Origin of the sequence: Clostridium sp. YIM B02506, assembly GCF_022324845.1 — a bacterium.
Lineage (GTDB): Bacteria > Bacillota > Clostridia > Clostridiales > Clostridiaceae > Clostridium_T > Clostridium_T intestinale.
In genome coordinates, this window is record NZ_JAKGTG010000021.1 from 1 (window position 1) to 57671 (window position 57671).

Below are 57671 nucleotides of genomic sequence, written 5' to 3' on the forward strand. Positions count from 1 at the left end.
CAGGATCGTTAAGCTTTATTACGCCGATGGTACTGCATGGGAGACTGTGTGGGAGAGTAGGAAGTCGCCAAATTTTGTTCCGCGATAGCTCAATGGTGGAGCACTCGGCTGTTAACCGATAGGTTGGAGGTTCGAGCCCTCTTCGCGGAGCCAATTTGATTATTACACTAGGATTTTTCCTAGTGTTTTTTATTATATAAATCTTTAATTCTTTTGTAATATAAATTTATATATTTGTTACTATATGTAAAGAGAAAAGTAGTAATATATATATATGTAGAGTATTTAGGATTTGTATAGTCAATTAGTAGGATTAGAATTTCATATATATGGTATAATTTAAAGAGAAGCAATTAAGACTTCTCTAATTTATTTTATAATTATAAAGAGGTGTTTACATGTATAAAATACTTGTGGTTGAAGATGAAGATAGTATTAGAGGTTTTTTAACTATAAATTTTAAACGTAATAATTTTGAGGTTATAGAAGCAAACAATGGTGAAGATGGAGTAAAGAAGGCATTAATAGAAAAGCCTGATGTAGCAATTTTAGATTTAATGCTTCCTGGGATAGATGGATTTAAGGTTTGTGAAGTATTGAGAAAAGAATTTCCTAGTATGGGGATAATAATGTTGACGGCAAAGGGACAGGATATGGACAAGATAATGGGACTTGAATATGGCGCAGATGATTATGTTGTAAAGCCATTTAACCCAATCGAATTAACATTAAGAGTAAAGTCTTTATTAAGAAGAATAGGTAAGGATGAAGAAAAAAATGAAAGCATTACAAGTGGAGAATTTGTAATAGATTTATATTCACAGAAAGTATATAAGAATCAAGTGGAAATAGATTTAACACCTAAAGAATATATGATGCTAAAGATATTTATGGAGAATCCAGGCAAGGCATTTTCGAGAGATGAACTATTAAATATAGTATGGGATTATAACTTTTTCGGAGATTCAAAGATAGTGGATGTAAACATAAGAAGATTAAGATCAAAGGTGGAAGATAATCCTTCAGAGCCAAAATATATAGAAACTGTATGGGGAACGGGATATAGATGGAAAGCATAGGTAAAATGGTGAATAAAAGTATTAAAACGAAAATGGTTAAATATTTTATTTTAATAATTTTGTTTACTGTAGGTATATTAAATATTCTTATGATAAGTTATATTAGAACTTACTACTATTCAAGTATAGAGCAAACTTTAAAGAGTCAGTTAAATATATCAGCGGATTTTTATAATAAGAACTTTTCATATCTATCACTAGAAGAAAACATCTATGATAATATAGATATGTTTTGGAATGAAAGCAATATTCAAGTACAGATTTTAAATAATAATGGAAAATTACTTATGGACTCACTTGGAGTAAAAGAGGGTGACATAATAGATACTCCTGATGTAAATAAAGCATTAAAAGGAGAATATGAGAGATGGATTGGAACTGGTTATAATAAAGAAAAGATAATGGCCATATCTTATCCATTACAATCATCAGGAGAGATAAATGGTGTACTTAGATATATAATATCTTTAAGTGATGTTAATAAGTCTATAAACGTTATAGCTATATTTTTCTTGATAGTATCAATCATAGTATTGTTTATTGGAGTTATAATAAGCCTTGTATTTGCGCGAGGTATAATTAATCCAATTAAAGAATTAACAACAGTAGCTGAAACTATGGCATCAGGAAATTTAGAAATAAGAAGCATAAATGAATCAAATGATGAAATTGGTAAATTGTCTTCAACCTTAAATTATATGGCAGAGGAATTATCAAAAAGAGAGAAATTAAAAAATGATTTTATATCTTCTGTATCTCATGAATTGAGAACTCCATTAACTGCTATTAAAGGATGGGTAATAACATTAAATAGTGATTATAGAGATGAACAAATACTAAAGACTGGTTTTAATATAATAGAAAATGAGACAGAGAGACTGTCTAATATGGTGGAAGAGCTGCTTGATTTTTCAAGACTTGTATCTGGAAAAATAGCAATGAAAAAAGAGTTAATAGATTTAAAGAATATAGTCGATTATATTGGAATATATCTGACACCAAGAGCAAATAGAGAGAATGTTGATTTTAAGATAAGTGTACAAGAAAACTTACCTAAAATTTGGGCGGACTCTGATAGAATGAAACAAGTATTTATAAATATATTGGACAATGCTTTTAATTTCACTGATTATGGAGGAAGTGTTTCTTTAGATATAATTCAATATGAAGAAAACTATATAAAAATAGCTATTAAAGATGATGGATGTGGGATAGATCCAGAAATTTTACCAAGAATCAAAGAAAAATTTGTAAAGGGCAAAAATTCAAGATCTCAAAATGGTATTGGTTTATCTATATGTGATGAAATAGTTACACTCCATGGGGGAAGTCTTGAGATATTTAGCCAAGAAAATATAGGAACTGAAGTAATTATAAAGCTGCCTACTGCATTTAGAGATTAATCTAAGGAGGAAATATGAGAAGAAGTTTTAAACTTTTATTAATATTGGTGATTCTAATTATGATAGCATCAGTTTTTACTTTCTCAAAATTTATGCCTTCAGGGCAAGATTTTAGAAAGCTTACTCCTCCTCAATCAAGTGCTGTAAGCTTTAAGGGTACATGGAAGATAAATGAGAAGTATAACTATAAAGAGGGACGAACATTAGAATCAAAAACTGAATATATATATTTGGATGAAAATAGAATGATTATTAATAATAATTTATATGATACAGTAAAGTATAAATTAAGAGTAGTAAATCTAAAAGAGTATCTTTTAGCTGAATATAATATTAGTTATAAAAGATTTTCTAATGAAAATCATGAAGTTGATTTAATAAGCCCACTTAATAATAATACTTTAATTGGAGAGATACTGAGGTTAGAAGAAAATAAATTATTGATAATTCATAATGATATTATATATACTATTACGAAGATATCTAGTGATGTATCAAATTTTCCAACTAACATAGCAAGTGATACACAGAAAGATGGAAATGCAAAAAGAGATTATAATGATATAGTTGAATGTGTATATATAGGACTTAAAAGTAATAGGGAATTAACAGAAGATGGAGTAGGGGAAGAAACGTATAGAACTTTATGGATAGGAGTAGACAATGGAATAGCAAAACCTGTCTATGAAAGAAAAAACATATTATATCCAAGATTAAAAGGCTTTTGGGAGCTTGTTCCTAAAAAGATAAATAGAAATGGAGTCGTAACAGAATATTTTGATACCTATAATATAAATAATAAAGGTATAAGTTCAGAGGATACTTTAGAAGTTGAAAATGAAAGTAAATACGTTAACTTAAACTTCATTAGCAATAACTATATATCTATAGAAGAGTTTACTGATAATTATAATGACAAAAATAGTAGATATAAGATAATACCGGTAGATACGATACATACTCCAAATGGAGTAGCGATAGATGTTTTGTCAGGAACTGAAGGATATGAAGCCCTAAAGAACTCAAGTGAAGTAGCTCTAGATAATTTAGAAAATTATTCTCCAAACTTAAAAGTTGATGTTAAGCTAGACCCAACCAATATAGGTGTAGTAAGAAAAAATGGTAGATGGGTTTTAGAAGGAAGAACTAGATTAGAAAACAATGTATTAGCAGATTTAAAATTTGATGTAAATATGATAAATACAAAAAAATTAATTATTTATGATAATCTTTATGTTAGATGGAATATACTTAAGGCGCAAAATCCATTAATCAAGGATATATATACATCGCCTAATGGTAAGGTTGCTATAGTTGTATTGGACGATTATATATTAGTATATGAAATAGAAAATTCAGAGCTAAAAGGAGATCCTATTAAAAGGATAAAAAAAGATAAAAATGAATCGGTTATTATGGCCGAATGGACCAGTGGATATATAGCAGATAGTTGGGAAAAAGTATTTAAACAAGACGCCAAAGAAGTTGAAAATTGATTAATAGAAATTAAAGGAGCCTCATTAAGGCTCCTTTAATTTATTATTTATTATAGTAATTTTCAAAGTAATCACTTTTAATCATTTTATCCGATAATTCTAAACTATTAATATAGAATTCTTTTTCTTCTTCAGATAAAGTACCTCTTACACTTCTATTAGTCATTACCGCAAATGACTTATTTGTTTTTAATAAATTCCTACCTAAAGCTGTATTAATATATTTACTCTCATCAATACCCATTAGATAAGCTAAAGTAGGCATTATATCTATTTGTCCTCCAGCTATATCAGATTTAAAGCTGTTTTGTAAATTTTTCTGATAAATTATTAGTGGAACAGAAGAATCCTCTTTATCTAGCCACCAAGACTCAGGATTTTTAAGTTCTTCGACCTTATCATTATAGTATTTATGAACCCCAGTATGATCGCCCTCTATAGCAACTACAGTGTTATCAAGCAAACCCTTCTTATCTAGTTCTTCTAAGAACATTCCTATTTGCTTATCTGTGTAATGAGCAGTTTGAAAGGAGTTTCCGAGTATTGAATCTTTAAGTTCACCAGTTAAGTTCAATTCTTTATATTTATCTGGCAAGTCAAAAGGACCATGATTTGTTAATGTTACAGTAAAAGTATAGAATGGTTGTTTCATTTTTTCAATCATTGGAACCACTTGTTTGAAGTAAGTTTCATCGCTTAGGCCTAATCCAATTACTTCATCTGGATTAAAAGAGTAGTAGTCTATAAAGTTATCAAATCCTATTCCTTTAAGCCCTTGAGCATAATTCCAGAAGCTGCCTCTGTCGGGATGAATAGAAGTAGACTCATAACCAAGTTCGCCTAATAATTTAGGTAAAGAATTATAGTTTCTTACTGGATACCTAAAAAAAGTACTTCCTTTTCTTAATGGAAGCATAGATGTATTAACCATTAAGTCAGAATCAGAACTTGTACCTTCATTTACTTGCTCATAAACTTTAGGAAAGTAAATCGAATTATTTAAAAGTTTATTTAAATTAGGTGTTATTTCTTGTCCATTGACAGTTTGTCCAATAACGAAATTTTCTAATGATTCAACTTGAATGATTAGAAGATTTTTATCTTTGAATAAGCCTTTACATTCATTATCAGGAAGATTTTCATTTTTCTTATCATAGAAATTAGTAATATCTTGTTGTTCTTCAGCTGTAAGTTCATAAGGTTTTAAGTCTTTATATACATTATATAAATCAAATAAATGATAACCTATAGATGAAAAATATCTAGCGGTATCAGTTGAATCATAATTTGAAAAAAGATATGAATTTTTAACATCAGTATTTCCTAATACATTTATATTAAAAGGAACATAGGCTATGTAAATTATTGATAATAAAAAAGATACAGCAAACCCTTTTATATTTGATTTTATATTTTTAAAGCTTTTTCTAAATATAACCACATAGATAAATAGTAGCAGTATGTCCAAAATAAAAATTATATCCATTGGACTCGTCATAGATAAAATAGATCCTGACATATTATCTAAATTAGCAGTTTGAGTTGCTACTAGAATTGATGGTACTGTCATAAAGCCTCTAAAATACCATAAGTCTAAGATAAATAAAAGAGTTAGTAATAAATCTATTACTAGTAGGTAAATCCACTTACCTTTACCTCTAAATAATAATCCAAAACTTAAAAAAATACCTGCAAATGCGGCATAGTATTTAAAGAAATATATAGCCGAACTATATCCTGCAAAAAAATCAAAGCTGTACACGTTTTTGTTTTCTATAAAGCCTTGAAAAAATACACCTTTAAATATTATAGAAAATAAAATAAGAAAATAAAAAATACATCTTATAATGAGATTTTTGTTTAAATTTTTTTCTATAATCTTTACTGGATTAGTTTGTAATTCTTTAATATTCATAAATAACCTCCTAAAATATATCACCATTAAGATTATAAATGAATAGTAGTTATAAATCAATTGACAAGAATGTGGCTTAAAGACAACATTTTGTAAATTTTCCATGTGATATTATATATTAAGTAAAATTATTCTTAAACGATATATATAATATGGGAAAAAATAAATTATTTATAATTACGTTAATGATATTGCAAATCATTCTAATAAAGGTATTTCCACAATATTGGTTAATTTTTATTTCAATTTGTATACCAGTGTTTATAAAAATGTTAAATGATTTTGAGAGTGAGGTTGTTAGTAAAAATTCTATAAAAGTTAACAAATCAAATAACTTAGATACACATTTTTTATTTAACGCTATAAGTACAATTATGTATTTTTGTAGAACAGATGGAAATAAAGCAAGAGAATTACTACTTGCATTAGGTGATTATCTTAGATATTACCTTTCTCAATCTGAGGATGACACAAAATTATCCAATGAGTTTAAGGTTCTTAAGGGATATTTAAAAATACAAGAATCAAGATTTGGAGAAAAAATAGATTATGAGATTAAGAGTTTAGAAGATGACTTTTTGATAAAAAGAGGTTTTTTGATAGAAATAACATATATTGCTTTAAAAGAGGGTCTGCTTAAGTCTAAAGTAGGAGGTAAAATCACAGTAGAATCAAAAATTGATAAAAGGGATTTAATTATTATTTTACTACATGATGGAGATATAACAAAATATATAGACGAATATAAAAATATATATGGGGAAAAGTTTGGGTACAAGCTAGACGGAATTTCAAAAGATGGGGATAAAACAGAGCTAAGCTTGAAGATACCTATAAATAATGTTTTATAAGGAGATGAAGTATGCTTAATGTTGCTTTAGTTGATGATGAGATTATTGCATTAAGAGAATTAGAGTATTTACTTTCGACTGAAAGTGGACTTAAGATAGTTGGTAAGTACACAAGTCCTGAAAAGGCTATAGAAGAAATTAAAGAATTAGATTTAGATGCAGTTTTTCTAGATGTGTCAATGCCAGAGATGAATGGGTTTATGGTAGCTGAAGAAATAAAAAAAATTAATAAAAACATTGAGATTGTCTTTATAACAGCTCATGATACATTTGCCTTAAAGGCATTTGAAATAAATGCAAAAGACTATGTTTTAAAACCATTTTCTCTAGACAGAATAAAAACTACATTAGATAGATTAAGTGAAAAATTAGACAAAAAAAATAATGCTATAAGTATTAAAAATGTTAAAAAAATTCCTATAAAAAATTCAGATAAATTGAGTTTAGTAGATGTTGATAAAATTATATATTGTGTTGCAAATGAAGGCCATGTAAATATCGTAACAGATAAAGATAGTTTTATATCTGATGAAACTTTAAATAATGTTGAAGATAGATTGAAAGAGTTTAATTTTATTAAATGTCATAGAAAGTATTTAGTTAATTTAGACTTAATAGAAAATATAATATCTTGGGTTAATGGTACATATATATTGAAACTAAGAGGTACTAGGGAAGAGATACCTGTAAGTCGAAATTATGGTAAGACAATAAAAAATATATTTAAGATTTAAGGAGCAGATCAATGATCTGCTTCTTTTGTTATGTTATATTTTAAAATCTTTAGGATTATGTTCCTTAGCTTTAGGTTCACCAAAAGTTGCTCTAGCACTTTCTGCTTTAGGATCATGTTTTATCTTAACTTTTTTAGCCATTTTATCACCTCCTATACCTATAGCTTTTATTTTTAAAAAGCAATTTATTCAAAAGTTATTTTAAAATAAATATTCTATGATAAAATTAAATTAAACAAATATAATTAATATTTAAATGAAAGGACTTTATGTGTATGGCAGCCAGCTATGATTTGATTGTCATTGGAGGAGGTCCCTCTGGAATGGCAGCAGCAATAAGAGCAAAAGAAAAAGGCGTTAAAAATATATTAATAATTGAAAGAGAAGAGGACTTAGGAGGAGCCTTAGTTCCATGTATTCACAATGGTTTTGGGAAAGACGTACTTGGAAAAGAAGTAACTGGACCCGAACTTATACATTTCTTTATAAGTAAATTAGATGAGTTTAATATTGAATATAAACTTTCAACTATTGTTATAGATTTTAATAGTGAAGGAATTATAACATACATGAATCCAAAAGAAGGTATCTGTTTTATTAAAGCTAAAAGTGTAATTTTTGCAACAGGATCAAGAGAAAAATATACTGGAAAAATTCATATTGCAACTAAAAATTATACAGGAATATATACTTTAGGAACTGTGCATAGATTAATTAACCTTCAAGGATATTTGCCAGGTAAAGAGGTTGTTATTATGGATTCTTCTGATATATCTATGATAGTGGCACGAAGCTTAGTAGTTGAAGGAGCTGATGTTAAGGCAATAATAGAAAGTTCTTCAGAAATTAAAGCTACTCAAAGTAAAAATAAAGAGATTCCAAAAGATTTCAATATACCTATCTTATATAATTCAGTAATAAAAGAAGTGATGGGAAAAGAGAGAGTTAGTAAGGTAAAAATATTAAATAAGGAAACTAATGAATATTCAGAAATAGATTGTGATGGATTAGTTCTTTCAGTGGCTTGGAGATCGGAAATTGATTTATTAAAAAAGGCTAGAATAAAGATTGAAGAGGACTCTCTTACTCCATTAATTAATGAGGATCTTATGACATCACAAAAGGGAGTATTTGTTTGTGGAACACTTATTAATACAAAGTCTTTAGTAAAAAGGTCAATAGAAACAGGGTATATAGCAGGAGAAGCTGCTGAGAAGTATATAAGGGAATATACAAGTATTTATAGCTAAAAGGTCTACTAACTAGACTTTTTAGCTATATTTTTAAAAGTTTGATTTACAGTTATATAAATTAAATTATGACCTGAATTATTAAAATGAATACCATCTAAGTATATACTTTCATTATTAAGAAATGCTATATTCGTAGTATTAAATAAATCCACGAAGAAAAGATTTTCCTTTTGGCAATAAAAATTCAGCTTATTTTTTAGAGTTAATAAGTTTTCATTTATTTCTGAATAGTCTGGGTAGGAACTCCATCTTGAGGTTGCTTCCTTTTCTGATATATAAGGTGGGGATAGTATTATGGGGACTATTTTATTCTCTATACAATCTTTAATCATTATAAGGATGTTTTCATAAACCGAGGTTATATTTTTACCCGATAATAAATCATTAGTACCACCAAGAACAAAACAGTATTTAGGTTTTATATTAACAACATCTTTAAAAAATCTAGACAGCATTCCTATGGTTGTATCACCATTTACCCCTTTGTTTAGGTAAGTAAAAGTAGAATTTCCCACTAATAAATTAACCCATGAGTTTTCTCTAGATACTCCATATCCAAAAGTAAGACTATCTCCTATAAAAACAATATCCATAAATCACCTCTAAAATAATTTGTTAAAGCACTTGGTACATATTAAAGTTTTACCACCGTCAGCTTTTTTATAATCATTAGCTATGAGTATTTTATTACATATAGAGCATTTTCCTTTAGTGTCAGGAGCCTCAATAATATTTTTTAATGCAGGTTTTTGTTTTTTTAGTTTGCTGTTTGGAGGAGGTGAATAAGTTATCTTTTCAGACTCTATCTCTTTAGGGGTTATTGTATAACTAATTTCATATTGACTTTCCCCAAACAACTCTAATTCAAATCTAGGGTTTTCTTTATCATAAAATTCTTCAATATATATTTTTCTTATTTGAGCATCATTTATAATCAAGCCACTTTTCTCTATACCATCAAATATACTTTTAGTTATGTTATTTGTGTCTGGATGCCTTTTTTCACTTTTATAATACACCTTAAGAACAGCTATAAGAGCTTCATCAATTACTATACCTGGATTCTGAAGTCTTGCACAATATGAGATTTCTTCTTCATACAATGCGTATCTATCATGATATTTTCCAGAATTATAAGGTAGAATAGCTCTTCCAGATTCATTAAATAACTTGAAATTTGACTTTGATATAGGGGAGCCGGCAACTATGACTTTTGCGTAAGATTTTTTCATTTAGTTACTCCTTGTTATAAAATTGTAAGATTCTTTAAATTGATAATGCAACTACTATAAAGTATAATACAAATTGAAGATTTAAGATAGAAGAGGGTAATATTTATGGATAGAAAAGTAATTTTAGCTATTGAGAGTTCATGCGATGAAACTTCAGCAGCAATTGTTATAAATGGAAGAGAAGTTTTGTCTAATGTTATATCATCTCAGATTGAAATACATGAAAAGTTTGGTGGAGTTGTTCCAGAGGTTGCTTCAAGAAAGCATATAGAAGTTATAAATGCTGTAGTAGAAGAAGCATTAGAAAAAGCAGATATGAAGCTTAGTGATTTAGATGCTATAGGGGTTACCTATGGGCCAGGATTAGTAGGGGCACTACTTGTAGGACTCCAATATGCGAAAGGGCTTGCATACTCCTTAGACCTGCCATTAATAGGGGTTAATCATATAGAAGGACATATATGTGCAAACTTTATTGAACATAAGGACCTGAAACCTCCATTTGTATCCTTAGTTGTTTCAGGAGGACACACTTTTATAGTATATGTTAAAGATTATGGTGAGTATGAAATAATAGGTGAAACTAGGGATGATGCAGCTGGAGAAGCTTATGATAAAGTGGCAAGAGCAATAGGACTTGGTTATCCAGGGGGCCCTAAGATAGATAAGCTTTCAAAGGAAGGGGACCCTAATAGCATATCATTCCCAAGAGCTAGATTTCATGATGATACCTTAGATTTTTCTTTCTCAGGATTAAAGTCAGCAGTATTAAATTATCTAAATAAGAAGTCTATGCTGAACGAAGAAGTGAACACTGCAGATGTAGCTGCATCCTTTCAAAAAGCTGTTGTAGAAGTGTTAACAGATAATGCTATGGTAACGTGTGAAAAAAGAGGAATAGACAGAATAGCCATAGCAGGTGGAGTTGCTTCTAATAGTGGACTACGAGAAAACTTGATTAATAAAGGTAATGAAAAGGGAATAAAAATATTATTTCCATCACTAGAATTATGTACAGATAATGCAGCAATGATAGGAAGCGCTGCGTACTATCAATGGGAGCTTGGAAATGTTAGCACAATGGATTTAAATGCAAAACCAAATTTAAAATTAGGGGAGAAATAGAGAAGTTATGAATTTAATTCCGCACTCAAATGGTATAAAAAGGTTAAGAATTAGAAAAAAAATTCCTATATCAGCTATAATGAAGTTTCTGATATACAGTCTTATAACTATTTTATTAATGGGGTTAGTGTTTCAGTTTGCAGTGACTAAGGTTTATAATGAAAAATATAAACCAAGAACTAAATATACTCGAATAAATGATAACAGAGTTTATTATAATAGTATTGGTTCTGGAGATATGACAGTAATATTTGATGGAGATTTAGGCGTAGATTCAAATGAATGGAATACTATTACTAGAGAAGTAGCGGATAGTTTAGGTGTTAGGGTATTTACATATAATAGAATGGGATATGGATTTAGTGATGGTGGAGAAGGATTAGATCCGCAAAGACAAGCTGAGGATTTAAGGTTATTATTAAATAAGGCAGGCATATCGGGACCGTATGTTTTAGTAGGGGCCGGGTATGGTTCATTAATTATGACTAACTTCGCTAATACCTATGGTGATCTTGTAAATTCTATGGTCTTGATAGATCCTATAGTGGAAAGTAATTTAGATAATGAAGAATACATATCTAATTACATTAAAATAAAAAAGAATAGTAAATTAGAAACTACTCAATCTTATTTTGGTTTAACTTATATTAAGTACAAGCTTGGGATGTTAGAGATTCCAGAAAACTTATTTTCTGAAGGACAAACAGAATTAAAAAATGAATTTATATCAAACAGAATAAGAAGTAAATATCCTGGTGCTATGCATAATGAAGCAAGTAACATATTGGAGAAGAAAAGTAATTCTCAAAAAGAAGGCTTGATTGAGAATTCTCCTTTGGCTATAATATCAAGAAATAAAAATGTTGAACTTGATAAAAGTCTTTTAACTTTATCAACCTCAAGATACATAAATCAGTTAGTTACAGAATCAAATGGGCAGATGATACCAGTTGAAGACAAAAATAAAGTTCTAGAGGCAATCAAGTATGCAGTTGAAAAAGGAAGAGTAAAAAGATAACGAAACTACCTTAGAATATAGAGATTATTCTAAGGTAGTTTTTTATATTAAATGACTGGACAACAGGTTGACCGGTCAACCTGTTGTCCAGTCATTTAAAACTAATGTTGTAGTTTATAAATACGGTTAAAATATGTGAAAAAATATTACTTTATATTTGTCATTAAGATGACACAGTATTATTTTATATTTTAAATATGGATATAATACTTAAAATAATTGATTATAAGGAGGTTTCTTTTCATGAGTGATTTTAGAAATGGAGATTCTGAGAATGGAGAAACATATTCACCTAATTTTGTAATGATTGGTGATGGGAAAAATAATAAAGGAAAAAATAAAAAGGAAAAAGGTAATGGAATAGGCAAATATTTATTAGTAGGTTTAGTTACGATGGCCTTAACTTTATCAATATCTATTCCTTCGACCTATTATATTATTAAAACAGCTCTTGAGAATGGAACATTAAAGGGAACAAGTGAAACGAAGAATATTTCATACACAACTCCTAGTTTCACAAGTAATACAACTTCATTAAGCGTAACAGATGTAGTTAATAAAGTTGCTCCAGCAGTAGTAAGTGTTTCAACTAAAAGTTCTGTAAGTAATGGATTCTTTAATCAACCACAAGAGGGTGTGGGATCAGGATTTATAATAAATGAAGATGGTGATATATTAACTAATTACCATGTTGTTCAAGGTGCTACTGAAGTAAATGTAACCTTTAATAATGGAAAAGAGTATAAAGCTAAGATAGTAAACTATGATGCTAATGCAGATTTAGCTATGATAAGGCTAGTAGAAAAAGTTGAGGTGCCAGGGGTAGCAACTTTAGGAGATTCAGATTTACTTCAAGCAGGTCAAGAAGTTATAGCTATTGGAAATCCATTAGGAAAAGAGTTTGTTGGAACTGTTACTAAAGGTATAGTAAGTGCTGCTAGCAGAAGTCTTCAAAATCAAGATGGTAGTACATCAGTATATATTCAAACAGATGCTGCAATAAACCCAGGAAATAGTGGAGGACCTCTAATAAATGCTAATGGAGAAGTTATAGGAATTAATTCAGCTAAGATTAGTGAAGCGGGTGTAGAAGGAATAGGATTTTCAATTCCTATAAACTCAGTAAAGGATAAAATAGGAGCATTAAGCAAACAATCTTTAACATTAGGTATAAGTATAAGAGATTTAGATAAGAATGCAGCAAAACAGTATAAATTAGTTGAAGGTATATATGTTGCAAGTGTAGTAGAATATTCACCAGCAGAAAAAGCAGGAATCAAAGCTGGAGATGTCATAGTTGGATTTAATGGAAAGAGCATTAAAACTTCAGCTGAACTTTCGTCAGAAAAGAATAAGCTAAATGAAGGCGATAAAGTTAAAATAGTTGTTAATAGAGATGGAAAAGAAGTTACACTAGAAATTACAATGTCAGCATAAGATAAAAGGTACTAAATAACTCAGTTGGATTATTTAGTACCTTTTTTAATCATTTAAAGTTTGTAATTTATGAAATTAAGAGATTTTAAATGTATGAACTAAAATTGTAAGAATGAGACCTTGCGAATGAAGTTGTACACATATATACTAGATTATAGAATGTACATAATTATAATGTATCTTATTAGAATTAATTATTATATGTGGAGGTTTGTATGGTTAATTATGTTATTGGAGTAGATGGTGGTGGAACTAAAACTGAAATCGTTGCCTTTGATTTAAATGGAGAGATTATGGATAGAGTATTAAGAGGTTTCGGTAATCTTCTAAATGGTAAAGAAGAAGGTTTAGATAATATTCTATCGGGTTTAAAAGAATTGATAGACAAGTTAGGATTAGAAGGACTAAAGGGCTTATATCTAGGACTAGCTGGATCAGAATCAGGGGATAATTCAAAGATAGTTTATGAAGCTATAAAGAAAAATTTTAATATATCATCAGTAATAATGAATGACAGTCAATTGGCTCTTAAAGCTTTATTAAGGGGCGAAGATGGAATTTTAACCATAGCTGGTACTGGCTCAATAGCATATGGAATAAAAAATGGACAAGAAGCTAGATGTGGAGGCTGGGGAAATCTTTTAGGTGACGAAGGTAGTGGATATAAAATTGCTATAGAGGCTTTAAAAAACATGATATACGAGTATGATTATGGTTTCCAACTTAGTGTTCTTTCTACTGAGATATTAAAATTTTTAAATAAAAAAGAGGTTAATGAGATAATAGAGTTTGTATACTCAAAGACAAAGGATGAAATTGCATCTATAACCCCTATTGTTGCTAAGTTAGGTGAAATGGGAGATGAGATTTCTATTAAAATTTTAAGAGATGAAGGAAAAGCTATTGCACAAACTACTGAGAGAATATTCAATAAGTTGAATTTTGAAAGCTGTAAGATAGGTATAGTGGGCGGTGTTTTAAAGAAATCTAAAATAGTAAGGCAAGAATTTGAAAGATATTTATTAGAAAATATAAAAGTAGATGCTTTTATAGACGAGGACACATCACCAGCTAAAGGAGCCTATTATATGTATTTAAAAAATTTCTTGGTTTAATATACTAAGTAATTAAAATAGAAAGATTCAAACTTTAAGAAAAGTTTCTCATAATTTTGAGGAGCTTTTTTACTAAAAAGTATTCATAACAAGTAATTTTAAAAGTATAAATATTATATAAATAATATTTAGGAGAATTTCTATGGAATTAGTTGCTTATATGAGACTAAATTACTTGGAAAAAATATTCAATGACTTTGTTGAATTAGAATTAGATGAATATATTTTAAGAAAACCAGACAAAAAGGATGGAAAAGATATTATAGAAATTTATAAAAATAGAAAAGAGCCTATATTTTATAGATCACCTAGTAGTATAAATGAGAAGTATGCTAGAGTATTTATAGAAGAGCTTTTAGAAGAGTACGATAAACGAGAACGAATAGATTGGGTAGTAATAGATAAGAATAGTAATAAGGTAATAGGGCTAATAGGGTTATTTTCTATAGATTCTCAAGATTCAAGGGGAGAGATAGGGTATATTCTTAATGATAAATATACGAATAAAGGAATAATGAAGCATATATTAAAATGGTTTGTATATTTTTGCTTTACTTATATCAATCTTCATAAATTAGAGGTAAATATAAATTATAAAAATGTTCCTTCTTTGAGGGTTGCTAAGAATGTAGGATTTATTGAAGAAGGTTTAAGAAAGAATTATTATTTTAATAGAATTGAAGGAATTTATGATGATGTAATATTGATGTCTATAATTAACGAAGATTGGGAAATAATATTAGAAAGAATATAATTTAGAGGTGTTTAGATTGATTATAGGTACTGCTGAGATAGTTATTAGAATATCTTGGGCGAATAGTTTAAAAGAAAAACGTATGGTTTCTAGAAGTATATTGGCTAAAATAAAAAATAAGTTTAATGTTTCTGTAGCTGAGATAGAAAGTATGGATGAACACAAAAAGTTAACTATAGGATTATGTTGTGTAAGTAATAGCACAAATAAATCAAATGAAATTATAAATGAAGTGATTAATTTTATTTATGATAATACCGAGGGTGAAGTTATTGATGTGTTAACAGAAATATTATAATAGGTGGATAAAGTTATCCACCTATTATTATTTTTCATACAAGTTAAACAGTTCTTTTAAATCTCCGGCAACTGGATTAGATAAGTTTCCAGTTAATTTTCCCTTTATATTTTTTCTAGAGTATAAGGTTTTAATCATATCTACAGCTATATTTAAGTTAGCTGAATCTATAAAGAAAGCAGATTTTTTTAAGATTTCTTTATTAGAAGGCGTATCATTTACTATAACTACAGATTTACAGTGCACAGCCTCCACTGATGATAGCGGGTAGGAGTTATATATAGAAAAATCAATTGTACATAGTGCATTAGAATAGAAGTAAGGTAAATTATGCTGAGGTATTTTACCTAAGAATATAATCTTGTCTTCTAAAGAAAGTGATGACGCTAGTTCTAAAATATGTCTGTAATAGGCGTATTTTTTTTTCTTATAATCTCCAATTAAAACAAGCTTCAGAGGCGTAGATGCTAGATTTTTTAAAATATAAATAAGTTTCTCAATAGATTTTCTTTTTGAAATATCACCAACATAAAGTAGAAATGGAGAATTTATATTATAATTATTTAAAATAAACTTAGATGATTCTAATGTATCTTTAGGAGAAAATATCTCGTTTATTTTTGGATAAGAGCATATTATTTTATCCTTCATTTTAGGAAAGGTTCTTAAAACATCCTCCTTAAAAGCTTTAGTTGGTACTAATAGATATTTACAAATTTCTAAAGCGTATGGAACTCTCTTATAAAAACTTCTTTTGAACTTATCATCTACAAGAGTGGGCTCTAGATACGGTAATAAAGTATTGAGAGAAACTATATAGTTATTTATAGGCTCTTCAGGTGCAAGAAAGCCATTATTTGGATCGTGATAAAGATCTATTTCATATCTATTTATAACATTATTTATATTAGGGGAAGGATATATACTCCTATCTATATTAAGGTAAAGGGGAGTTACATTCTTAAATGATAAATCGGAAGTTGGCTTATCTATATTATAAAGAAGTACATTAAAATCTATTTCATCTTCGGTGTTATTGATTAATGAAATAATCTCATTAGTGTAGGATCCTAAGGAATTTCCTACATGATGAGTAATTCCAAAACCATCAAATAGAATTTTCATAAAAACCTCCTAATAAAATTCTGAATCAGTATCGTATCTCGAGGTTTGAGAGTTGGGTTTAACGCCATATTTTAAGAAGTAGCTTATATAATAGTCAATAATATTTGTGTCAGCTACATAGAAGTATCCATGTATTAGATGAACTTGAACATTTTTTAATGATTCTCTAAGTGGAGTAATAAAGCTACCATTAAAAGGGGCCTTTTTTGTAAGATTAACCTCGTCATCATTATCATCTGCATAAGATATCTTAAATTCCTTTACTCCCTCAAAATAATTTATCTTGCTGTCTGCTGTTAATAGGCTTTTAAATGAAACAATTTTTAGAGATAAATCTATACTTATTAATTTCTTTAAAGGATAGGATTTGTCGGATAGAAATAAATAATCTTTATCTTCCATTAGATAACCGCGTCTTAAAGAAATGTTTTGTAATTCTTCTTCAGTTAGGAATCCATTAAGTAGAATTTCTTCTGTATCCATATAAACCTCCACAATTCATTTTTAATTATTATATGTAATAAATGCGTTATATGTTAATTTGAGGAAGAAAAATATATTTTAATATAAATAACACAAAACTGTCGAAAGGTGTAACAACATGTGAAGTAGAGAATATACTATTATTACAGAAGATAACTCGATGGACAAGAGGAGGAATAACAAATGTCTAAAAAATACTGTTCAAGTAAAATATACTCAGAAGAAGTAAATTTAAGCTCAAGCACTAATGCATCAATAAACCCTAGATGTAGAGTAACTTATACTAGGCTTCCTGTTTTATTATCAGTTAGAGATGTACAAATCGATTTACAATCTTGTATAGAATTATGTGACGATTTATATGAAATAAAGAGGGTAAAGAAAGAAGTATATATAACTCAATGTAAACTTATGGTTAATTGTGGTAAAGTAGATCCTGTAAACCCTGATAAAGGATATGGAAAGCTATTTTTAACTGGATATATAGAAAAAAATATAGAGTATGCAGTTGCTGGAAAACCAGGTTGTAACGGACAAATTATGGTTGGAGCAATAAAACATGCTACAGTAAAAGTTCCATTTAGTACAGCTACAGAAATCGACTATATCCAAAAACCAGTAATAGAATGTAGAGAAAATGGAAAAGAAATTAACTACTTCACTAAATGCAATAAATCAATAGATTGTTCTTGTGGCGGATTTGAAATGGGTAATTCTAAATGTGAATGGGATTTTGCTGATAAGATAATTTATATTGAAAAACCATTCTGTAGATTAGCAGAAGCTAGAATATTTGACGCAGACCAAGCTATAGATAGTGAAGATGTTGGTGGAAAAGACTACGGTTATGATAACTACAATGAATTTGCAGAATATGATGAATTTGAAGAATACGGAAAAGAAAAATGCAAGAAACATGGAAAAGATGATAAATGTGAAAATGTTTGTCAAACTCAAGAATTTAAGTTCAAAAAACATCATAAGATAGTAGAAAGAATGGTAGCTTATTTAAAGATAGAATTATACCAAGAACAATTAGTTTATCTAGATAAATAAAAAATGAAGGAGGTATAAAGTCATATGACTTTATACCTCCTATATTTAGTAGATTATTTCTTTAATTCTTGTACTCCAGTTACAGAACTCTTATCATCCATTTTGAATGTAGATTTTGCTGTATCAGTAGTAAAGTATAAGTTTCCATCGATTTTAGCATCAACTAATTGGAAGTTATCAACAGATACATAAACATCACCTTTGAAAGTTCCGCTTTGTATTCTAGCATTTGGGCTAGTAACTGTTAATTTTGGAGCTGTTAATGTAAATCTAGCTGTTACATTGTGATCAGCATCTTGAGTATAAAGACCTATTTTACGTTGGATAACATCATTACCCTTATCGTCTTTTTTACCATTTTTAAATTCGCCTTCTAATTTGATTTCTTTATCAACTTTAAGATCTCCTAAAGTTGCAATGATCCAAGTACCTTCTTTGCTAGCTGCTTTTACAAAAGCATCAGCATCGTTAACTATAGATGCAGTAGTTACAGCATCAGTTTTGTCTTCTGTTTTAGTAGGTGTGTCAGTGTTAGTTTTTGCAGTGTCTTCTTTCTTTCCGCAACCAGCAAATATAGTTACAGCTAAAGTAGCAGCAGCGATAACACTTAGTAAAGTTTTCTTTTTCATTGAGAGAATCCCCCTTAAAAATATAATTTATATTATAATATTGTGAAAAAGTTGACAAGAAAGATATTATTTCCATCAACATTTTTAATTATACACGCTTTTTCGAATAAATATAATTAAAGTTACTTATGTTATATTAAAAAAACTTATATGATTTTTATATAGTGAAAATGTTTAAGAAACCTTGAAAAGCAGGTTGTTAAAAAGAAAACGGGATTGATAAACTATTAACCTAAATAAGAAAATGACACTCTTTATCTATAGACATAGCGAAAAAAAAAGGATAAAATGAATATGGATTTGTATTTAAGTATGTTTTCTGAACAAAAATGTAAGAATAAATTAAAGAGGTGGTAAAATGTCTAATAAGAAAAAGATACTTGTTCTTGGAGCAGGTTATGGTGGAGTTCATTCTGCTAAAAAATTAGCAAAGAAATACAAAAAGAACGATGATGTTGAGATTACATTAATCGACAAAAATACCTTCCACACATTAATGACTGAATTACATGAAGTAGCTGGTGGAAGAGTTCATAAGGAGTCAGTTCAAGTCGATTTAACTAAGATTTTTGCTAGAACAAAAGTTAATCTCGTTACTGACTATATCGAAAAAGTAGATACTGATAAAAAAGTTGTAAAAACAACTCACGGTAGCTATGAATATGATTATTTAATAGTAGGTACAGGTTCAGAACCAGCATTTTTTGGAGTACCAGGAGTTAAAGAAAATGGATTTACTTTATGGTCTTTTGAAGATGCATTAGAAATAAGAGAACATATTCAAAAAATGTTTGAAAAAGCATCTAAAGAAAGAAATGCTAAAGCTAGAAAGAAGATGTTAACTTTTGCTGTAGCAGGTTCAGGTTTCACTGGAATAGAAATGGCTGGGGAACTTATTGAATGGAAAACAAAGTTAGCTAAAGAATACAATGTAGATGAAAGCGAAGTTAGATTGTTAGTTGTTGAAGCTATGGGAACAATTCTTAATATGTTAGATAGACAACAAGCTGACAAAGCTGAAAAATATATGGTTAGAAAAGGGGTAGAAGTACTTAAAAATTCCCCAATAGTAGAAGTTACTGAAGATAAAATAGTTCTAAAAGACGGTACAGAAATAGAAACTAATACTTTAATTTGGACTTGCGGTATACAAGCTAATGCAGAAGTTAAAGAATATGGATTAGAAACTGCAAGAGCAGGAAGATTACAAACAAATGAATACATGCAAGCAGTAGGTAAAAAAGATGTATTTGTTGTTGGTGATTTAACTTATTTTGAAGAAGAACCAGGAAAAGGAACTCCTCAGATTGTTGAAGCTGCAGAGCAAACAGCAAATACAGCTGTTAGCAATATAGTTGCAACAATAGAAAATAAAGAAATGACTAAATTTAAATCAAATTATCATGGATTTATGGTTTCTATTGGAGGGAAATATGGAGTTGCTAACCTAGCAGGTATAAAATTATCTGGATTCCTTGCTTTATTTATGAAACATATGGTTAATCTATATTATTTATGGGGTGTAAATGGAATAAATGCATGTTATCATTATTTAAATCATGAGTTCTTCTCAATAGAAGATAAGAGAAACATAATGAGAGGACATTTAGCTTCAAAAGGTAATAGACTATGGCTTGTTCCATTAAGATTATACGTAGGAGTTATTTGGTTACTAGAAGGTCTTAAGAAACTTGTAGGTGAAGGAACTTGGGATGACAAGGGACTAAAAGGTTTGTTTAATATTTTCTCAAATGGTTTAGCAAGTGATTCTTGGTTTAAAGCTGGAAATGTTAAAATGCCATTTGAATGGGTTCAAGCAGCAGCAGGTTCAGGAGCATCTGAAGCAACAAGTGATGCAGCAGCAGCACTTCCAGTTCCAATATTTGAACATATGCCAAAATTTTATGAAGCTATTATGAAAATAATGATTCCAAATGCAGATGTAGCAGTATGGTTCCAAAGAATGGTTGTTTTATTAGAGTTAGGTATCGGTTTATGCTTAATAGCAGGACTATTTACTTTCTTAGCTTCAGCAGCTTCAATATTCATGGGCTTTAACTTCATATTCTCAGCTATGGGTGAATGGAGTATATTATGGTATATATTCTCTTCAATTGCTTTAATGCAAGGAGCTGGTAGAACATTTGGTTTAGACTACTATGTTATGCCATGGATAACAAAAAAGGTAGGAAATTACTGGTTGGGTAAAAAAGTACCAGTATATAAACAAGGACAAAAATAAATTAAATTATATTAATATGGTAAACTTAATAAGGTAGAGTGAATTCACTCTACCTTATGATTATTTATACAGTTTAAGAAAAAGATTAGAGATTGGAGAAGAATGATATGATTAAAAAGTGGGATATAGTAATTATTATTCTACTTGTAGTGTTATCTTTTATTCCAGCGGTAATTTTTGGTGTGGTTTTGAATAAAGATTACAATAGTAAATATGCTCAAATTACTGTAAATGGAAAGGTTTATAAAAATATACCTTTATCAGCCCACAAAGGGGAAGAAATAATTGAAGTAAAAACTGAATCGGGAATTAATGTAGTTTCAGTTAAAGATGATACTATTGCTATCATTGAGGCAGATTGCCCAGATAAAATATGTATAAGACCAGGCTACATAAGTGAGGTAGGAGAACAATTAGTATGCTTACCTCATAGATTGATGGTAGAAATTAAAGGAGATACTTCAGATGATGGAGTGATTCTTTCATATTAGAGGTGAATTTATATGAGAAAAACAACCAAACTAGTATATATGTCATTATTGGTTGCTCAAGCATTAGTATTACATATATTTGAAAATATGATTCCGGTTCCTTTCGCAACTCCAGGGGCTAAACTTGGATTAGCAAATTTAATAACAGTAATTGCATTATATACATTAGATAAAAAAAGAGATGTATTTTATATTATTATATTAAGGTTAGCTTTAGCAACGATGTTTGGAGGAAACCTATCCTCTTTTATGTATTCATTTTCTGGAGCCTTGCTAAGTTTTTTAATAATGATAATAGTAAAAAAAATTGGAGCAGACAAAGTAAGCATTATAGGGGTAAGTTGCGCTGGTGCTGTGTTTCACAATGTTGGGCAACTTTTAATAGCGTCTTGGATAGTTAAGAATATAGGGGTTATGCTATATTTACCAGTATTATCTTTAGTAGGAATTCTTACTGGATTTTTTATTGGACTGACTGCGAACTATGCCTTAAAGCACATGTCTAAACTTCCGTATTTTGGTAAAATATCTTAAAAGTTGAGGCGATTATATGGATAAAATGTGGGATAGTAATATATATATTAAAAATGAGTTAGAAGAAGTAGTAAAACTCATGAAGAAAAATGCAAAATGTAAAGATAAGTTTATAGAAAAATCTATTATTGAACTTATAGAATCAGGTGGGAAAATGCTAAGACCTGCTTTTGTTATAATAAGCTCTAAATGGGGAGAAAGTAACGAAGGAAAGGTGAGAGCATTAGCATCTGTAGTAGAAATGTTACATATGGCTACCTTGGTTCATGACGATATTATAGATGATGCAAAGGTCAGAAGAGGTACTGAAACCATCCAGTCAAAATACGGTAAAGATTACGCGGTTTATATTGGAGATTATTTATTTTGTGCTTGTTTCAGATTATTAGCATCAGAAGGATCTTTACAAAGTATAAAGATAGATTCTAAGGCTATGTCTAGAATATGTCTTGGAGAAATAGAGCAACTTAATTCTAAATTTAGTGAAAATTTATCAGTTAAAAATTATTTATCTAGAATATCTGGAAAAACAGCAGAATTATTTTCACTTTCTATGTATATAGGAGCTGCAGAAAGTAATTGTTCTGAAAAACTATGTAGAGAATTTTGGAATATAGGTCACAATATTGGAATGGCTTTTCAAATAATAGATGATATTCTAGACTATACAGGAACTGATGAAAGCATTAAAAAATCTGCAATGAATGATATAAAACAAGGTATATTTACCTTGCCATTTATAATAGCATTTAGAAACGATAAGAAAAAAATAGAACCGTATATGAAAAAAGAAACATTTGATGACAAAGATGTGTATGAAATAATTAAATTGGTTAGAGAAAATAAAGGTGTAGAAAAAGCAAAAGAACTAGCACTAAAATATACTAATAAGGCATTTAAGAGAATAAATAAGTTGCCTGATAATGAGTATAAAGATATATTAATAGAAGTTATCAAAGGATTACTTATGAGAAATTATTAGATGAGAAAAGGGCTCTTATTTTAAGAACCCTTTTATTTTTTTCTTGAGAGTGTCAATAAATACTTTTTCATCCATGTAAAATGATCTGTTTACCAATAGGTACATGGAATAAGAAAGTGCAAAGTTGCTTATTTTCATCTCTTTAAGATTATGGTCTTTAGTATATAATTGTGCAACTGTTTTTGGAGCAAAAGATATGGCTTCATTAACAAGTAATGCATTTAAAGCGGTGAGTGGTGAGTCAGTAGTAAAAAGAACATTTAATGAATCACTATTTGAGCTAAAAGAAGATAGTTTATCTTCAACGTATTTTGATATATTTGTATTATTGTTAACTATTATTATAGGAAGAGTAAGAATTTCTTCTATAGAATACTCATCTTTAATATTGAACTTAGGGGATGCTAGGGCTACAAACTCATCATCAAAAAGCTTTTGGCATACTATATCTTCTCTTAGAAACTTTTCACTACTAATTATTATGTCGAATGAACTTGAGTTTAGAGACTCCTCATTAAATGGTGTTTCTATAGAAGATAAATTTATTTTATAATTTTTAAAGTTTTTTTTGAAATCTCCTATAAAACCTGGTAGAATGAAGTTTTTTACGTAGGAAAGAGAATAGATATTTACTGTCTTTTTATTGTTTTTATAAGCATTTAGTTCTTCTAACATTCTACTATAGCTTGTTAGGATTGTTTTAGTATATTTTAGTGCTATTTCACCTTCAGGAGTTAAATTGACTCCTTTATTACTTCTTTCTAGAAGTTTGGTATCAAGTTTATCTTCAAGCTTGATAAGTTGTTGGGACAATGCTGATTGTGATATATGAGATTTTTTTGCCACAAATGATATATTTTTAGTGGTTGCAATATCATAAAAATATTTTAAGTTATCAATGTGCATTATACATTTTACCCTCCTTATTTTCTATATAAATCCATTAATAATTATAAAATATAATTCTACATATTGCAAAAGAATAATCATTTTCAATTGAAAATGGATAGGTTTGATATATTAAGATATTTGTGATAAGTTTATAGTAAGTTCGCTTTAAGGAGTTTATTTATGAGAAATTTAAAGAAGAATATAATAGTATTAATTGTGATTACCCTACTTGTTTTATCTATGTATAAAGTGTTTAAAATTATTAATAATAAGGAGTTAGTTGGGAGTATTGAGATTATAACTAACGAAGAAAATTATGTTTACTTAAAAGACTCAGCAGAAATGTTTATGAGTGCAAATAAGAAGAGTAAAATTAATGTTACCAAGCATAATAAAGATGAAATAATAGGATATTTAAATAAAGCATCAAATGTTGAAAATGAAATAAATCTTATAATGTTAGATTCTAAAACATTGAGAAGTATAAATGAGGATTCTTTAGAACATATAAGCTATCAAGATAACATAATAGATAGTTACAGTAAGAACTTTAATTTATGGAGATTAAATGAGGTGAAAAAAGGTGAACATTACTTAGGTATACCAATACAGAGCAATCCTCAATTTTTAATTATTAGAGAAGATATATTGAACCAATATGGATATAAATCAGAAGATATAAGAAGTTGGAATGAATTAATAGATTTATATAAAGATATAGATAGTAAATCTAACAATGAAATAAGTTTATTTTCATATGATTTAACTACTATTGAGGAGATAGAAAAGATTATTATTTATCAAGGTGGTAATATAAATCAAGCGGAAGAAATAACTAATATAATTAAAGATGATAATTTAATGGGAAAAGAAACTCCGCTAGGTTATATCGCTGATAAAAATAATTATAAAAATATTATTAACAATAACTTAAAAAACTCCTTAAAAGCTATAATGATTCCAGCTATTGTAGTCGGAGGTAATAGAGCTGTTTCCTTTGATGGAGATAATATTGTTGCGTTGAAGAGTGAGTATGAAAGGCAAGATGTTGCTAATAGATTTTTAAGATTCTTAATAGACAATCAAAATCTTATTAGTGTGGATACTTTAAATAATGAAGGATTTTTCCCAAGCTCGAGAGCTTTTTATAATAATATAGTTGTAGATAAGGAGTTTGAAGAAATTAATAATCAAAAAGTGTTATCCATAATGACTAATATTGTTAATAGAGTTCCAGATACAACAGATTATGATAGAATAGATGATATATTAGATGTTAGAAAGTAGAAGTAGAAAGATATCTCAAAATAACTATTTAAAGTATTTTGAGATATCTTTTTATTCAAACAAGTATTTTTCATTGATTTTATTGTAAGCTTTTAGAGTTTCTTTGGCTGTATTCTCCCAAGAATAATATTTACTTCTTTCAAGACCTTTTACACTTAAATCTTCACTAAGGTTTGAATCTTCAGATATTTTGACTAAGGCATTTGATATATCCAATATATCAAGTGGATTTATCAATAAACCACTATCACCTACTACTTCAGGGATTGATGTTATATTTGAGGTTATAACAGGAGTTGCACAACTCATTGCCTCTAGTGGGGGAAGTCCAAACCCTTCATAAAGAGATGGATAAACAAAAGCTTCACACGCATTATATAATACAGGAAGATCAGAGTTTTCACAAAAACCACCAAATACAATATTTTTTTGTAAAGACTTATCTTGAACTAATTGTTTCAATTTTTCTCCTTCTTCTCTCAATGAACCAATAATTAATAGGCTTCTTTCTTTAGGAAAGCTTCTAAAAGCTTTTTCAAATGCCAAAATTAGTCCTTTGACATTTTTTCTTGAACTAAATCCTCCTAAATATAAGAAAAAAGGAGTATTTATACCATACTTCTCTTGAACATGTTTTTTGCAAATATCCTTATTTAAAGGTCTGTAATTTTCATTAGCAGCTAGAGGAGTAACAAAAACATCATCCTCATCAATTTCAGGAAAAAATTTTAAAATATCCTTTTTAGAGTAATTTGAAACTGTTAATATACCATGAGAGTTATCCATTATTTTGGGCATTGTTGTTAAGAATTTCTTTAAATAACCTTTACCTACAGTTTCGGGTAATATATAAGGTATAAGATCATGAATAGTAACGACTTTTTTGCAATCTATATTCTCTTCTAATCCAATTCCGTTTTGAGGAATATGATAAATATCTATAAGCTCTTTTTTTACAAATGAGGGTATATAGTAAGATTCAAAAAATCTTTGATGTTTTTTAGAAGCCATTAATATTTTTGTTTTATCATTATGAAAAGAATCGTAGTCTCCACCAGACCAAAATATATGGTAAAAATCTTCTCTATTTAAGTTGATCATATTTACTAATAAATTATAAGTATAGGTGCCTATACCAGTTCCTTTATACCAGTTTAACCCTCTAGCATCTACGCAAATCTTCATACTACTCCCCCAGTACAATGTTTATAATATATAAATATGATATATTTTTCCAATGGTGAATAATTCACACATGAATAATTATTCTCATATAATAAATGAGGATTAATCAGTGGAGGAACTTAATGGGACTAAGTAATCTAAAAGATTTCTTAAATGAAAAATACGATATAGAGGTAAAGGATATCGTTAAGAAAAAAAATATATATATTGTAAAAGGTGATGATAAAGAATATTGCTTAAAAACAATTAATTATAGTTATTCTCACTTTAAGTTTATTTTATCTGCTATATTACATCTTCAAAAAAAAGGTTTTAAGAACATTCCTCCTATACTTAAGACTAAATTGGGGATGGATTATATAGAATATGATAATAAGTACTGCTATTTATCTCCATGGATACCATCACGCGAAAGTAATTACGATAATATTCATGAATTATTAGAGGTAACTAAAAAACTTGCAGAACTTCATTTATGTAGCCAAGGTTTCACAATAGATCAAGATATGAAACCAAGAATATACTGGTTTAAATGGATAGAAAATTTTAATGTAAGAGGAAAAGAAATATTAGATTTTAGGAATCGTATCTACCAAAAAGCATACAAAAGCGATTTTGATAAGCTATATCTAGAAACTATGCAGAATCAGCTAACAATAATAGAAAAAACTTTAGATGGTTTAAAGTGTTCTAACTATATAAATAGGATGAATAAAGAAGTTATTAAAAGAGGCTTTTGCCATCATGACTATGCTCATCATAATGTTCTTAGGGCCTATGATGAAGAATTATATGTTATTGATTTCGATTACTCAATTCTAGATACTAACCTACACGACCTCTCGTCATTAATTATAAGGTCTATGAAAAATGGAAAGTGGAGTAAAAATAAAGTGAAAGAAATATTAGCTAGCTATTCGAGTATTAATTCTTTAGAAAAAGGTGATAGCAAAATTATATCTTCTTTTATAAAATTTCCTCAACAATACTGGCAGTTAGGAATACAGTATTATTGGGAGCAACAACCTTGGGAAGAGGACTTTTTTCTGAATAAACTAGAAAAATATCTAGAAGATTGTGAAGAAAGAGAGGAATTTGTTGAAGATATAAAGCAATTAGAGAATGGTGGAGAAAATATATGAAATTTTTGACCATAGAAGAGTACTTGAAAAACAGAGGAATTACCATTTTAAAGAATAAAGAAAAAGTAATAGCTAAACAACTTAATGAGGGAGAGGTATACTTTCAACTAAATCTTATTAATAAAATTCACAAAATCTTGAGAGAATATCCTAGCAATTTTATACCATCTATCCAAAGTACGATTGGAGAAGATTACGAACAAATTAAGGTTCTTCAAAAAAGAGTAAACAGGTATTTAGAAGTCGGATATTTCCCGGGAAAAATTGAAGAAAAAGTTGAAAATATTTTGAATTTATCTAATTTAGCTGTAACTCAAATAGAGAAATCAGACTATTTGTCTATATTTAGGAGAGCTATGGATAATAAAGAGATTACGTTAGGCTATTGCGATGATAAAAATTTAAATTATAATAAGGGGATTATTATATATGATCTAAAGGGGATAGCCTATAATTTTGTAGAAAGTGATTATGGAAAGTTTTTATTGAAAATTAAAAGAAGGATAAAGATTATTAACTATAATGAAGCTATAGAATTTATATTGACTCAAGAAGGTTTAGACAATAATTCTAAAAAATATTTAAATGGCTATATTTCTTTTCCGCTAGAGACGTTAAAAACTCTGCAAAAATATAAAGAAGGGAAGAAACAATGGAACGAAGAAACCTTCTATTATAAATTTATGAAGGCTTATGAATTTGATAATAGTATTACATTATTATAGAAGGGTGATTTTATGAACAAGCTTAGATATTCGGATGAAAAATACCTTTGTGAGTATGATTTAGACACTGACTTATTTGAATTATTTGATTTAAAGGTTGAGGATTTAATACCTTTACGAAGTGTATATATTTTGATTACTGATAAGGGCAAAAAAATATTAAAAAAAATAGAAAATACAGAAGATATGAAATTTATAACTTCAGCTTTAGATTATATTAAGGATGGTTATTCAGATATATTAACCTTTGTTAAAGCTGGGGATGGAAATTATTATGTAAGATGGAAAGATGGTATATATTGTGTTATGGAATTGATTGAGGGAAGGGAATGCTGTTGTTCAAATCCTTTAGATGTAGTAATAGCATCAAAAGCTCTAGCGCAATATCATAAATCTTCTCTAGGAATATTAAAGTATCTTGAAGGCAGTAACTTAGAAATTTTGAAAAGTAACTTAGGGAAGTTTCCTAATAAATTTAATGAAGCAAAAGAAAATTTACTCGATATAAAACAAAGAGTAGGTAAATACGGATATAAGAATACCTTCGATAAACTTCTGCTAGAGAGTATAGATGAACAAATAGAGAATATAAATGAATCAATAAAGAGAATAGAAAAGTCAAATTATGAAAATTTATGTAGAGATGAAAGTAAGATAGTGTTATGTCATAATGATTTGGCACATCATAACATTATACTGTCAGAAGATAGAGCTTATTTTATAGATTTTGAATATTCTTTAGTAGATATTAGAGTTCATGATATATGTAATTTTTTGATGAAATCTATAAAAAATTATGGATATGATTTTGATAAAAGTATAGAAATAATAAATGCCTATGATTCAGTATGGAAGATAGAAAAGGATGAATTAGAAGTATTATATGCAATAATGATTTTTCCAAATGATTATTATAATTTGGTATACAATTACTACAATAAGAAAAAGAATTGGAGTTATGAATCCTTTTTATCAAAGTTTCAAAATAAATTAGCAGATGAACCAGATAGAAAAGATTTTCTAAAAATATATGAAGAAAAAAAGATTACAAAATAAAACCAGAATTAACTGGTTTTATTTTGTTTCTAAAAGATGTTTCCAATAACGTTTAGGCATTTTGTTACTTTGAAGCCTCAAGTTTTGTCTAGATGATATTGTGGTTGAGTTATAATAAGTCTTCCATAATTGTGTTATATCTTCTTTATAATTTTTTAATGCATCATAATAATTTATTGACATAGAGATGATTTCATAGTCATTTTGTAGTGAACTATAAACTAAAGCTAATTCTCTTTTAATATCATGTATTATAAAATTTTCATTACAAAATCTTTTGGTAAAATGATAACTTAATAATTCTAAAATATTGTGATCAGGTTCAATAGATGAATATAACATTTGGTCGTTAATCAAAGAAAATCGAACAAAGCCTTCAAACATATGAGTTTCCTTCAAAACCTTATTTCTAAGAGCTAATATGTTTTTAACCCTACTATCATAAACGTGATGGTTAATTAAAGAACCTAATTTAAAAGCCAGTTGTATATATTTAAAAGCTAATGAGAAACAGTCTTTGGTATCGGATAAATAAGCATAGTAAATATTCTCTACAACCTCTTCTCCAGTATTTTTTAGTAGAGAGGTATATACCTTATTTGCTTTTACATCATCTGTAGCTATATATTTTTTTTCGTATAATAAATTTTCTTCAAATGAATGTTTAGAAAATATTAAAGAAGTATTTTTGTATGAATAGTAACATTCATATATGCAAGTTAAAAATCCATTAAAACTTCCGTCATGTATTAGTACAATCATAAAACTCCTATCTATAGATTACCACTTATACTGGTAATTCTATCTTCTGGTTTATTTAATGATAATTGAGAGAAAAAACTTAGTTGAGTATAGTCTTCTGAATTATTATAAACTTTAATTTTTTTATCAATTAGTTTATTTTCAATTAGTAGAGGGTCAAAATAGGTATCACCTAAGTACTTACCCTTACATAATATAAAATATTGTGCGCGTTTTAGTACAACTCCGAGGCTCTTTAAATCTTCATAGGATAACGAGTGAACTCTTCTAGAAATCACTATTCTTTTAGCTGATTTTAGTCCTATACCAGGAATTCTAAGTAAAGTTTCATAGGGGGCTTTATTAACTTCTATAGGAAATAAATCAATGTTATTTAGTGCCCAAAAACTTTTTGGATCAAGTTTTAGATTAAGACTAGGATTTTTTTCGTTAAGCATCTCAGAGGCTGTAAAACCATAATAACGGAGCAACCAATCACTTTGATATAGTCTGTGCTCTCTAATTAGTGGAGGCACTGATATTGAAGGGAGAAGTTTATTGTTTTTTACAATTGGTATGTAAGCTGAATAATAAACTCTCTTCAATTTGTAGTTTTTATATAAATTTTCGCTTAAAGTAAGAATATCCTTATCATGTTCGTTAGTTGCTCCCACTATTAGTTGGGTGCTTTGACCGCCAGGGACAAAGCTGGGAGAATGGGAAAAAACTCGTTTATTATAATTAAATTCATTTATTTCTTTAGCTATTGTTTTCATAGGAGAAAGTATGTCGATTTTTGATTTTTGAGGAGCTAAAAGCTTTAATGAAGAAGCTGATGGAAGTTCTATATTAACGCTCATTCTATCTGCATATTTGCCTAATTCTTTAATCAATACTTCATCACAGCCGGGAATAGCCTTAACATGTATATAACCATTAAACTTATGAACTTGACGTAATAATTTTAAGGTTTTTAATAGCAATTCCATAGTATAATTAGGACTTTTTAAAATTCCTGAACTTAAAAATAAACCCTCTATGTAATTTCTTTTATAAAAATTAATTGTTAAATCACATATTTCTTCAGGTGTAAAAGCGGCTCTTTCACAGTCATTAGACATTCTATTTTGACAATAAGCACAATCATAGACACAATAATTAGTTAACAGGATTTTTAATAAGGATATACAACGTCCATCAGGAGTAAAGCTATGGCAAATTCCACTGCTCGAGGTATCTCCTAAATAATTTTTCTTACTAGACCTACTAGATCCAGATGATGAACATGAAACATCATATTTAGCACTATCAGATAAAATACGAAGTTTGTTAATTAAATCCATAAAAATCACTCCTAAAAATTAAGCTAAGTATATTATATAGCAAACATATGTTCTAAGTAAAGGGGGGATTATAATATATAGTGTTTATTAAGTGTTAAAGAAGCTCCAATCCATATTTAATTTCATGGATTGGAGCTTTAAAGTTTAGTATTAAACTCTTATTTTATATAGCATTAAGATATATAATGCACTCTTTATAATTATCTTATTTTATTTATAAATTTATAAGCTGATAGTGTGTCTAAGGCAGTTTTATTCCAATTATATATTTTGTTTCTTTCAATGCCTTCAACTGTAAGTTTTATCTTTAAATCTATATTTGTTAATATGCTATACATAGCATTCATAATCGCATATACATCCTTAGGATTAATTAAAAGTGCAGAGTTTCCTAATATCTCAGGGATAGAAGTGCAGTTAGAGGCTATAACAGGGGTACCACACGCCATTGCTTCAAGTGGAGGCAATCCAAAGCCTTCATAAAATGAAGGATAAACTAGAGTCTCACAAGCATTATAAAAAACAGGCATATGTTCAAGTGGGATAAATCCAGGAAAGATAACTTGATCTTCTATTCCAAGTTCAATGGCTCTATTTTTGTATTTCTCGTAAGAAATACCTTGTTTACCTACAATAACAAGTTTTAAATCTTGGGTATATATGCCTTTTAGTAATGAGAATGCTTCAATGAGACCTGTTATATTTTTTCTAGGGCTAAAACCACCAACATATAATATGAAATTACTATCTATTGAATAATTTGATCTTAAGAATTTTTTACATTTAATTTTATCCATAGGTTTATATATATTTTCAGCTGCTAAATGGGTTACAAAAATTTTATCTTTAGGATAATTAAATTCTTTAGAAATATCATCTTTTGAGAAGTTAGACACAGTAATAATTCCTTGTACTCCATCAATGATTTTTTTCATATCATTATTAAATATCTTTAGATACCTATCACTTACTGTTTCAGGCATTCTAAGAGGGATTATATCATGAAGGGTAATTATTGAGGAACTGTCTAAATTATTTGGTAAACCTACTCCATTTTGAGGGACATGATAAATATCTAAATTTTCATCTTTAAGGATATTTGGTAGAGAGACCTCTTCCCAAAAGTTTTCTTGGGTATCATGAACTGTATTGATAAATTTAAAGTTGCTATTAAGATTATCTAAATTTGAATTATTAGGAAGAAAGAGTGAATAATCATTGATCTTGTCAACTAAATTTAGGTTATATATTAGTTGATAGGTGTATGTGCCAATTCCAGTACCTCTATACCATTTAGCAGCTCTACCATCTATACCAATATGCATTATTAAATCCTTTCGCAGTAGTTATAATTTATTATATTAACTTCTTTTGATAATTGTTAATAATTGTTAGCGATAGCACATATAAATATTTAGGGGGTGATTAACTATGATGAGGGAATCAGAAATTGAAAGACAGTTTGGTATAAGGATAGAAAGCATTAAACCCAATAAAGGGATATACCATCTAAAAACAGATAAAGGTGAAAAGTGCTTAAAAAAAATTAATTATGGAATTCAAAAACTTTTATTTGTATATGGTGCAAAGGAATATATTATTAATAAAGGTTATCAAAATGTAGATAGATATTTTTTGAATATTGACGGAGAACCTTATGCACTAGTTAATGAAGATATATATACTTTATCTGAGTGGATAGAGGGAAAGGAATGTGATTTTCATAAATTAGATGAGGTTATAATCGCAGCAAAAGAATTAGCAAGACTACATGAAATCAGTAAGGGGTATGATCCTCCAGAAAACAGTAAATTAAAAACTGATTTAGGAAGATGGCCTAACCTTATGGAAAAAAGGATAAGGGCATTAGATAAAATGAGAGACATGGCTAGGAAAAAAAGTAACAAAGGAACTTTCGATTTAAATTATATTAAAACTGTAGAATTTTATAAAGAATTAGGTAAAAGAGCGCTTTCAGTATTGAAGAACTCTAATTATTTAGAGATATGTAATATTACAGAACAGGAAAAGAGTTTTTGCCATCATGACTATACTTATCACAATATAATTTTAGACAAAGATAATAATGTGAATATAATTGATTTTGATTATTGTAAAAGAGAAGTAAGATCATATGATATATCCAATTTTATGATAAAGGTACTAAAGAGGGTTGGGTGGAATGTGGATTATGCTAAGGAAATACTTAAGGCGTATGATTCTATTTCCAAGATTAAAGAAGAGGAATATAGTATTATATATGCATATCTATTATTTCCGCAAAGATATTGGAGATTAGCTAATCGTTATTATTATAATGAGGTTAATTGGGGACAAGTTACTTTTGGTAATAAACTAGAGTCATTGGGTAAAGAGAAAGATGATTATTTAAAATTTATTGATGAATTTAAAGAAGCGTATAATTTAAAAGAATAATTTATCAAAGAGTAAGAGCTGAACCTCTTACTCTATTCTTTTGTATTATAAAGCACACAATATGGGTTTCGGCATATTATAGTATATATCAGTATTTATGAGGAGATAAATATGGGAATAGGCGATATTGTAGTTAGGAAGTCATATGGAAAAGATATTACTTTTAAAATAATTGATATAAAAGAAAATGAGGACGGAGTAGTTTATGTTTTAAAAGGCATAAATATAAGAATTATAGCTGACGCATCTATCGATGACTTAGAACATGTAAATGACGAGTTTCAAGGAGAGAAAGACAAGATACTTAATGCTAGGGTCAATCAAGCAATAAAAAAGGCTATAACCTCCAGAGATGGCGCTTATAGAATTACAAAGTCTCCCAAAATCATACAAGAAAAAGAGTTGATGTTTGGGAGGCCTGGAAAAGTTCTGCACATAGATGGGGATAGTGTTTATATGGAAAATTGTTTAAAAGTATATAAACAGTTAAATCTTGATGCGGTAGGAAAAGCGATAGTTGAAAAAGAACAGCCTATACAGGTAGTAGAACTGGTGAAAGAAATAAAGCCAGATATAGTGGTATTAACTGGGCATGATGGTGTATTAAAAAATTCAAAAGATTATTTAGATTTAAATAACTACAGGAATTCTAAATACTATATTGAATCAGTAAAGGCACTTAGAAATTTTAATACTAGTTATGATGAATTGGTGATTTTTGCAGGTGCTTGCCAATCTTGTTATGAAAGTATATTAGATGCAGGAGCAAATTTTGCATCTTCACCAAGTCGAGTATTGATTCATTGTTTGGATCCTGTATTTGTATGCGAAAAAATAGCTTATACGAGAATAGATAAGGTAGTTTCTATTACTGACGTAATAGAAAATACTATAACCGGTATAAAGGGGATAGGAGGATTACAGACAAGAGGTAAATACAGAGAAGGATATCCTAAATCACCCTATGTATAATATTAGAAATATTTAAAACTAATTTTGCTAGTAATAAAATACAAGGAGGATGTGAGTGTTGGAGAAAAATACGACGATTGCGTCTATAAAGAAATATCTAGAAGCACACATTGGAGAAAAAGTTACATTAAAAGCTAACGGAGGGAGAAAGAAAATTTTTGTTGATAGTGGAGTACTTGAAGGAGTATATCCAAGTATCTTTGTCGTTAGACTAGAAACTGGAGCACAAAGGACTGTGACATATAGTTATTCAGATATATTAACAAAAACCGTCCAATTGTATTTTGGAGGATAAACTTCGATTTAAAAATCGAAGTTCTTATTTTTTATAAATAAAAGTTTCAAATAGATAAATCAATAATATTTACTAAATATAAATAATAATTAATTATATGGATATACTACTATAGAACTCATACTAAGAATTAAAATATTGCTGTATACATTATAAATAAATACCAGTGTAAAATTAAAATTTATTTGTATGTTAAGCAACAAATTATAAAAAAATATAAGATTAAATTTTTGGAATTTAAAAATTAGATTGACAAGTTGGAGTAAATAGTGATAAAATTAAAATTTTAATTTGACAATTATGAGGTTTTGAGGTAAAATATATAATGGAAAGAGGGTGTTTAATTTGGAAAAGAATAGAACCTTAGCTTCCATAAAAAGAGACCTTGAAGGCCATGTAGGTGAAAAAGTAACCTTAAGGGCTAACGGTGGAAGAAAAAAGATCCTAGTAAATAATGGAGTACTTGAAGGAGTATACCCTAGTATTTTCGTTGTAAGATTAGAAAGTGACACCCAAAGGACAGTGACATATAGTTATTCAGATGTTTTGACAAAGACAGTTCAATTATACTTTGCAGGATAAACTTCGATTAAAAAAATCGAAGTTTTTTTATTGTATAAAAAAAGAAAGATGGTGGGTTTCCATCTTTCAACTATGGTATAAAAGGGTATTGAGAATTTATGAGAGGTTATATGGTCAATAACCTCTTTTATAATACGACATTTTAATTACCATGTCAATAACTTTTGAGAAAAAAACTTAATATTATATATGTTTCGACAAAATTAATAAAATATATGTTTAAATATGTCGTAATAATTATTTTAAATACGGTATAAAGTATTCATATATTATAGGAAAGAAAGTATAAATAGTATTAGGTATTTTGTATTTTATGGGAGGGATATGATGTCACAGATAGATGTTATAAGAGAAAGTGTAGAGTATGAGCAATTACTTAGAGAAGATACTAATGAATTACCATTAAGAGGAGAGTTTTTAATTCCAGATACGCATCCGGATGTCCAGGAGATTATTTCAGTGGATGCAAAGACTATAATAAATAGCAAAGAATCTATGGGAGATAGAATTTCAATTGACGGAACTATAGAATATCTAGTTTTATATTTAGCAAGAGAAGAAGATGGGGTAGTTGTAAATAGTGTTTCTTATAGTGATAGGTTTAATAGCTATATTGAAGCGCTAGATTCAGAACATAGAGTTTCCTGTGAAGCAAATTGTATAATTGAACATATTGAAGGTAAGATAATCAATGAAAGAAAAGTAGCTATAGAAGGAAATTTAATGATAAAGAGTCAATGTTACAAAAATTCTCACCTAGATTTTTTGAAAGATGTTACGGGATTAAAAGATGTACAAATATTAAAGAGTAAAGAAACTATTGATAAAATATCTGCAAAAAAGGAACTTGAAATATCGGGTAAAGGAACTTTGGTAGTAGGTATGGATAAACCTCAAATAGGAAAAATATTGAAGGCGTCTATAAATCTTCATAAAAAAGACGTTAAACTTTATGAAGATAGAGTTGGAACCTCGTGTTTTTGCAAAGTTGATATATTATATAGAGCTGCCGATGGAAGGGAATTAGTGACCTTAGAAGATGATATATATATAAATAGAGAAGAAGAGGTTATAGGAGTTACGTCTGATATGATTGCTTATGCTGATTTTAATATGGTAAGCAATGATGTACAAATAAGAGAAGATGATTTAGGTGAAACAAGAAATGTAGATTTTAATGTACTTACAAGAGTAGATTTAAAAGTAGTACAAAAAGAAGAAGTAGATTTTATTAAGGATGCATATTCACCTTCTACTAAAATAGAATTAAGTACAGATGAGGCAAAGATAGGTATAGTGCAAGGGCAAGAAATGGGAGAAGTTATAGTTAAAGATAATATAACACTGACTGAAGATATGCCAGAGCCTGTGAGTATAATATCTACAAAAGGAAATGTACTAATAACTAATAATGAGGTTACAGATGGGAAAATTTTAATTGAAGGAATTGTAAAAGCAGAAGTAATATATAAAACTGATAGCATGGATAAAGAGGTTATTAAAATAAAGGGAGAGATACCTTTTAAGACTTCTCTAGATATTGCTAATGCACTTAAAGAAATGAAAGGTATAGTTAGTGCTTTTATCGAGAATATTCAAGCTTCGATAGAAGGTGCAACAATAGCTATAAAAGCCACAGTTTCCACAGTAGGAAAAGTAATATATAATGCTTCTAAGAAGTGGGTTTCTGCGTTGGAAATGGTAGAAGATGAACTTCAAAAAAAGGTGGCTAGTATAATAATATATGTTATACAAGCTGGAGATACATTATGGTCATTAGCTAAAAAATATTCAACAACAGTTATGGATTTGGTAAAACTAAATGACTTGGATGAGAAAGAAACTTTAAAACCTGGATGTAAGTTGCTGATTCCTGGAAGAGCTGTAATATAAAATGTTATGAAAGAAGACTTGGCTGTTTAGCTAAGTCTTTTTATGTTATCTAATCACTTAAAGATTGAGACATAAAATAATGAATAATTATGTAAATTCATGGATACAATAGAAATGCATGATTTGAGGTGATTTTTTTGGATAACTATTGTGATGGAAAACTAATAATTATAGGAGGAGCTGAAGATAAAGAAGGAAGAAAAGAAATATTAAAAAATGTATCATTAGAACTTAAAAATAAATCTAAAGCTTTAACAATAGCAACCTTAGCAACAGAGTATCCTAAAGAGGCATGGGATAAATATAAAAAAGTTTTTTCTGAACTAGGAGTAAAAAATCTTAAAGTTTTAGATGTAAGTAATAGAAAAGATTCTTTTGATGAAAATAATTTAAATATAGTAAGGGATTCATCCATAATATTTTTCACAGGAGGAGACCAACTTAGAATAACAAGTTTAGTTGGAGGTACTCCTTTATTTGACGAGTTTAACAAGGCATTTCAAGAAGGATGCGTTTTGGTTGGTACATCAGCGGGTGCCTCTATAATGAGTAGCACAATGATTGTTAAAGGAGATGATGAAAAATCTCCAAGAAAATGCACTTTAAAAATGGCGCCTGGTTTTGGATTTATTAAAAAAGTTATAATAGATCAACATTTCGCGCAAAGAGGTAGAATAGGAAGATTGTTAGCAGGTATAGCTCAAAATCCGGAAACTTTGGGAATAGGAATAGATGAAGATACAGCCATAGTTGTTGATAAAAATGAGATTAAGGTTATTGGAAATGGTGCGGTTTATTTTCTTGATGGTGCAGATTTAACTTTTTCAAATGTATCAGAAAAATATCAGGAAGAGATTTTAAGTATGTATAATGTTAAGATGCATATTTTAACTGCAGGAAACAGATTTGATTTGCAAAAGAGAGTACCTTTTGAGGAGGAAATTACTAGAAATGAAAATAGTTAGTCAAAGAGTATATGAAGGGAAAAATATATACTCTCATAAAAAATGCATTAGAATGGATTTAGATTTAGAAGGTTACTGTGAAATTCCTAGCAAAGATATACCTAATTTCAATTTTAATTTATTAAAAATATTACCAGAACTTTATAAACATAGATGTGGAATAGACGAAGATAGCGGATTTGTAAAACGTCTTAATGAAGGAACTTATTTAGCACATATATGTGAGCATTGTATAATTGCTATTCAAAATATGCTTAATATAGATGTTGCTTATGGCAAGGCTAGAGAAGTTAAAGAAGATCACTACTATATAATATTTCAGTATCAATACAAGAATGTAGCTTTAGAATGTGCTAAACTAGCAATTGACTTAATTAATTCTTTAATACATCAGGTGCCGATAAAATTCTCACAAAGATTTGACCTAATAAAGAATATGATTAAAGATGAAGCGGAAGGACCAAGTACAAAAGCAATATGTGACTATGCTAGAAAAATCGGATTACCAGTTGTGAAGCTGGGAGAAAGTGGACTGTATCAAATAGGATATGGCTCTGCTGCTAGAATAATAGAAGCTACTATAGGGAGCAATACATCTTGTGTTGCTACAGATATAGCGTGTGATAAATTACTGACTAAAACTTTGCTTAAGTATCAATATATTCCTGTAGCTAATGGATATAAAGTTAATAATATAATACAATTGATAAATTATAGTAAAGAATTAAGATATCCATTAGTTCTAAAACCACAATATGGAAGTAAGGGTAAGGGTGTAGTTTTAAATATTAACGATGATAATGAGCTTATAAATGCATTTAAAAGACTAAAGGAACAAACTGAAGATATACTTTTAGAGAAATATATATGTGGAAAAGATTACAGAGTATTAATTGTTGATGGCAAAGTGATTGCAGCTTCTCTTAGGGTTCCGCCTTTTATAGAAGGGGATGGGCAAAGGAGTGTAAGGGAACTTATATACAATGCTAATAAAGATCCAAATAGAGGGGAAGATCATGAAAAACCATTAACAAAGATAAAGATTGATGAACAACTGTTATCTTTATTAATTAAAGAAAATTTGACTTTAAATAGTATAATTGAAAAAAATAAGAGATTATATCTTAGAGAGAATGCAAATCTTTCTACGGGAGGATATGCAATAGATTGTACAGATATTATTTGTGAAGAAAATAAAGACATAGCCATTAGGGCGGCTAAAGCAGTTGGGTTAGATATATGTGGAGTAGATATATGTACAGAAGATATAAGTAAGCCGTTAGGTGATACTGGCATAGTAATGGAGGTAAACGCAGCTCCAGGTATAAGAATGCATTGCTATCCTACTGAAGGTAAAGTAGTTGATGTAGCTAAACCTATAGTTAATCTTTTGTATAATGATAACCCTAAAAATATTCCAGTTATTTCAGTTACAGGTACTAACGGTAAAACTACTACTACTAGATTAATTGCTTATATTTTCAATCTTATAGGATATAAGGTTGGAATGACATCAACGGATGGAATCTTTGTTGGAGATAAGTGTATAGATACGGGCGATGATACCGGTGCAGAAAGTGCAAAAACAATTTTCTTAAATAAAGATGTTGAAGTAGCAGTATTAGAGACAGCTAGAGGTGGAATAATAAGAAAAGGACTAGCTTATGATTTTGCTGATGTTGGGATAATAACTAATATAACCGAAGATCATTTGGGTTTGGATGGTATTAATTCTATGGAGGAATTAATGTTTGTAAAATCCTTAGTAGTAGAAGAAATTAGAGAGGGTGGCTATGCTGTTATAAATGCAGATGACTACTGGAGTTTGCAGGCCTTGTCTAGAATAAAGAGCAAGAAGGTATTTTTCTCCTTTGATAAGGATAATAGATATATTATTGAAAATATATCTAATGGAGGGATTGCTATCTATTTAGATGAAAACAATCTTATGGTTACAAATAATAATAAAACCTATAAGATATGCGCAATTGATAAAATAGGAATATCATTAGATGGGAAGTTAAAATATAATATAGGTAATGCCATGGCAGCTGTAGGTGCATTGGTAGCGATGAATGTAGACTATTGTATTATAGCTAAAGGATTAGAGAGTTTTAAAAGTGACGAAAAAACAAACAGAGGAAGATTTAATCAATTTGAGATTAATGGAGTAAATGTAATTTTAGATTACGGCCATAACTACCAAGGTTATAAATCTGTAATATCATCTTTAGTAGATATGAAAGTTAGAAATTTAATTGGAGTAATTGGAGTTCCGGGAGATAGAGAGGATAGTTCCTCTATTAAAATAGCAGAGCTATGTGGAGAATATTTTGATAAAGTGTTTATAAAAGAAGATAAAGACAAACGTGGAAGAAAAGAAAGAGAAGTAGCTGAGATATTAGAGCGAGGAGTGTTAAAAACTATTAAGGAAAAAAGCAATGTAAAAGTTGTCTTAGATGAATTAGAAGCACTAAGAGAAGCTTTGAATATTGCTCAAAAAGGTGATTTAATAGTAGTATTCTATGAAAAATTTGATAGATTATTTAATTATTTAAAATCCTCTCAAGGAGTATTAAAGGAAGTTGCAGTACAATAATATAAAATTAATTTTGAAACTCAACAAAAGTTGGGTTTCTTATTTTTAATATAGAATGTATAATGATTTATGCGTAATGACATTTATATTATTATTTAATATCTTTACAAGATAAATATATTAAATAATAATATAAATAGTGATTTGAAGTTGAAAGGAATAGATTTTATGAAAATTAAGGCCTATGGCAAAATCAATATTGCGTTAGAGGTAGTAGGTAAAAGGGAAGATGGATATCATCTTTTAAGAATGATAATGCAAAATATTGATTTATATGATTTGATAGAACTAAATGAAAAAAGAAGCAACGATATTACAATAGAGTGTAATAAGCCTTACGTTCCAAAAGATGATAGAAACCTTGCGTATAAAGCTGCTAGATTATTTATCGATACATATAAAATTAATAGAGGAATACATATTGATATAGTTAAAAACATACCGGTTGCTGCTGGTTTAGCAGGCGGAAGTACAAACGCTGCTGCAGTACTTAAAGCTCTAAATGAAATGTTCGATGTAGGGGCTAGCGAACAGGATTTAATGGATCTTGGAGTGAAACTTGGGGCTGATATACCATATTGTATTAAAGGTGGCACATGTTTGTGTGAGGGAATTGGAGAAAAAATATCTGAACTTAAATCCTTTAAGGATAAAATACTAGTTTTAGTTAAACCACCTTTTGGAGTTTCAACAAAAGACGTATATGGAGCTATAGATATAAATAAGATATTTAAAAAAGTTTTAGTAAATGAACTAATTGAAGCAATTGAGAAAGATGACTTGCTATTTGTAGCGAAAAACATGAAAAACCATCTTGAGAATGTTACGTTGAGAAGGCATCCACTTATTATAAAAATAAAAGAAGATATGATAAAAATGGGATCAATAGGATCTATGATGAGTGGAAGTGGTCCTACAGTTTTCGGTTTTTTTGATGATATGCTTAAAGCTCAAAGTTGTTATGAAAGAATGAAAAAGCAATTTAATGATGTATTTATAACAAGAACTATATAAATATGTGTATAAAATAAATTTCTTCTGTCAACAATTCAAGATACAGGAGGTTGATAGAATGAAAAAAATATTTTGTTTTTTATTAGGGATAATAGCAATAGTTAATTTATATTTTTTTGTTGGTGCGAAACAGGTAAAGTCTGATGAAGAAATTGTTAAGGATATAAGTGAAAAATTAATTAGGTTCCATGTTATAGCTAACAGTGATGAAGAGACTGATCAACAGCTGAAAATTAAGGTTAAGGATAATATAATAAATTATATTTTTCCAAAATTAAAAGATTCTAAATCAATAGATGAATCAAGAGACATTTTGCGTAATAACAACAAGCAAATACTTAAAATAGCTGAGAAAACCATAAAGGAAAATGGATACAACTATACTGTCAATTCAACTTTGGATAGAGAAAATTTTCCGGAAAAAAATTATGGAAATATAACATTGCCTCAAGGTGAATATGAAGCTTATAGAGTAATAATAGGAAGTGGACAAGGTAAGAATTGGTGGTGTGTAATGTTTCCTCCGCTATGTTTCGTAGATGTTACTAAGGGACAAGTCTCAGATAAAGAAACTGAGGAAACAATGAAAAGAGTTTTAGATGATGACGAATATACTGAAATATCTAATAAAAATGACAAAAATAAGATAAAAATAAAATTTAAAATAGTTGAAATTATAAAAGATTTGATAGATAAATAAATATATTGATTAAAGTTTACAAAATACTTAAAATAAAGATATAAAATTAATTAGCAAAAAGCTAGGAGTTTAATGTAAATTAAGCCAGCAAGACGCTAGAGATTTGAGTTTTATACTTTATAAGGAGGCTGGTTTTGTGAAAAAGAAAGCAATAATATCAATAATATCAAATCAAAACTATGAAGATGATGATGTAATAGAGGTTGTAACTCCAGGTGAATTTTATATAAATAATGATGGCTATGAAGCTATATATGAAGAAACAGAGATATCTGGAATGGAAGGAACCACTACTAAGTTAAAAATTTTTGGAAATGAAATTTCTTTAGAACGAGAAGGAACTACTACTACTAAGATGGATTTCAAAAAAAATAATAACTATATTACCTTATATAACACGCCTTATGGAATGTTAGAACTGAAAATAAATACTAAAAATTTAAAAATTGATATGAGTGATGATGGGGGCGAAGTTCAGATTGATTATAATTTAAGTATATCTGGTCAACCACCACAGGAGACTCAATTAAAAATAAAAATAAATTCAACAGCTAATTAATTATATATTATTAAAAACTCGGTATAGCCGAGTTTTTTATTTTTTCTCGAATAATAAATATTGATTATAATTATAGCAATAATAGGTAAGAATGATAATATAAGAACAAAGTATAGAGGTGGAAGAATGTATAATATCGAAGATAGATTATCGAACATAATTGAATATTTTTGTAAGGTAAATGGATTAAATAAGGATAATCTCATGGCCTTTATTAAAAAGAGAGAAAATAGATATTTACTTCTTCTCATATTAAAAAAGTATGGGAATATAAACGATGAGAGAGTTAAAGAGTTATTAGGTATAAAAGATAGAAGTATTAATAATAATTTAAAGAGAGCAGAAGAGAAGATACTTATAAGTAAGAACTTTAGGGAAAAATATTTTCAAATTGATGGGATTATTAATAAAATAATTTAAAAAATAAAAAAAACACTGGATTAGGACATCAGTTTATGTTAATATATATTTTATGTTGTTAATAAACATAGTAAACCCATTTTATTGAAGGGTAATTTTTATTTTATCACTAAGAGTAATTACTGTCAATATATATTTATTAAAATAGGAGGAATTATTTTTTATGGCTACTAAATATGTATTCGTAACTGGTGGTGTAGTTTCATCATTAGGTAAAGGAATAACAGCAGCTTCGTTAGGAAGATTGTTAAAAAATAGAGGATTAAAGGTTGTAATTCAAAAATTTGATCCATATTTAAACGTGGATCCAGGAACAATGAGTCCATATCAACATGGAGAAGTTTTTGTAACTGATGATGGTGCAGAAACAGACTTAGATTTAGGTCATTATGAAAGATTTATAGATGAAAACCTATCACAAAGCTCTAATGTTACTACAGGTAGAGTATACTGGTCAGTTATATCTAAGGAAAGAAAAGGGGAGTATCTTGGAGGTACTGTTCAAGTTATACCACATATAACTAATGAGATAAAAAATAGAATACATAGAGTTTCAAAAGAAAGAGATGTTGATGTTGTAATAACAGAAATTGGTGGAACAGTTGGAGATATTGAATCTCAACCATTTTTGGAAGCAATAAGACAAATCAAATATGATGTAGGTAGAGAAAATGTATGTTTCATACATGTAACTTTAGTTCCATATTTAGGTAAGGCTGGAGAACTTAAAACAAAGCCTACTCAACATTCTGTTAAAGAGTTAAGAAGTATAGGTATTCAGCCTGATATAATAGTATGTAGATCAGAAAAAGAGATATCTGAAGATTTAAAGAAGAAGATAGGTCTTTTCTGTAACATAGATGGAAGAAGTGTTATACAAAATTTAGATGCTGAAAACTTATATGAAGTTCCTCTAATGATGTATGAAGAAGGATTAGACACTTTAGTATGTGAGAAACTAAATATTGTACCTAACGAAATAGATAACAGTGAATGGGTATCTATGGTTAATAATATTAAAAATCTATCTAAAAAAGTGAAGATAGCGCTTGTGGGAAAATACGTAGAGTTACATGATGCATATATATCTGTAGTAGAAGCATTAAGTCATGGTGGGTACGCAAATGATGCAGATGTGGAGATTAAGTGGATAAATGCTGTGGATTTAAATGATGAAAACATTGAAAGCCAATTAAAAGATGTAGATGGAGTATTAGTACCAGGTGGTTTTGGTGATAGAGGAATAGAAGGAAAGATAAAAGCTATACAATGGGCTAGAGAAAATAAGAAACCATTTTTAGGTATATGTCTAGGTATGCAATGTGCAGTTATAGAATTTGCTAGAAATGTTTTAGGATATAAAGATGCTAATTCATCTGAGATAGATCCAGAAACTCAATATCCTGTTATTGATTTAATGCCAGACCAAAAAGATATAGAAGATTTAGGTGGGACTATGAGATTAGGTTTATATCCATGTAAGTTAGAAATGGATTCATTCTCTAAAGAAGCTTATAACTCAGATTTAATATATGAAAGACACAGACATAGATATGAATTCAACAATGAATATAAGAAGGCTATAATTGATGCTGGAATGACTTTAGCAGGAACTAGCCCAGATGGAAGATTAGTAGAGGTTGTTGAGGTTAAGGATCATCCATGGTTTGTAGCTGTACAGTTCCATCCAGAATTGAAATCAAGACCTAATAGACCACATCCTTTGTTTAAGGATTTTATAAAAGCATCTGTAAATGAGGGAAAAAAGTAAAATAACAAGAAAATGCTTGAAAATGTACAGAAATTAACTCATAATATAAATGATATATTAAACGAGTAAAGTTTAACTTTACTCGTTTTCTTATTGGATTAAAAATACAAAAAAGTGGTATAATAATAAGATAAAAGTCTTAGTTAATAAATTCACGCCTTTATTATTAGAGATACTTCTCTAAAAAAATCCCCTTTTAAGATAGAAAAATGCGGAGGTGCAATGTTGTCAAAAGAAAAATATGAAAGTATGACTCTTATTGAGCTAAAGGAAATAGCTAAAGAGTTAGGTATAAAAAATTTGTCTAAAAAAAAGAAAAATGAAATAATAGAAGATATTCTATTAAATTCTCCAAATTTAATAGAAAAGGATGGAGTTATTTTAAGAGAAAAAATTACTCCTAAGGTAAGTGAACCAGAAGTCGTAAAAGAAGAAGTGAAAACTAATAGTACATTTAGGGATAATCAGGTGAGAGAACCTCAGTTTACAGAAAGAAGAGAAAGGCCAAGAGATAATATTGGAGAAGCTGCTAGCGATAAAGGCGTTCTAGAAATATTAGAAAATAATAACTTTGGTTTTTTAAGATGTAGAAATTATTTAACTGGTGATAACGACATATATATATCTCCATCTCAAATAAGAAGATTTAATCTTAGGACAGGGGATCAGGTAGAAGGTAAAGTGAGAGAACCTAAGGAAGGCGAAAAATTCAGAGCTTTAATATATGTAGAGAAGGTAAACGGAGATAATCCTGATAAGGCTGTTGGTAGAAAGTCTTTTGAAACATTAACACCTATATATCCTAAGGAAAGACTTAGGTTGGAGACTGGTAATCCAAATGATTTAAGTTCAAGACTTATGGATATTATTTCACCAGTTGGAAAGGGACAAAGAGGAATAATTGTAGCTCCTCCTAAGGCTGGTAAAACAACACTGCTTAAAAAAGTAGCTCAGAATATATCAGGCAATTATCCTGATGTTAAACTAATAGTATTACTAATTGATGAAAGACCAGAAGAAGTAACAGATATGCAAAGAAGTATTAATGGAGAGGTTATATACTCAACTTTTGATGAAGAACCTCAAAATCATGCTAAGGTTGCACAAATGGTTTTAGAAAGAGCCAAAAGAATGGTGGAACAAGGTCAGGATGTAGTTATATTATTAGATAGCATAACTAGGCTTGCGAGAGCCTATAACTTAACTATAAACCCTACAGGAAGAACTTTATCAGGTGGACTAGACCCGGGGGCATTAATAATGCCTAAGAAATTTTTTGGGGCGGCAAGAAATATAGAAGAGGGAGGAAGTCTTACTATATTAGCAACCGCTTTAATTGAAACGGGAAGTAGAATGGATGATATGATATTTGAAGAATTTAAGGGAACTGGTAATATGGAAGTTCACTTAGATAGAAGGCTTCAAGAAAGAAGAATATTCCCAGCTATAGATATATATAAATCTGGAACTAGAAAAGAAGATTTACTTTTAACTCCAGAAGAAAAAGAAGTTGCGTTCACAATTAGAAGAGTTATGTATAGAGATGGTAATATAGAAAGTATAGCTGAGAAGCTTATAAATATATTATCTAAAACAAAAAATAACAAAGAGTTTATGGCTGTATTCCAAAAAAGCGATTTAGATAACAAAAACACTAGAAATTAATTTCTAGTGTTTTTGTTATCTATTAGCTTTTCACTAAGAGAACAGATATTTTCTATTGATTGTGGTTTTTTTATTTTCGCTATATTATCCTTCATGTTGTTTAATATATCGGGATTTTCTATAAGTAAATTAATATCTGAGTTTATGTCTCGTATGTTTTTTACATATAATGCACAACCTGCTTTAGTTAAAAAAGATGTATTCTGAACTTCTTGTCCAGGTATTGCAAAAGGTATCATAATAGGCAATTGTTTTGCCAAAGATTCAGTAACAGTAAGACCTCCAGGTTTTGAGATTACTAAGTCACAATAATCCATAATTGAAGATACATCTTTAGTAAAGCCTAAAATATGAAGTTTTTTATTAGGTATGCTTTTTGAAGAATACTCACTTAAAAGTTTTGATTTTAGATGAGTATTGTTTCCGCATATCACTGTAATTCTAAGTTTGTTTTTATTTTTGATAAGTTCCTTGAGAACATGGGAAATACTGTCTAGCCCCATGCTTCCCCCCATCAACAAGATATTAAAATATTCTGAGTCCTTTGTTTCTAAAATACTAATATCTTTATCATAAAATATAGGATTTATAGGTATTCCATAAGGATATATTATATCTTTATCAATACCTCTTGCATATAAATACTCTTTTGTATATTCATTGGCAGTTATATAACTGTCAGTATATTTATCTATATAAGAATAATGAACCATAAAATCGGTAATTATCGATATAAAAGGTATATTAATTAAATTTTTTCTCTTTAAGTGAGTTACGATATTTACAGATAAAGGATGAGTACCTATTATTAAATCTGGTTTTGTATCAAGAATATAATTATATAGCTTTTTTTCAGTATTCCAAAATACATATTTTAATAATGTATTAGTGTACTTTTTATCTGTAACTTTATAAAGAAAGCCATAAAGGTCGGGAATTGTAGATGCTAAAAATTCATAACCTTTTGTAATGGTGCTATTTAAAAAAGTTGAATTACTTCTTAAAAAATCATAAGTTTCAACATCAAATCCTCTTGAGTTAAAGACTTCTTTTAAAGAATTAGCTGCTTGATTGTGACCTTGACCTGTGGATGTTGTTAAAATTAGTATTTTTCTCATTCAATTCACTCACTTTTCTAGATGGTAACGTTTCTATAAATAGTTTAACATTTTTTAAATTAAAGTAAATAATAAAAGTTAGAAATAGTTTTTATAAATTTAAGGTGGGAAAGAACCTGTCTTCCCCACCTTAAATTAAACATAATTCAAGGTGGAGAAAAAACTCCACCTGAATCATATCTGAACCTATCTAGAAATTAAAATCTAGATAAATTAAATTACTTGTTAAGATTGAATCTCTTATTAAATTTATCAACTCTTCCGCCAACGTCAACAATTTTTTGTTTTCCAGTGAAGAATGGATGACATTTAGAGCATATTTCTACTTTTAATTCTGGTTTAACAGAACCTGTTGTAAAAGTATTTCCACATGCACACTTAACAACTGCTTCATGAGTGTATTCTGGATGTATGCCTTCTCTCATTATATTCACCTCTTTCAAATTAAGTAAATTATAACACGTAACCTAATGTAACTATTAGAATATATCATGATAGATAGGAGTTGTCAATAAAACTTAAAGTAATAACCATAAAATATGTTTTTATAGAAGTTAAAGGTGTGATATAATCGAAAAAGAACGAAAGAAATGAGAGGAAGTATAGGGATGAGCAAGCTTTATTTTAGATATGGTGCTATGAATTCAGGGAAATCTACTCACTTAATGCAGGTGGCACATAATTATGAAGAAAGAGGTATGAGAGTTCTGATATTAAAACCCTCAAAAGATAAAAAAGCAGGTGAAAAACTTCTATCAAGATTAGGTGTTGAAAGAAAAGTAGATTTAATGATAGCTGATGAAGATAATATATGCACTTTATTAGAAGAAGAGAAAAAAACAAATGGAGAAATTCATTGTATTTTAGTAGATGAAGTTCAGTTTTTAAAAAAAGAACATATAGATGGTCTTTTTGAAGTAGCTGTGACCATGAATATACCTGTAATATGTTATGGCTTAAGAACAGATTTTTTGATGAATGGCTTTGAAGGAAGTGAAAGATTACTATTAATTGCTCACTCAATAGAAGAGATGAAAACTATATGTAAATGTGGTAAAAAAGCTATATTAAATGGAAGAAAAATAAATGATAGATATGTTTTCGAAGGAGAGCAAATAGCAATAGACAATATAGATAATGTTGAATATGAGTCATTATGTGGAGAATGTTACTTAAAATATAAAAAGGAAGAAAAAAATAATTATTAAAGGAATGATTGTATGAAAAAGGAAGATGTAGGAGGCCAAGCAGTAATAGAAGGAGTAATGATGAGAGGTACTAAGGGGACAGCTACAGCAGTACGAACTCCAAGTGGGAAAATTGAAGTAGAGTTTTCAAAAGAAGTTCCTATAACAAAGAAGTATTCAATATTAAACATACCTTTTATAAGAGGTTTTTTTGTTTTTATAGATTCATTGTTATTAGGAGTAAAGTCATTAAATTACTCGGCTAGCTTTTTTGACGAAGATGATGAACCTTCCAAGTTTGATGAATGGTTTAATAAAAGGTTTGGTGATAAAAGCAATGATATATTGATATACATAAGTTTAGCTATTTCTTTTGCTATGGCGATGGGTCTTTTTGTATTAATACCAACCTTTATAGCCTCTCTATTTAGAGGGATAACAACATCCTCAATTGTTTTAAACATAATAGAGGCAGTTATTAGAATAGTTATACTTATCTCTTATATGGTAGGGGTAGGAAGACTTGAGGATATAAAAAGGTTATATCAATATCATGGAGCAGAGCATAAGACGATATCATGTTATGCTAGCAACGATGAGCTTACAGTTGAAAATGTAAAAAAACATACAAGGCTTCATCCTAGATGTGGAACAAATTTCATTTTTTTAATAATGTTTATAAGTATAATAGTATTTTCATTTACTAGTTTTAGTTCAGTAGGAGAAAGATTAATTTTAAGAATAGTATTATTGCCTCTGATTACTGGAATAACTTATGAGTTAATAAAGTGGTTAGGTAGAAACGAAGGAGTGATTTCTAGAATAGTAGCAACTCCAGGATTAAAACTACAACTATTAACAACAAAGGAACCAGATGATGATCAAATAGAGGTTGCTATAAGAGCATTAAAAGAAGCAGAAGGAATAAAGCCAACAGAAATAAGTATTGGAGAATTACTTGGTAAGTCTACAGAAATACTTAAGACAGCAGATATAGATAGCTATATTATTGATGCACAGCTTTTATTAGCAAAAGTTATTGGTAAAGATAGATTATATATAATTACACATAAAGAAGAACTAGTTTCAAAAGAGCAAGAAAGTTTAATGAATACTTATATAGAGGAAAGAAGAAAGAAAAAACCTTTAAAATATATTACTAATTCAGCTGAGTTTATGGGAATGGAGTTTTATATTAAAGAAGGAGTTCTTGTTCCTAGAGGAGATACTGAAATACTAGTACATGAACTACTAGATATTATTAAAGAAGATAAAGAATATAAGATATGTGATTTATGTACAGGTAGTGGAGCAATAGGTATATCATTAGCAAATTTAAGAAATAATGTAAGTGTAGATTGTATAGATATTGAGAAAGTACCAGAAGAAGTTACTAATATAAATATAGGAAAATTTTCTTTGGAGAGTAAAGCTAGATTTATACATTCAGATTTGTTAGATAAGCCTATAAATAATAACGAGGAATATGATATTATAGTTTCAAATCCACCATATATTAAAAAGGAAGTAATCGATACATTGATGGACGATGTTAAAAATTATGAACCTATGGTAGCTTTAGATGGCGGTGATGATGGTTTAGACTTTTATAGAAAGATAGTAGAAGACAGCGTTAAGGTTTTAAAGAAAGACGGTATATTAGCTTTTGAAATTGGTCATGATCAAGGAGAAGAGGTTAAAAAAATAATGGAATCTAACGGATATACTGATGTATATGTTAAAAAAGATATGGCTAATTTAGATAGAATAGTAATTGGAATAAGAAAAGTTGATTAGAAATAATCAATTATGATATAATAATTAGATGTGAAAAATTATACTATAGATTAGTTTAAAAATAATTGTACGGAGTGATAATAATGTTACTAGACAGATTAAATTTTATAGAGAATAAATATGATGAGTTATCAGTAAAAATAAGTGATCCATCTATTATGGCAAACCAAAATGAGTGGAGAAAACTTTGTAAGGAACATGCTGATTTAGAGATAATAGTTAATAAATATAGAGAATATAAAGCTGCAACTGAAGACCTAGAAGTAAACAAAGAAATGCTTGGTTCTGAAAATGACAAAGAGATGAAAGAAATGATTCAAGAAGAAATAAGAGAATTAACGGAAAGAGAAGAAATTCTAGCTAATGAAATTCAAATTTTATTACTTCCTAAAGACCCAAATGATGATAAAAACGTATTTGTGGAAATAAGAGGAGGAGCAGGTGGAGAGGAAGCGGCTCTATTTGGATATAATCTTTTTAGAATGTACACAAGGTATGCAGAAACTCAAAGATGGAAAGTCGAACTTATGAGTGTAAATGAAACAGATATTGGTGGTTTCAAAGAAGTTGTATTTATGATTAAAGGAGATGGAGCTTACTCTAAACTTAAGTATGAAAGTGGAGTACACAGAGTACAAAGAGTTCCAGACACAGAATCATCAGGAAGAATACACACTTCAACAGCTACTGTAGCAGTTCTTCCAGAAGTTGATGATGTTGAAGTTGAAATAAGTGAAAAAGACTTAAGAATAGATGTTTATAGATCTTCAGGTAATGGGGGTCAATCGGTAAATACTACAGACTCTGCTGTAAGAATAACACATATTCCATCAGGACTTGTAGTTGCTTGCCAAGATGAAAAATCACAACTTAAAAATAAAGAAAAAGCTATGAAGATATTAAGATCTAGATTATTTGAAATAGCAGAGGCAGAAAGAACAGCTGGAATAGCAGAAGATAGAAAGAGTCAAGTTGGAACAGGGGACAGATCTGAAAGAATTAGAACATACAACTATCCACAAGGTAGAATTACAGATCACAGAATCGGATTAACATTATATAAGTTAGATGCTTTTATGGATGGAGATTTAACTGAAATGATAAACTCTCTAATAACAGCAGATCAAGCAGAAAAAATGAAGTTAATGGGAAATAACGATAGCTATTAATTCATATAAGTCAACTAAATTCTTAACATAAAAAACTCAGCTATGCTGAGTTTTTTTATCAACTGTTAATCTTAAAGGAGGTAGTTTATGAATATATCAAAGGCCATTAAAAAACAAAAAAAGTCCTCTAAAAGATTCAAAATTCTAATGATATTTATTTTTATATTACTGCCTATTATAGTTTTGTTAACAGATATGACTCAAGCATTTTTTATAGCATATTTAGTTTTTATAGAAGCCCTTATATTACTGGCATTAATACATAAAGTTAACTGGGAGAAAATTGAGTTTAGCTGCCATAACAATAAATTGAAATATAAGTGTGGATTATTTTCAAAAGAACTTCTGATATTGTGCGATAAAGTACAATTAGTTCACACAGAAAAATCAAAAGATGATATGGAAATAATAATAATATCAACAGTAAGATTTAAAAATAGAAGTTATAAACCTATAACTCAAGGATTCCTAAAAAAGTATCCGATGGTAAATGAAGAATACATAAAAATAAAAAAATTAGATCCAGAGAATATGTTTTATTTTCTAATTATTAGAAAAGGTTCTTTAGTAAAGTATAATTTATTAGATATTATTTTTAAAAATTGTGTTAAAGCTACATATACACTTGATGCTATAGAGAACATAAAAATAGCTAGAGGTCAAAAAGAGATTTAAGGAGAATAATATGGATACTAAAATTTCTATAATTAAAGATATACACAAAAATATTAAATACATAGAAGAGGCAGCAAGTGTAATTAAAGAGGGAGGAGTTGTTGCATTTCCTACAGAAACAGTTTATGGATTGGGAGCAGACGCGTTAAATCCACTAGCTGTAAAAAAGATATTTGAAGCAAAAGGAAGACCTCAAGATAATCCTCTTATAATTCATGTAGCTAACAAAAATCTTGAAAGCCTAGTTCAGGAAATTCCAAGTATTGCAAATAAAATTATGGATAGGTTTTGGCCAGGACCATTAACTTTAATATTTAAGAAAAAGGATATAATACCTGATGTGACTTCTGCCAATTTAGATACAGTAGGAGTGAGGATGCCTAGTAACGAGATTGCTTTAAAGTTAATAGAAAGTTCAGGTACACCAATAGCAGCACCATCAGCTAATATTTCAGGTAGACCAAGCCCTACAGATGTAGAAAGATGTATTGAAGACTTAGAGGGAAAGATTGAATACATATTAGGCGGAAGTAGAAGCGATGTAGGTGTAGAATCTACAATATTAGATTTAAGTGTAGATCCTCCTTGTATTTTAAGACCAGGTGGAATTACTTTGGAAATGCTTAAAGAGATAGATGAAAGAATATATATAGATCCTGCAATAATGAAAAAAAGTAATGAAAATATAAAACCAAAAGCACCAGGAATGAAGTACAGACACTATGCTCCTAAAGCTAAAATCAAAATAATAAATGGAAATACAGAAAAAACTATTGAAAAAATTAAAGATTTGTTGCAAAATTATATAGACAATAAATTAAGGGTTGGAGTAATGACTTGTGATGAGCACATTAACTATTATTCTAATCAGGTTGAAATAATTTCTTTAGGGTCAAGAAAGAAATTGGATGAGATAGCAAAAAACCTTTTTGAAGCTTTAAGAAGTTTTGATGATAAAGGTGTAGATATAATCCTCGCAGAAGGATATGAAGAAAAAGATTTAGGAATTGCTATAATGAATAGGTTAAAAAAAGCTGCTGCTTACGATATTTTAGAAGTTTAATGGAGGTTTTGATGAAAAAGATTCTTTTTGTTTGTACAGGAAACACTTGCAGAAGTCCTATAGCTGAAGCTATATTTAATAATTTGAATAAAAGTAAAGATATAATAGCTCATTCTGCTGGAATTAGCGTATTTCCTGGTAGTAAAACATCTAATAACTCTAAGGAACTTATTTTTTCAAATTTAGGAGTTGATTTCTCAAATAGAAAAGCAGTGCAGTTAACTAATATAGAATTAGATGAGGCCAATATAATTCTAACTATGACTTCATCAATGAAAAGAGCATTAATAGATGCTCTAACTTATGGTTCTCAAAAAGTTTATACACTTTGTGAGTATGTAGGTGAAAATGGGGATGTAATAGACCCATATGGTGGAGACTTAGCTATTTATGAGAAGACATATTCTCAATTAGAAAAGTTAATAAATAAATTATTGCTAAAAATTAAAGAGGAAGAAGGTATTCTTTAGATACTTTTTCTTCTTTTTTTTGGATAGATAACCACAAATTTAATATGGAGGTGTATAACGATGAAGATAGCAATTGGCTGTGATCATGGTGGATACAATTTAAAAGGTGAAATAATCAATTATTTAGAAAGTAAATCAATTGAATATAAGGATTATGGAACCTTTACTAAGGAATCTTGCGACTATCCAGATTATGCTTTAAATGTAGCAGAAGCTGTAGTAAGCAAGGAATACGATTTTGGAATTTTAATATGTGGAACTGGTATAGGAATCAGTATAGCTGCAAATAAAGTTCCAGGAGTAAGGGCTGCATTATGTAGTGACACTTTTAGTGCACATGCAACAAGAGAACATAATAATGCTAATATTTTAGCATTAGGAGAAAGAGTTGTTGGTCCAGGACTTGCAATAGATATAGTTGATACCTTCTTAAATTCTAAATTTCAAGGAGATAGACATCAAAATAGAATAGACAAAATAACAAAAATAGAAGAAAAATATTATAGATAATATTAGGAGGATTTTTAAATGAGCAAATTAACACAATTAAACCACCCATTAATATTCCACAAGATGGCGCTTATAAGAGACAAAAATACAGGGGCTAAAGACTTTAGAGAGCTTGTAGAAGAAGTTTCAATGTTAATGGCTTATGAAGTTACTAGAGATCTTCAAACAGAATATGTTGAAATAGAAACACCTATATGTAAAACTAAACACAGAGTTTTATCAGGAAAGAAATTGGCAATAGTTCCTATATTAAGAGCAGGTCTTGGTATGGTTGATGGTATGCTGAAATTAATACCAGCTGCAAAAGTTGGACACATTGGATTATATAGAGATGAAGAAACTCTTAAACCAGTAGAATACTTCTGCAAATTGCCACAAGATATAGCTGAAAGAGATATAATGGTAGTAGATCCTATGCTTGCAACTGGTGGATCAGCAGCAGATGCTTTAACATTACTTAAAGAAAAAGGGGCTAAAAACCTTAGACTTGTATGTTTAATATCAGCTCCAGAAGGAATCAAATATGTACAAGAAACACATCCAGATGTAGATATATATGTTGGGGCAATAGATGAAAAATTAAACGAACATGGCTACATAGTTCCAGGTCTAGGTGATGCTGGAGACAGATTATTTGGCACAAAGTAAAAAATAGATTTAAGTAAATGAGGTTGGTTAATCCAACCTTTATTTACATTAAGGCAGATTTATTTTATAATTATATCAAAATATTCTTTGAGGTGGGATAATGGAGCGGAGAGATAAATACAATTATTATCTGGATATAGCAGAAACCGTTTTAGAAAGAGGAACGTGTTTAAGAAGAAACTATGGATCTATAATTGTAAAAAATGATGAGATTATATCTACGGGTTATACTGGAGCACCTAGAGGAAGAAAGAATTGTCTTGACATAGGAACATGTGTTAGAGAAAAACTAAATGTTCCAAGAGGAACTCATTACGAGCTTTGTAGAAGTGTACATAGCGAAGCTAATGCCATAATAAGTGCAGCTAGAAGAGATATGATAGGTGCAACTTTATATTTAGTAGGAAAAGACTCAAAAACAAAAGAATATGTAAAAGATGCCAATTCTTGTTCCATGTGCAAAAGATTAATAATTAATTCTGGAATTGAAAAGATAATAATAAGAAACTCTAAAGATGAATTTAAAATATTCTATGTAGATGAGTGGATAGAAAACGATGAGTCGTTAAATTATGAGGTTAAAGGATATTAATCCTAATGGAGGAAACATGAAAAAGATAAAAATATTTACTATATTTGGTACAAGACCAGAAGCAATAAAAATGGCACCATTAGTAAAAGAATTAGAAAAAAGAGAAGGCATAGTTTCAAAGGTATGTGTAACAGCACAACATAGAGAAATGCTAGACCAAGTTTTAAATTATTTTGATATTAAGACAGATTATGACTTAAACATAATGAAGAGTAAGCAAACTCTAACAGGAATAACCACCAAAGTGTTAGAAGGTTTAGAAGAAGTTTTTGAAGAAGAGAAGCCCGATATGATATTAGTTCATGGTGATACTACTACAACATTTGGTGGAGCACTTGCAGCTTTTTATAAACAGATAAAGGTTGGGCATGTAGAAGCTGGACTAAGAACCTTTGATAAATATTTTCCTTTTCCAGAAGAGATGAATAGAAAGCTTACAGGAGCTTTGGCAGATATACACTTTGCTCCAACGGTAGGATCTAAAAACAATCTTTTAAGAGAAGGCGTAAAAGAAGAAGATATATATGTTACAGGAAACACTGTTATAGATGCTATGGAGCATACAGTAAAAGAAGAATATGTATTTGAAACAGAAGAGCTTAATCACATAGACTTTAACAAAAAGAAAGTAATAATGATAACAGCTCATAGAAGAGAAAATTGGGGAGAGGGAATAGAAAATATATGCACTGCTTTAAAAACTATAGTAGAAGAAAATAAAGACGTAGAATTAGTTTACTTAGTGCATCTAAATCCAGTCGTAAAAGATGTAGTATATAAACATCTAAATGACAAAGAAAGAGTTCACTTACTTACCCCTCAGGATACAAAAGAAACTCATAATCTTATGAATAAGTGCTTTATGGTAATGACTGATTCAGGAGGATTACAAGAAGAAGCTCCTCACTTAGGAAAACCTGTATTAGTTTTAAGAGATGTGACAGAAAGA

General features: G+C 29.0%; 58 protein-coding genes and 1 tRNA gene (1 of these 59 running past the window's edge). 45 read left to right on the plus strand and 14 right to left on the minus strand.

The features are described 5' to 3' along the window. Nucleotides 1-78: 78 nt before the first annotated feature. The 4 genes from L1S49_RS15205 to L1S49_RS15220 all read left to right on the plus strand — a co-directional run bounded on the left by L1S49_RS15205 (nucleotide 79) and on the right by L1S49_RS15220 (nucleotide 3978). Nucleotides 79-153: transfer RNA gene (locus L1S49_RS15205), tRNA-Asn, on the plus strand. Nucleotides 154-398: 245 nt separating this feature from the next. Continuing rightward, complete coding sequence (locus tag L1S49_RS15210) at nucleotides 399-1079, plus strand: response regulator transcription factor (RefSeq protein WP_073022560.1); 681 nt, start codon at nucleotides 399-401, stop codon at nucleotides 1077-1079. Between the two features lie 5 nt (nucleotides 1080-1084). Next, complete coding sequence (locus L1S49_RS15215; protein WP_238906100.1) at nucleotides 1085-2482, plus strand: HAMP domain-containing sensor histidine kinase; 1398 nt, start codon at nucleotides 1085-1087, stop codon at nucleotides 2480-2482. Nucleotides 2483-2496: 14 nt separating this feature from the next. Continuing rightward, nucleotides 2497-3978, plus strand: a complete 1482-nt coding sequence (locus L1S49_RS15220) for a hypothetical protein (protein ID WP_238905933.1) — start codon at nucleotides 2497-2499, stop codon at nucleotides 3976-3978. A gap of 43 nt (nucleotides 3979-4021) precedes the next feature. On the opposite strand, the gene L1S49_RS15225 is transcribed toward L1S49_RS15220, so the two are convergent. Then, nucleotides 4022-5893 (minus strand): LTA synthase family protein, encoded by a 1872-nt coding sequence (locus L1S49_RS15225; protein ID WP_238905935.1) that lies wholly within the window; start codon nucleotides 5891-5893, stop codon nucleotides 4022-4024. A 269-nt stretch (nucleotides 5894-6162) separates the two neighbouring features. Here L1S49_RS15225 and L1S49_RS15230 point away from each other — a divergent pair, with 269 nt between their 5' ends. After that, nucleotides 6163-6744 (plus strand): histidine kinase, encoded by a 582-nt coding sequence (locus L1S49_RS15230; RefSeq protein ID WP_238905937.1) that lies wholly within the window; start codon nucleotides 6163-6165, stop codon nucleotides 6742-6744. 11 nt (nucleotides 6745-6755) lie between these two features. Next, complete coding sequence (locus L1S49_RS15235) at nucleotides 6756-7478, plus strand: LytTR family DNA-binding domain-containing protein (RefSeq protein WP_238905939.1); 723 nt, start codon at nucleotides 6756-6758, stop codon at nucleotides 7476-7478. Between the two features lie 33 nt (nucleotides 7479-7511). Here L1S49_RS15235 and L1S49_RS23280 read toward each other — a convergent pair whose 3' ends face one another. Then, entirely contained in the window at nucleotides 7512-7619 is a 108-nt protein-coding gene (locus tag L1S49_RS23280; protein WP_021800426.1) for a CPC_1213 family protein, read from the minus strand. A 134-nt stretch (nucleotides 7620-7753) separates the two neighbouring features. Here L1S49_RS23280 and L1S49_RS15240 point away from each other — a divergent pair, with 134 nt between their 5' ends. Next, a complete protein-coding gene (locus L1S49_RS15240; protein WP_275299614.1) occupies nucleotides 7754-8728 on the plus strand; it encodes an NAD(P)/FAD-dependent oxidoreductase in 975 nt (324 codons plus the stop codon). A gap of 8 nt (nucleotides 8729-8736) precedes the next feature. On the opposite strand, the gene L1S49_RS15245 is transcribed toward L1S49_RS15240, so the two are convergent. Both L1S49_RS15245 and L1S49_RS15250 read right to left on the minus strand, forming a co-directional pair. After that, nucleotides 8737-9324 carry a GDSL-type esterase/lipase family protein gene (locus tag L1S49_RS15245; RefSeq protein WP_238905956.1) on the minus strand — a complete coding sequence of 196 codons (588 nt, stop codon included), beginning with the start codon at nucleotides 9322-9324 and terminating at the stop codon, nucleotides 8737-8739. A 9-nt stretch (nucleotides 9325-9333) separates the two neighbouring features. After that, complete coding sequence (locus L1S49_RS15250) at nucleotides 9334-9963, minus strand: RusA family crossover junction endodeoxyribonuclease (RefSeq protein WP_238905959.1); 630 nt, start codon at nucleotides 9961-9963, stop codon at nucleotides 9334-9336. 105 nt (nucleotides 9964-10068) lie between these two features. Here L1S49_RS15250 and tsaD point away from each other — a divergent pair, with 105 nt between their 5' ends. From tsaD to L1S49_RS15280, 6 genes are all read left to right on the plus strand, one after another. Beyond that, entirely contained in the window at nucleotides 10069-11088 is a 1020-nt protein-coding gene (gene tsaD, locus L1S49_RS15255; RefSeq protein ID WP_238905961.1) for a tRNA (adenosine(37)-N6)-threonylcarbamoyltransferase complex transferase subunit TsaD, read from the plus strand. 7 nt (nucleotides 11089-11095) lie between these two features. Then, nucleotides 11096-12106: an alpha/beta hydrolase gene (locus L1S49_RS15260; protein WP_238905963.1), complete on the plus strand. Its 1011-nt coding sequence runs from the start codon at nucleotides 11096-11098 to the stop codon at nucleotides 12104-12106. 243 nt (nucleotides 12107-12349) lie between these two features. After that, nucleotides 12350-13543 (plus strand): trypsin-like peptidase domain-containing protein, encoded by a 1194-nt coding sequence (locus L1S49_RS15265; RefSeq protein WP_238905965.1) that lies wholly within the window; start codon nucleotides 12350-12352, stop codon nucleotides 13541-13543. A gap of 215 nt (nucleotides 13544-13758) precedes the next feature. After that, the gene (locus L1S49_RS15270) at nucleotides 13759-14658 is read left to right on the plus strand and encodes a BadF/BadG/BcrA/BcrD ATPase family protein (RefSeq protein ID WP_238905975.1); all 900 of its coding nucleotides are present in this window, start codon (nucleotides 13759-13761) and stop codon (nucleotides 14656-14658) included. A gap of 142 nt (nucleotides 14659-14800) precedes the next feature. Further along, nucleotides 14801-15412 carry a GNAT family protein gene (locus L1S49_RS15275; protein WP_238905977.1) on the plus strand — a complete coding sequence of 204 codons (612 nt, stop codon included), beginning with the start codon at nucleotides 14801-14803 and terminating at the stop codon, nucleotides 15410-15412. A gap of 7 nt (nucleotides 15413-15419) precedes the next feature. Next, nucleotides 15420-15710, plus strand: coding sequence for a DUF503 domain-containing protein (locus tag L1S49_RS15280; RefSeq protein WP_238905979.1), 291 nt, complete (start codon nucleotides 15420-15422; stop codon nucleotides 15708-15710). Between the two features lie 27 nt (nucleotides 15711-15737). On the opposite strand, the gene L1S49_RS15285 is transcribed toward L1S49_RS15280, so the two are convergent. Both L1S49_RS15285 and L1S49_RS15290 read right to left on the minus strand, forming a co-directional pair. Next, nucleotides 15738-16835 carry a glycosyltransferase gene (locus L1S49_RS15285; protein WP_238905981.1) on the minus strand — a complete coding sequence of 366 codons (1098 nt, stop codon included), beginning with the start codon at nucleotides 16833-16835 and terminating at the stop codon, nucleotides 15738-15740. Nucleotides 16836-16844: 9 nt separating this feature from the next. Then, a complete protein-coding gene (locus tag L1S49_RS15290) occupies nucleotides 16845-17318 on the minus strand; it encodes a hypothetical protein (protein WP_238905983.1) in 474 nt (157 codons plus the stop codon). Between the two features lie 183 nt (nucleotides 17319-17501). On the opposite strand from L1S49_RS15290, the gene L1S49_RS15295 reads away from it, so the two are divergent. Continuing rightward, nucleotides 17502-18374 carry a CsxC family protein gene (locus tag L1S49_RS15295; RefSeq protein WP_238905985.1) on the plus strand — a complete coding sequence of 291 codons (873 nt, stop codon included), beginning with the start codon at nucleotides 17502-17504 and terminating at the stop codon, nucleotides 18372-18374. 53 nt (nucleotides 18375-18427) lie between these two features. On the opposite strand, the gene L1S49_RS15300 is transcribed toward L1S49_RS15295, so the two are convergent. Then, nucleotides 18428-19003, minus strand: a complete 576-nt coding sequence (locus L1S49_RS15300) for a hypothetical protein (protein WP_238905987.1) — start codon at nucleotides 19001-19003, stop codon at nucleotides 18428-18430. A gap of 358 nt (nucleotides 19004-19361) precedes the next feature. Between L1S49_RS15300 and L1S49_RS15305 the strand changes: the two genes are divergently transcribed. The 4 genes from L1S49_RS15305 to L1S49_RS15320 all read left to right on the plus strand — a co-directional run bounded on the left by L1S49_RS15305 (nucleotide 19362) and on the right by L1S49_RS15320 (nucleotide 23252). Further along, the gene (locus tag L1S49_RS15305; RefSeq protein WP_238905988.1) at nucleotides 19362-21245 is read left to right on the plus strand and encodes an FAD-dependent oxidoreductase; all 1884 of its coding nucleotides are present in this window, start codon (nucleotides 19362-19364) and stop codon (nucleotides 21243-21245) included. A 107-nt stretch (nucleotides 21246-21352) separates the two neighbouring features. Next, a complete protein-coding gene (locus L1S49_RS15310; protein WP_238905991.1) occupies nucleotides 21353-21736 on the plus strand; it encodes a NusG domain II-containing protein in 384 nt (127 codons plus the stop codon). 12 nt (nucleotides 21737-21748) lie between these two features. Then, nucleotides 21749-22270: a Gx transporter family protein gene (locus L1S49_RS15315; RefSeq protein ID WP_073022542.1), complete on the plus strand. Its 522-nt coding sequence runs from the start codon at nucleotides 21749-21751 to the stop codon at nucleotides 22268-22270. Between the two features lie 16 nt (nucleotides 22271-22286). Further along, nucleotides 22287-23252 (plus strand): polyprenyl synthetase family protein, encoded by a 966-nt coding sequence (locus L1S49_RS15320; protein WP_238905993.1) that lies wholly within the window; start codon nucleotides 22287-22289, stop codon nucleotides 23250-23252. A 15-nt stretch (nucleotides 23253-23267) separates the two neighbouring features. Here L1S49_RS15320 and L1S49_RS15325 read toward each other — a convergent pair whose 3' ends face one another. Further along, complete coding sequence (locus L1S49_RS15325; protein WP_238905995.1) at nucleotides 23268-24158, minus strand: LysR family transcriptional regulator; 891 nt, start codon at nucleotides 24156-24158, stop codon at nucleotides 23268-23270. A gap of 165 nt (nucleotides 24159-24323) precedes the next feature. Here L1S49_RS15325 and L1S49_RS15330 point away from each other — a divergent pair, with 165 nt between their 5' ends. Beyond that, nucleotides 24324-25430, plus strand: a complete 1107-nt coding sequence (locus L1S49_RS15330) for an extracellular solute-binding protein (RefSeq protein WP_238906003.1) — start codon at nucleotides 24324-24326, stop codon at nucleotides 25428-25430. A 51-nt stretch (nucleotides 25431-25481) separates the two neighbouring features. Here the strand turns inward: L1S49_RS15330 and L1S49_RS15335 are convergent, their stop codons facing one another. Continuing rightward, nucleotides 25482-26615, minus strand: coding sequence for a glycosyltransferase family 1 protein (locus tag L1S49_RS15335; RefSeq protein WP_238906005.1), 1134 nt, complete (start codon nucleotides 26613-26615; stop codon nucleotides 25482-25484). A 122-nt stretch (nucleotides 26616-26737) separates the two neighbouring features. Here L1S49_RS15335 and L1S49_RS15340 point away from each other — a divergent pair, with 122 nt between their 5' ends. The 3 genes from L1S49_RS15340 to L1S49_RS15350 are packed head-to-tail and all read left to right on the plus strand — an operon-like array spanning nucleotide 26738 to nucleotide 29538. Beyond that, nucleotides 26738-27757: a CotS family spore coat protein gene (locus L1S49_RS15340; RefSeq protein ID WP_238906009.1), complete on the plus strand. Its 1020-nt coding sequence runs from the start codon at nucleotides 26738-26740 to the stop codon at nucleotides 27755-27757. Continuing rightward, on the plus strand, nucleotides 27754-28482 hold the full coding sequence (locus L1S49_RS15345; RefSeq protein WP_073022536.1) for a hypothetical protein: 729 nt from the start codon (nucleotides 27754-27756) through the stop codon (nucleotides 28480-28482). The genes L1S49_RS15340 and L1S49_RS15345 overlap by 4 nt, the downstream gene beginning before the upstream one ends. A 12-nt stretch (nucleotides 28483-28494) precedes the next feature. Continuing rightward, the gene (locus L1S49_RS15350; protein ID WP_238906011.1) at nucleotides 28495-29538 is read left to right on the plus strand and encodes a CotS family spore coat protein; all 1044 of its coding nucleotides are present in this window, start codon (nucleotides 28495-28497) and stop codon (nucleotides 29536-29538) included. An 18-nt stretch (nucleotides 29539-29556) separates the two neighbouring features. Here L1S49_RS15350 and L1S49_RS15355 read toward each other — a convergent pair whose 3' ends face one another. The 3 genes from L1S49_RS15355 to L1S49_RS15365 all read right to left on the minus strand — a co-directional run bounded on the left by L1S49_RS15355 (nucleotide 29557) and on the right by L1S49_RS15365 (nucleotide 32947). Next, nucleotides 29557-30300 (minus strand): TIGR03915 family putative DNA repair protein, encoded by a 744-nt coding sequence (locus L1S49_RS15355; RefSeq protein ID WP_238906013.1) that lies wholly within the window; start codon nucleotides 30298-30300, stop codon nucleotides 29557-29559. An 11-nt stretch (nucleotides 30301-30311) separates the two neighbouring features. Then, nucleotides 30312-31622 (minus strand): putative DNA modification/repair radical SAM protein, encoded by a 1311-nt coding sequence (locus L1S49_RS15360; RefSeq protein ID WP_238906015.1) that lies wholly within the window; start codon nucleotides 31620-31622, stop codon nucleotides 30312-30314. Nucleotides 31623-31822: 200 nt separating this feature from the next. Next, nucleotides 31823-32947 (minus strand): glycosyltransferase family 1 protein, encoded by a 1125-nt coding sequence (locus L1S49_RS15365; RefSeq protein WP_238906017.1) that lies wholly within the window; start codon nucleotides 32945-32947, stop codon nucleotides 31823-31825. 106 nt (nucleotides 32948-33053) lie between these two features. Between L1S49_RS15365 and L1S49_RS15370 the strand changes: the two genes are divergently transcribed. The 13 genes from L1S49_RS15370 to rho all read left to right on the plus strand — a co-directional run bounded on the left by L1S49_RS15370 (nucleotide 33054) and on the right by rho (nucleotide 47493). After that, nucleotides 33054-34058 (plus strand): CotS family spore coat protein, encoded by a 1005-nt coding sequence (locus L1S49_RS15370; RefSeq protein WP_238906020.1) that lies wholly within the window; start codon nucleotides 33054-33056, stop codon nucleotides 34056-34058. A gap of 111 nt (nucleotides 34059-34169) precedes the next feature. Continuing rightward, a complete protein-coding gene (gene yabG, locus L1S49_RS15375; protein WP_073022530.1) occupies nucleotides 34170-35030 on the plus strand; it encodes a sporulation peptidase YabG in 861 nt (286 codons plus the stop codon). 58 nt (nucleotides 35031-35088) lie between these two features. Beyond that, on the plus strand, nucleotides 35089-35325 hold the full coding sequence (locus tag L1S49_RS15380; protein WP_073022563.1) for a Veg family protein: 237 nt from the start codon (nucleotides 35089-35091) through the stop codon (nucleotides 35323-35325). Between the two features lie 345 nt (nucleotides 35326-35670). Next, nucleotides 35671-35907: a Veg family protein gene (locus L1S49_RS15385; RefSeq protein WP_021800455.1), complete on the plus strand. Its 237-nt coding sequence runs from the start codon at nucleotides 35671-35673 to the stop codon at nucleotides 35905-35907. 327 nt (nucleotides 35908-36234) lie between these two features. Further along, a complete protein-coding gene (locus L1S49_RS15390; protein WP_073022529.1) occupies nucleotides 36235-37800 on the plus strand; it encodes an SPOCS domain-containing protein in 1566 nt (521 codons plus the stop codon). Between the two features lie 137 nt (nucleotides 37801-37937). Next, on the plus strand, nucleotides 37938-38765 hold the full coding sequence (locus L1S49_RS15395; protein ID WP_073022528.1) for a cyanophycinase: 828 nt from the start codon (nucleotides 37938-37940) through the stop codon (nucleotides 38763-38765). Then, entirely contained in the window at nucleotides 38752-41364 is a 2613-nt protein-coding gene (gene cphA / locus L1S49_RS15400; protein WP_238906033.1) for a cyanophycin synthetase, read from the plus strand. Before L1S49_RS15395 ends, cphA begins: the two co-directional genes overlap by 14 nt. Before the next feature lie 168 nt (nucleotides 41365-41532). Continuing rightward, entirely contained in the window at nucleotides 41533-42378 is an 846-nt protein-coding gene (gene ispE, locus L1S49_RS15405) for a 4-(cytidine 5'-diphospho)-2-C-methyl-D-erythritol kinase (protein ID WP_238906044.1), read from the plus strand. Nucleotides 42379-42436: 58 nt separating this feature from the next. Beyond that, nucleotides 42437-43078, plus strand: coding sequence for a stage II sporulation protein R (spoIIR, locus tag L1S49_RS15410; protein ID WP_238906052.1), 642 nt, complete (start codon nucleotides 42437-42439; stop codon nucleotides 43076-43078). A 136-nt stretch (nucleotides 43079-43214) separates the two neighbouring features. Further along, the gene (locus L1S49_RS15415; protein ID WP_021800461.1) at nucleotides 43215-43637 is read left to right on the plus strand and encodes a DUF1934 domain-containing protein; all 423 of its coding nucleotides are present in this window, start codon (nucleotides 43215-43217) and stop codon (nucleotides 43635-43637) included. Nucleotides 43638-43763: 126 nt separating this feature from the next. Next, nucleotides 43764-44057 (plus strand): hypothetical protein, encoded by a 294-nt coding sequence (locus L1S49_RS15420; protein WP_238906054.1) that lies wholly within the window; start codon nucleotides 43764-43766, stop codon nucleotides 44055-44057. A 163-nt stretch (nucleotides 44058-44220) separates the two neighbouring features. Then, nucleotides 44221-45828 carry a CTP synthase gene (locus tag L1S49_RS15425; RefSeq protein WP_073022522.1) on the plus strand — a complete coding sequence of 536 codons (1608 nt, stop codon included), beginning with the start codon at nucleotides 44221-44223 and terminating at the stop codon, nucleotides 45826-45828. Between the two features lie 225 nt (nucleotides 45829-46053). Continuing rightward, nucleotides 46054-47493, plus strand: a complete 1440-nt coding sequence (gene rho / locus L1S49_RS15430) for a transcription termination factor Rho (protein ID WP_073022521.1) — start codon at nucleotides 46054-46056, stop codon at nucleotides 47491-47493. On the opposite strand, the gene L1S49_RS15435 is transcribed toward rho, so the two are convergent. Beyond that, the gene (locus L1S49_RS15435) at nucleotides 47490-48611 is read right to left on the minus strand and encodes a glycosyltransferase (RefSeq protein ID WP_238906056.1); all 1122 of its coding nucleotides are present in this window, start codon (nucleotides 48609-48611) and stop codon (nucleotides 47490-47492) included. The genes rho and L1S49_RS15435 overlap by 4 nt on opposite strands. A gap of 218 nt (nucleotides 48612-48829) precedes the next feature. Next, nucleotides 48830-49036, minus strand: a complete 207-nt coding sequence (gene rpmE / locus L1S49_RS15440) for a 50S ribosomal protein L31 (RefSeq protein ID WP_021800466.1) — start codon at nucleotides 49034-49036, stop codon at nucleotides 48830-48832. Between the two features lie 183 nt (nucleotides 49037-49219). On the opposite strand from rpmE, the gene L1S49_RS15445 reads away from it, so the two are divergent. From L1S49_RS15445 to wecB, 10 genes are all read left to right on the plus strand, one after another. Next, nucleotides 49220-49819 carry a thymidine kinase gene (locus tag L1S49_RS15445; RefSeq protein WP_073022519.1) on the plus strand — a complete coding sequence of 200 codons (600 nt, stop codon included), beginning with the start codon at nucleotides 49220-49222 and terminating at the stop codon, nucleotides 49817-49819. 12 nt (nucleotides 49820-49831) lie between these two features. Beyond that, nucleotides 49832-51595, plus strand: a complete 1764-nt coding sequence (prmC, locus tag L1S49_RS15450) for a peptide chain release factor N(5)-glutamine methyltransferase (RefSeq protein WP_238906058.1) — start codon at nucleotides 49832-49834, stop codon at nucleotides 51593-51595. A gap of 83 nt (nucleotides 51596-51678) precedes the next feature. Then, nucleotides 51679-52764 carry a peptide chain release factor 1 gene (gene prfA / locus L1S49_RS15455; protein WP_073022517.1) on the plus strand — a complete coding sequence of 362 codons (1086 nt, stop codon included), beginning with the start codon at nucleotides 51679-51681 and terminating at the stop codon, nucleotides 52762-52764. 87 nt (nucleotides 52765-52851) lie between these two features. Beyond that, nucleotides 52852-53439, plus strand: a complete 588-nt coding sequence (locus L1S49_RS15460; protein ID WP_238906061.1) for a hypothetical protein — start codon at nucleotides 52852-52854, stop codon at nucleotides 53437-53439. Between the two features lie 10 nt (nucleotides 53440-53449). Then, on the plus strand, nucleotides 53450-54502 hold the full coding sequence (locus tag L1S49_RS15465) for an L-threonylcarbamoyladenylate synthase (protein WP_238906067.1): 1053 nt from the start codon (nucleotides 53450-53452) through the stop codon (nucleotides 54500-54502). An 11-nt stretch (nucleotides 54503-54513) separates the two neighbouring features. Further along, nucleotides 54514-54972, plus strand: a complete 459-nt coding sequence (locus L1S49_RS15470) for a low molecular weight protein arginine phosphatase (RefSeq protein ID WP_238906069.1) — start codon at nucleotides 54514-54516, stop codon at nucleotides 54970-54972. Nucleotides 54973-55032: 60 nt separating this feature from the next. Further along, nucleotides 55033-55482, plus strand: a complete 450-nt coding sequence (rpiB, locus tag L1S49_RS15475; protein WP_238906077.1) for a ribose 5-phosphate isomerase B — start codon at nucleotides 55033-55035, stop codon at nucleotides 55480-55482. An 18-nt stretch (nucleotides 55483-55500) separates the two neighbouring features. Then, the gene (gene upp, locus L1S49_RS15480) at nucleotides 55501-56130 is read left to right on the plus strand and encodes a uracil phosphoribosyltransferase (protein WP_238906079.1); all 630 of its coding nucleotides are present in this window, start codon (nucleotides 55501-55503) and stop codon (nucleotides 56128-56130) included. 100 nt (nucleotides 56131-56230) lie between these two features. After that, entirely contained in the window at nucleotides 56231-56722 is a 492-nt protein-coding gene (locus tag L1S49_RS15485) for a deaminase (protein WP_021800475.1), read from the plus strand. A gap of 16 nt (nucleotides 56723-56738) precedes the next feature. Beyond that, nucleotides 56739-57671 carry the 5' portion of a UDP-N-acetylglucosamine 2-epimerase (non-hydrolyzing) gene (gene wecB, locus L1S49_RS15490; RefSeq protein WP_238906081.1) on the plus strand. The gene runs 222 nt beyond the window's last position, so 933 of the gene's 1155 nt are visible here — the first part of the coding sequence; the start codon lies at nucleotides 56739-56741; the stop codon falls past the right edge of the window.

Bases quoted from the DNA above. Each gene is read 5' to 3' on its own strand.
- L1S49_RS15310 (WP_238905991.1), top strand. From the start codon at position 21,353: ATGATTAAAAAGTGGGATATAGTAATTATTATTCTACTTGTAGTGTTA.
- L1S49_RS15300 (WP_238905987.1), bottom strand. From the start codon at position 19,003: ATGAAAAAGAAAACTTTACTAAGTGTTATCGCTGCTGCTACTTTAGCT.
- L1S49_RS15240 (WP_275299614.1), top strand. From the start codon at position 7,754: ATGGCAGCCAGCTATGATTTGATTGTCATTGGAGGAGGTCCCTCTGGA.
- L1S49_RS15365 (WP_238906017.1), bottom strand. From the start codon at position 32,947: ATGCATATTGGTATAGATGGTAGAGCTGCTAAATGGTATAGAGGTACT.
- L1S49_RS15325 (WP_238905995.1), bottom strand. From the start codon at position 24,158: ATGCACATTGATAACTTAAAATATTTTTATGATATTGCAACCACTAAA.
- L1S49_RS15355 (WP_238906013.1), bottom strand. From the start codon at position 30,300: ATGATTGTACTAATACATGACGGAAGTTTTAATGGATTTTTAACTTGC.
- L1S49_RS15485 (WP_021800475.1), top strand. From the start codon at position 56,231: ATGGAGCGGAGAGATAAATACAATTATTATCTGGATATAGCAGAAACC.
- L1S49_RS15360 (WP_238906015.1), bottom strand. From the start codon at position 31,622: ATGGATTTAATTAACAAACTTCGTATTTTATCTGATAGTGCTAAATAT.
- prfA (WP_073022517.1), top strand. From the start codon at position 51,679: ATGTTACTAGACAGATTAAATTTTATAGAGAATAAATATGATGAGTTA.
- L1S49_RS15390 (WP_073022529.1), top strand. From the start codon at position 36,235: ATGTCACAGATAGATGTTATAAGAGAAAGTGTAGAGTATGAGCAATTA.
- L1S49_RS23280 (WP_021800426.1), bottom strand. From the start codon at position 7,619: ATGGCTAAAAAAGTTAAGATAAAACATGATCCTAAAGCAGAAAGTGCT.
- L1S49_RS15370 (WP_238906020.1), top strand. From the start codon at position 33,054: ATGATGAGGGAATCAGAAATTGAAAGACAGTTTGGTATAAGGATAGAA.
- L1S49_RS15265 (WP_238905965.1), top strand. From the start codon at position 12,350: ATGAGTGATTTTAGAAATGGAGATTCTGAGAATGGAGAAACATATTCA.
- L1S49_RS15290 (WP_238905983.1), bottom strand. From the start codon at position 17,318: ATGGATACAGAAGAAATTCTACTTAATGGATTCCTAACTGAAGAAGAA.
- L1S49_RS15270 (WP_238905975.1), top strand. From the start codon at position 13,759: ATGGTTAATTATGTTATTGGAGTAGATGGTGGTGGAACTAAAACTGAA.
- L1S49_RS15345 (WP_073022536.1), top strand. From the start codon at position 27,754: ATGAAATTTTTGACCATAGAAGAGTACTTGAAAAACAGAGGAATTACC.
- L1S49_RS15260 (WP_238905963.1), top strand. From the start codon at position 11,096: ATGAATTTAATTCCGCACTCAAATGGTATAAAAAGGTTAAGAATTAGA.
- L1S49_RS15225 (WP_238905935.1), bottom strand. From the start codon at position 5,893: ATGAATATTAAAGAATTACAAACTAATCCAGTAAAGATTATAGAAAAA.
- L1S49_RS15230 (WP_238905937.1), top strand. From the start codon at position 6,163: ATGTTAAATGATTTTGAGAGTGAGGTTGTTAGTAAAAATTCTATAAAA.
- L1S49_RS15215 (WP_238906100.1), top strand. From the start codon at position 1,085: ATGGTGAATAAAAGTATTAAAACGAAAATGGTTAAATATTTTATTTTA.
- ispE (WP_238906044.1), top strand. From the start codon at position 41,533: ATGAAAATTAAGGCCTATGGCAAAATCAATATTGCGTTAGAGGTAGTA.
- rpmE (WP_021800466.1), bottom strand. From the start codon at position 49,036: ATGAGAGAAGGCATACATCCAGAATACACTCATGAAGCAGTTGTTAAG.
- L1S49_RS15305 (WP_238905988.1), top strand. From the start codon at position 19,362: ATGTCTAATAAGAAAAAGATACTTGTTCTTGGAGCAGGTTATGGTGGA.
- L1S49_RS15295 (WP_238905985.1), top strand. From the start codon at position 17,502: ATGTCTAAAAAATACTGTTCAAGTAAAATATACTCAGAAGAAGTAAAT.
- L1S49_RS15320 (WP_238905993.1), top strand. From the start codon at position 22,287: ATGGATAAAATGTGGGATAGTAATATATATATTAAAAATGAGTTAGAA.
- L1S49_RS15210 (WP_073022560.1), top strand. From the start codon at position 399: ATGTATAAAATACTTGTGGTTGAAGATGAAGATAGTATTAGAGGTTTT.
- L1S49_RS15445 (WP_073022519.1), top strand. From the start codon at position 49,220: ATGAGCAAGCTTTATTTTAGATATGGTGCTATGAATTCAGGGAAATCT.
- L1S49_RS15285 (WP_238905981.1), bottom strand. From the start codon at position 16,835: ATGAAAATTCTATTTGATGGTTTTGGAATTACTCATCATGTAGGAAAT.
- L1S49_RS15465 (WP_238906067.1), top strand. From the start codon at position 53,450: ATGGATACTAAAATTTCTATAATTAAAGATATACACAAAAATATTAAA.
- L1S49_RS15275 (WP_238905977.1), top strand. From the start codon at position 14,801: ATGGAATTAGTTGCTTATATGAGACTAAATTACTTGGAAAAAATATTC.
- L1S49_RS15350 (WP_238906011.1), top strand. From the start codon at position 28,495: ATGAACAAGCTTAGATATTCGGATGAAAAATACCTTTGTGAGTATGAT.
- L1S49_RS15435 (WP_238906056.1), bottom strand. From the start codon at position 48,611: ATGAGAAAAATACTAATTTTAACAACATCCACAGGTCAAGGTCACAAT.
- cphA (WP_238906033.1), top strand. From the start codon at position 38,752: ATGAAAATAGTTAGTCAAAGAGTATATGAAGGGAAAAATATATACTCT.
- L1S49_RS15335 (WP_238906005.1), bottom strand. From the start codon at position 26,615: ATGAAGATTTGCGTAGATGCTAGAGGGTTAAACTGGTATAAAGGAACT.
- L1S49_RS15245 (WP_238905956.1), bottom strand. From the start codon at position 9,324: ATGGATATTGTTTTTATAGGAGATAGTCTTACTTTTGGATATGGAGTA.
- tsaD (WP_238905961.1), top strand. From the start codon at position 10,069: ATGGATAGAAAAGTAATTTTAGCTATTGAGAGTTCATGCGATGAAACT.
- L1S49_RS15470 (WP_238906069.1), top strand. From the start codon at position 54,514: ATGAAAAAGATTCTTTTTGTTTGTACAGGAAACACTTGCAGAAGTCCT.
- L1S49_RS15330 (WP_238906003.1), top strand. From the start codon at position 24,324: ATGAGAAATTTAAAGAAGAATATAATAGTATTAATTGTGATTACCCTA.
- L1S49_RS15425 (WP_073022522.1), top strand. From the start codon at position 44,221: ATGGCTACTAAATATGTATTCGTAACTGGTGGTGTAGTTTCATCATTA.
- L1S49_RS15235 (WP_238905939.1), top strand. From the start codon at position 6,756: ATGCTTAATGTTGCTTTAGTTGATGATGAGATTATTGCATTAAGAGAA.
- L1S49_RS15460 (WP_238906061.1), top strand. From the start codon at position 52,852: ATGAATATATCAAAGGCCATTAAAAAACAAAAAAAGTCCTCTAAAAGA.
- L1S49_RS15315 (WP_073022542.1), top strand. From the start codon at position 21,749: ATGAGAAAAACAACCAAACTAGTATATATGTCATTATTGGTTGCTCAA.
- prmC (WP_238906058.1), top strand. From the start codon at position 49,832: ATGAAAAAGGAAGATGTAGGAGGCCAAGCAGTAATAGAAGGAGTAATG.
- spoIIR (WP_238906052.1), top strand. From the start codon at position 42,437: ATGAAAAAAATATTTTGTTTTTTATTAGGGATAATAGCAATAGTTAAT.
- L1S49_RS15250 (WP_238905959.1), bottom strand. From the start codon at position 9,963: ATGAAAAAATCTTACGCAAAAGTCATAGTTGCCGGCTCCCCTATATCA.
- L1S49_RS15340 (WP_238906009.1), top strand. From the start codon at position 26,738: ATGGGACTAAGTAATCTAAAAGATTTCTTAAATGAAAAATACGATATA.
- L1S49_RS15220 (WP_238905933.1), top strand. From the start codon at position 2,497: ATGAGAAGAAGTTTTAAACTTTTATTAATATTGGTGATTCTAATTATG.
- L1S49_RS15420 (WP_238906054.1), top strand. From the start codon at position 43,764: ATGTATAATATCGAAGATAGATTATCGAACATAATTGAATATTTTTGT.
- upp (WP_238906079.1), top strand. From the start codon at position 55,501: ATGAGCAAATTAACACAATTAAACCACCCATTAATATTCCACAAGATG.
- yabG (WP_073022530.1), top strand. From the start codon at position 34,170: ATGGGAATAGGCGATATTGTAGTTAGGAAGTCATATGGAAAAGATATT.
- rpiB (WP_238906077.1), top strand. From the start codon at position 55,033: ATGAAGATAGCAATTGGCTGTGATCATGGTGGATACAATTTAAAAGGT.